The 57671-nt window shown below is 45.1% G+C and carries 49 protein-coding genes and 3 riboswitches (1 of these 52 only partly in view); of the genes, 7 read left to right on the forward strand and 42 right to left on the reverse strand.

Going from position 1 to position 57671, the window contains the following annotated elements:
- Window positions 1-542 carry the 5' portion of an adenylosuccinate lyase gene (purB, locus tag ACSYSR_RS00145; protein WP_489816494.1) on the reverse strand. It extends 757 nt beyond the left edge of the window, so 542 of the gene's 1299 nt are visible here — the first part of the coding sequence; the start codon lies at window positions 540-542; the stop codon falls past the left edge of the window.
- 207 nt (window positions 543-749) lie between these two features.
- On the opposite strand from purB, the gene ACSYSR_RS00150 reads away from it, so the two are divergent.
- A complete protein-coding gene (locus tag ACSYSR_RS00150) occupies window positions 750-2039 on the forward strand; it encodes an adenylosuccinate synthase (protein WP_489816493.1) in 1290 nt (429 codons plus the stop codon).
- A gap of 136 nt (window positions 2040-2175) precedes the next feature.
- Entirely contained in the window at window positions 2176-3132 is a 957-nt protein-coding gene (locus tag ACSYSR_RS00155) for a GMP reductase (RefSeq protein ID WP_489816492.1), read from the forward strand.
- Window positions 3133-3228: 96 nt separating this feature from the next.
- Here ACSYSR_RS00155 and ACSYSR_RS00160 read toward each other — a convergent pair whose 3' ends face one another.
- Window positions 3229-4077, reverse strand: a complete 849-nt coding sequence (locus tag ACSYSR_RS00160; protein WP_489816491.1) for an alpha/beta hydrolase — start codon at window positions 4075-4077, stop codon at window positions 3229-3231.
- Window positions 4078-4241: 164 nt separating this feature from the next.
- Here ACSYSR_RS00160 and ACSYSR_RS00165 point away from each other — a divergent pair, with 164 nt between their 5' ends.
- Window positions 4242-5927, forward strand: coding sequence for a glycoside hydrolase family 13 protein (locus ACSYSR_RS00165; RefSeq protein ID WP_489816490.1), 1686 nt, complete (start codon window positions 4242-4244; stop codon window positions 5925-5927).
- Window positions 5928-6066: 139 nt separating this feature from the next.
- Here the strand turns inward: ACSYSR_RS00165 and ACSYSR_RS00170 are convergent, their stop codons facing one another.
- The 6 genes from ACSYSR_RS00170 to ACSYSR_RS00195 form a co-directional block, all read right to left on the reverse strand.
- Window positions 6067-7248 carry an iron-containing alcohol dehydrogenase gene (locus tag ACSYSR_RS00170; RefSeq protein WP_489816489.1) on the reverse strand — a complete coding sequence of 394 codons (1182 nt, stop codon included), beginning with the start codon at window positions 7246-7248 and terminating at the stop codon, window positions 6067-6069.
- A gap of 247 nt (window positions 7249-7495) precedes the next feature.
- Entirely contained in the window at window positions 7496-7888 is a 393-nt protein-coding gene (locus tag ACSYSR_RS00175; RefSeq protein WP_489816488.1) for a tautomerase family protein, read from the reverse strand.
- A gap of 217 nt (window positions 7889-8105) precedes the next feature.
- On the reverse strand, window positions 8106-8900 hold the full coding sequence (gene thiM / locus ACSYSR_RS00180) for a hydroxyethylthiazole kinase (protein ID WP_489816487.1): 795 nt from the start codon (window positions 8898-8900) through the stop codon (window positions 8106-8108).
- Complete coding sequence (gene thiE / locus ACSYSR_RS00185) at window positions 8897-9544, reverse strand: thiamine phosphate synthase (protein WP_489816486.1); 648 nt, start codon at window positions 9542-9544, stop codon at window positions 8897-8899. Before thiE ends, thiM begins: the two co-directional genes overlap by 4 nt.
- A complete protein-coding gene (thiD, locus tag ACSYSR_RS00190; protein ID WP_252774007.1) occupies window positions 9534-10373 on the reverse strand; it encodes a bifunctional hydroxymethylpyrimidine kinase/phosphomethylpyrimidine kinase in 840 nt (279 codons plus the stop codon). The genes thiE and thiD overlap by 11 nt, the downstream gene beginning before the upstream one ends.
- Window positions 10370-11026 (reverse strand): TenA family protein, encoded by a 657-nt coding sequence (locus tag ACSYSR_RS00195; protein ID WP_489816485.1) that lies wholly within the window; start codon window positions 11024-11026, stop codon window positions 10370-10372. Before ACSYSR_RS00195 ends, thiD begins: the two co-directional genes overlap by 4 nt.
- A gap of 140 nt (window positions 11027-11166) precedes the next feature.
- A riboswitch (TPP riboswitch) is annotated at window positions 11167-11255 on the reverse strand.
- Between the two features lie 131 nt (window positions 11256-11386).
- On the opposite strand from ACSYSR_RS00195, the gene ACSYSR_RS00200 reads away from it, so the two are divergent.
- Window positions 11387-11845 (forward strand): MarR family winged helix-turn-helix transcriptional regulator, encoded by a 459-nt coding sequence (locus tag ACSYSR_RS00200; RefSeq protein WP_489816484.1) that lies wholly within the window; start codon window positions 11387-11389, stop codon window positions 11843-11845.
- 182 nt (window positions 11846-12027) lie between these two features.
- Here ACSYSR_RS00200 and ACSYSR_RS00205 read toward each other — a convergent pair whose 3' ends face one another.
- From ACSYSR_RS00205 to ACSYSR_RS00220, 4 genes are all read right to left on the reverse strand, one after another.
- A complete protein-coding gene (locus tag ACSYSR_RS00205; protein ID WP_489816483.1) occupies window positions 12028-13608 on the reverse strand; it encodes a PH domain-containing protein in 1581 nt (526 codons plus the stop codon).
- Complete coding sequence (locus ACSYSR_RS00210) at window positions 13598-14068, reverse strand: PH domain-containing protein (RefSeq protein WP_489816482.1); 471 nt, start codon at window positions 14066-14068, stop codon at window positions 13598-13600. Before ACSYSR_RS00210 ends, ACSYSR_RS00205 begins: the two co-directional genes overlap by 11 nt.
- Window positions 14069-14160: 92 nt before the next feature.
- Window positions 14161-14922 (reverse strand): pyrroline-5-carboxylate reductase family protein, encoded by a 762-nt coding sequence (locus tag ACSYSR_RS00215; protein ID WP_489816481.1) that lies wholly within the window; start codon window positions 14920-14922, stop codon window positions 14161-14163.
- 148 nt (window positions 14923-15070) lie between these two features.
- Complete coding sequence (locus ACSYSR_RS00220) at window positions 15071-16405, reverse strand: amino acid permease (protein ID WP_489816480.1); 1335 nt, start codon at window positions 16403-16405, stop codon at window positions 15071-15073.
- A gap of 108 nt (window positions 16406-16513) precedes the next feature.
- On the opposite strand from ACSYSR_RS00220, the gene ACSYSR_RS00225 reads away from it, so the two are divergent.
- Window positions 16514-17386 (forward strand): LysR family transcriptional regulator, encoded by an 873-nt coding sequence (locus ACSYSR_RS00225; RefSeq protein WP_252774014.1) that lies wholly within the window; start codon window positions 16514-16516, stop codon window positions 17384-17386.
- Window positions 17387-17453: 67 nt separating this feature from the next.
- On the opposite strand, the gene ACSYSR_RS00230 is transcribed toward ACSYSR_RS00225, so the two are convergent.
- From ACSYSR_RS00230 to ACSYSR_RS00350, 25 genes are all read right to left on the reverse strand, one after another.
- Window positions 17454-18122, reverse strand: coding sequence for an energy-coupling factor transporter transmembrane component T family protein (locus ACSYSR_RS00230; protein WP_489816479.1), 669 nt, complete (start codon window positions 18120-18122; stop codon window positions 17454-17456).
- The gene (locus ACSYSR_RS00235; RefSeq protein WP_489816478.1) at window positions 18119-19528 is read right to left on the reverse strand and encodes an ATP-binding cassette domain-containing protein; all 1410 of its coding nucleotides are present in this window, start codon (window positions 19526-19528) and stop codon (window positions 18119-18121) included. The genes ACSYSR_RS00230 and ACSYSR_RS00235 overlap by 4 nt, the downstream gene beginning before the upstream one ends.
- A 12-nt stretch (window positions 19529-19540) precedes the next feature.
- Window positions 19541-20098 carry an ECF transporter S component gene (locus tag ACSYSR_RS00240; RefSeq protein WP_252774017.1) on the reverse strand — a complete coding sequence of 186 codons (558 nt, stop codon included), beginning with the start codon at window positions 20096-20098 and terminating at the stop codon, window positions 19541-19543.
- Window positions 20099-20180: 82 nt separating this feature from the next.
- Window positions 20181-20271, reverse strand: a riboswitch (TPP riboswitch).
- 105 nt (window positions 20272-20376) lie between these two features.
- A complete protein-coding gene (locus ACSYSR_RS00245) occupies window positions 20377-21717 on the reverse strand; it encodes an FAD-dependent oxidoreductase (protein WP_489816477.1) in 1341 nt (446 codons plus the stop codon).
- Window positions 21718-21920: 203 nt separating this feature from the next.
- The gene (locus tag ACSYSR_RS00250) at window positions 21921-22298 is read right to left on the reverse strand and encodes a MerR family transcriptional regulator (RefSeq protein ID WP_252774019.1); all 378 of its coding nucleotides are present in this window, start codon (window positions 22296-22298) and stop codon (window positions 21921-21923) included.
- Window positions 22288-23598 (reverse strand): MFS transporter, encoded by a 1311-nt coding sequence (locus tag ACSYSR_RS00255; protein ID WP_489816476.1) that lies wholly within the window; start codon window positions 23596-23598, stop codon window positions 22288-22290. The genes ACSYSR_RS00250 and ACSYSR_RS00255 overlap by 11 nt, the downstream gene beginning before the upstream one ends.
- A gap of 150 nt (window positions 23599-23748) precedes the next feature.
- On the reverse strand, window positions 23749-24606 hold the full coding sequence (locus ACSYSR_RS00260) for an alpha/beta hydrolase (RefSeq protein WP_489816475.1): 858 nt from the start codon (window positions 24604-24606) through the stop codon (window positions 23749-23751).
- A gap of 52 nt (window positions 24607-24658) precedes the next feature.
- Complete coding sequence (locus tag ACSYSR_RS00265; RefSeq protein WP_489816474.1) at window positions 24659-25690, reverse strand: alcohol dehydrogenase catalytic domain-containing protein; 1032 nt, start codon at window positions 25688-25690, stop codon at window positions 24659-24661.
- A gap of 348 nt (window positions 25691-26038) precedes the next feature.
- Complete coding sequence (locus tag ACSYSR_RS00270; RefSeq protein WP_047974521.1) at window positions 26039-26314, reverse strand: HU family DNA-binding protein; 276 nt, start codon at window positions 26312-26314, stop codon at window positions 26039-26041.
- 215 nt (window positions 26315-26529) lie between these two features.
- Complete coding sequence (gene der / locus ACSYSR_RS00275) at window positions 26530-27840, reverse strand: ribosome biogenesis GTPase Der (RefSeq protein ID WP_489816473.1); 1311 nt, start codon at window positions 27838-27840, stop codon at window positions 26530-26532.
- 58 nt (window positions 27841-27898) lie between these two features.
- Window positions 27899-29089: a 30S ribosomal protein S1 gene (rpsA, locus tag ACSYSR_RS00280; RefSeq protein WP_047974523.1), complete on the reverse strand. Its 1191-nt coding sequence runs from the start codon at window positions 29087-29089 to the stop codon at window positions 27899-27901.
- A gap of 191 nt (window positions 29090-29280) precedes the next feature.
- Window positions 29281-29958, reverse strand: a complete 678-nt coding sequence (cmk, locus tag ACSYSR_RS00285) for a (d)CMP kinase (RefSeq protein ID WP_489816472.1) — start codon at window positions 29956-29958, stop codon at window positions 29281-29283.
- Window positions 29959-29976: 18 nt separating this feature from the next.
- Window positions 29977-30489, reverse strand: a complete 513-nt coding sequence (locus tag ACSYSR_RS00290; RefSeq protein WP_252774024.1) for a LysM peptidoglycan-binding domain-containing protein — start codon at window positions 30487-30489, stop codon at window positions 29977-29979.
- A 73-nt stretch (window positions 30490-30562) separates the two neighbouring features.
- Window positions 30563-31144, reverse strand: a complete 582-nt coding sequence (locus ACSYSR_RS00295) for an ECF transporter S component (RefSeq protein WP_252774025.1) — start codon at window positions 31142-31144, stop codon at window positions 30563-30565.
- 75 nt (window positions 31145-31219) lie between these two features.
- A riboswitch (FMN riboswitch) is annotated at window positions 31220-31356 on the reverse strand.
- 159 nt (window positions 31357-31515) lie between these two features.
- Window positions 31516-32265 carry a pseudouridine synthase gene (locus tag ACSYSR_RS00300; protein ID WP_489816471.1) on the reverse strand — a complete coding sequence of 250 codons (750 nt, stop codon included), beginning with the start codon at window positions 32263-32265 and terminating at the stop codon, window positions 31516-31518.
- Window positions 32258-32983, reverse strand: coding sequence for an SMC-Scp complex subunit ScpB (scpB, locus tag ACSYSR_RS00305; RefSeq protein WP_489816470.1), 726 nt, complete (start codon window positions 32981-32983; stop codon window positions 32258-32260). Before scpB ends, ACSYSR_RS00300 begins: the two co-directional genes overlap by 8 nt.
- Entirely contained in the window at window positions 32967-33755 is a 789-nt protein-coding gene (locus ACSYSR_RS00310; protein WP_338029135.1) for a segregation and condensation protein A, read from the reverse strand. The genes scpB and ACSYSR_RS00310 overlap by 17 nt, the downstream gene beginning before the upstream one ends.
- A complete protein-coding gene (locus ACSYSR_RS00315) occupies window positions 33709-34086 on the reverse strand; it encodes a riboflavin biosynthesis protein RibT (protein WP_489816469.1) in 378 nt (125 codons plus the stop codon). The genes ACSYSR_RS00310 and ACSYSR_RS00315 overlap by 47 nt, the downstream gene beginning before the upstream one ends.
- A gap of 22 nt (window positions 34087-34108) precedes the next feature.
- A complete protein-coding gene (gene xerD / locus ACSYSR_RS00320) occupies window positions 34109-34996 on the reverse strand; it encodes a site-specific tyrosine recombinase XerD (RefSeq protein WP_489816468.1) in 888 nt (295 codons plus the stop codon).
- A gap of 3 nt (window positions 34997-34999) precedes the next feature.
- Entirely contained in the window at window positions 35000-35884 is an 885-nt protein-coding gene (locus tag ACSYSR_RS00325) for a CvfB family protein (protein ID WP_489816467.1), read from the reverse strand.
- 141 nt (window positions 35885-36025) lie between these two features.
- Window positions 36026-36472 carry a GatB/YqeY domain-containing protein gene (locus ACSYSR_RS00330; protein ID WP_489816466.1) on the reverse strand — a complete coding sequence of 149 codons (447 nt, stop codon included), beginning with the start codon at window positions 36470-36472 and terminating at the stop codon, window positions 36026-36028.
- Between the two features lie 93 nt (window positions 36473-36565).
- Window positions 36566-36754, reverse strand: a complete 189-nt coding sequence (rpsU, locus tag ACSYSR_RS00335; protein ID WP_047974532.1) for a 30S ribosomal protein S21 — start codon at window positions 36752-36754, stop codon at window positions 36566-36568.
- A 302-nt stretch (window positions 36755-37056) separates the two neighbouring features.
- The gene (locus tag ACSYSR_RS00340; RefSeq protein ID WP_489816465.1) at window positions 37057-38271 is read right to left on the reverse strand and encodes an MFS transporter; all 1215 of its coding nucleotides are present in this window, start codon (window positions 38269-38271) and stop codon (window positions 37057-37059) included.
- Between the two features lie 164 nt (window positions 38272-38435).
- On the reverse strand, window positions 38436-39089 hold the full coding sequence (locus tag ACSYSR_RS00345; protein WP_489816464.1) for a YczE/YyaS/YitT family protein: 654 nt from the start codon (window positions 39087-39089) through the stop codon (window positions 38436-38438).
- A gap of 64 nt (window positions 39090-39153) precedes the next feature.
- Window positions 39154-39537, reverse strand: a complete 384-nt coding sequence (locus tag ACSYSR_RS00350) for a MarR family winged helix-turn-helix transcriptional regulator (protein ID WP_489816543.1) — start codon at window positions 39535-39537, stop codon at window positions 39154-39156.
- Between the two features lie 103 nt (window positions 39538-39640).
- Between ACSYSR_RS00350 and ACSYSR_RS00355 the strand changes: the two genes are divergently transcribed.
- Window positions 39641-40081, forward strand: coding sequence for a GNAT family N-acetyltransferase (locus ACSYSR_RS00355; RefSeq protein ID WP_489816463.1), 441 nt, complete (start codon window positions 39641-39643; stop codon window positions 40079-40081).
- Between the two features lie 143 nt (window positions 40082-40224).
- On the opposite strand, the gene ACSYSR_RS00360 is transcribed toward ACSYSR_RS00355, so the two are convergent.
- The 4 genes from ACSYSR_RS00360 to ACSYSR_RS00375 all read right to left on the reverse strand — a co-directional run bounded on the left by ACSYSR_RS00360 (window position 40225) and on the right by ACSYSR_RS00375 (window position 55541).
- On the reverse strand, window positions 40225-41091 hold the full coding sequence (locus tag ACSYSR_RS00360; protein WP_489816462.1) for a YitT family protein: 867 nt from the start codon (window positions 41089-41091) through the stop codon (window positions 40225-40227).
- A gap of 233 nt (window positions 41092-41324) precedes the next feature.
- Window positions 41325-43109, reverse strand: a complete 1785-nt coding sequence (gene aspS, locus ACSYSR_RS00365; protein ID WP_489816461.1) for an aspartate--tRNA ligase — start codon at window positions 43107-43109, stop codon at window positions 41325-41327.
- A gap of 2 nt (window positions 43110-43111) precedes the next feature.
- On the reverse strand, window positions 43112-44416 hold the full coding sequence (gene hisS, locus ACSYSR_RS00370) for a histidine--tRNA ligase (RefSeq protein ID WP_489816460.1): 1305 nt from the start codon (window positions 44414-44416) through the stop codon (window positions 43112-43114).
- Between the two features lie 352 nt (window positions 44417-44768).
- Window positions 44769-55541, reverse strand: coding sequence for a DUF1542 domain-containing protein (locus ACSYSR_RS00375; protein WP_491708340.1), 10773 nt, complete (start codon window positions 55539-55541; stop codon window positions 44769-44771).
- 303 nt (window positions 55542-55844) lie between these two features.
- On the opposite strand from ACSYSR_RS00375, the gene ACSYSR_RS00380 reads away from it, so the two are divergent.
- Entirely contained in the window at window positions 55845-56948 is a 1104-nt protein-coding gene (locus ACSYSR_RS00380) for an SLC13 family permease (protein ID WP_489816459.1), read from the forward strand.
- Between the two features lie 132 nt (window positions 56949-57080).
- On the opposite strand, the gene ACSYSR_RS00385 is transcribed toward ACSYSR_RS00380, so the two are convergent.
- Complete coding sequence (locus ACSYSR_RS00385; RefSeq protein WP_489816458.1) at window positions 57081-57659, reverse strand: uracil-DNA glycosylase family protein; 579 nt, start codon at window positions 57657-57659, stop codon at window positions 57081-57083.
- Between the last annotated feature and the right edge of the window lie 12 nt (window positions 57660-57671).

The following is a 57671-nucleotide window of genomic DNA, read 5'->3' on the forward strand; positions in this document are numbered from 1 at the left end:
GAAATTTTACCAGCTTCGACGCCTCGGGCTGCCGTCTTAAACCGAACCAAATTTCGCTCCATTTCAGAATAGAAACGAGCAATCTTCAAACCAAAGGTGGTTGGCTCAGCTTGGACCCCATGTGTTCGACCAATCATGACCGTATCCCGATATTCAATTGCCTTTTTTTTCAAAACTGCAATGAAATTTTCCAGGTCTTGCTCTAAGATGGCGTTAGCCTGCTTCAGACGGACACCATAAGCAGTGTCAACAACGTCCGTACTCGTGATACCGAAGTGAACCCACTTCTTTTCAGCTCCCAAAGATTCTGAAACTGTTCGAGTAAAAGCAACAATGTCGTGGTGGGTGACCGCCTCAATTTCTTCAATGCGGGCAACATCAAAGGTGGCATTTTGACGAATCTTTTCAACATCTTCGGCTGGAATTTCACCCAACTTTGACCAGGCTTCATCAATGGCAATTTCAACATCCAACCAAGTTTGGTACTGATTTTGTAAGGACCAAATCTCACGCATGGCTGGTCGACTATAACGGTCTAACATTTTGACTCTCCTTTTTTATCAAACGTGCACATGTATTATACAAAAATTTAGGGATAAATACGAACTATTTATTAAATAAATCATTTTTATGCAGAATCCGAACATTAAAACCGAAATATTCCCCGATTTAACCTTGATTTTATGAACATTCCCCCGTATACTAGCCTGTGGTCGAAAGAGGCCAATAAATGATAAAAGAGGTAAACCATGTCTTCAATCGTGATTGCCGGCGCCCAATGGGGTGACGAAGGAAAAGGTAAAATTACAGACTTTCTCAGTCAGAAAGCCGACTTCGTTGTCCGCTACGCGGGTGGCGACAACGCTGGCCATACATTGGTCATCGATGGTAAAAAACTCCACGTACAGTTGATTCCCTCAGGCATTTTCTTGCCCCAGGTTACCAATGTGATTGGTACCGGTGTTGTGGTCAACCCAGCAACACTATTTAATGAAATTAACTATTTAAAGGAAAACGGGGTGACCGTGCATAACTTGAAGGTCTCTTCAAGAGCACAAGTTATCATGCCTTATCATCCCCTTTTTGATCAATTACAAGAAGGTTTAAAAGCAGAAAAAATTGGCACGACCCACAAGGGAATCGGGCCTGCCTACCAGGATAAGTTGGATCGAATCGGCATCCGCATTGCTGATTTGCTCGAACCAAAGGTTTTAGAAAAACGCTTAAAGCAAGCACTCAAGGTCAAGAACCTGTTCTTGACCAAAGTTTATGACCGTGACCCCCTTGATTTTGATGAAATTTTCAACCAATACAAGGAATATGGTGAAAAGTTACGTCCCTTTGTCGCCGATACTTCCTATTTAATTAACGAGGCTTTGGACCAAAACAAACGCGTTCTGTTTGAGGGCGCCCAAGGAATCATGTTAGATATCGACCATGGAACCTATCCATTCGTAACCTCTTCCAATCCAATCGCCGGTGGTGCTGCCGTTGGAGCTGGAATTGGTCCAAACAGAATTGACCAAGTTGTTGGGGTGGCCAAGGTTTATTGCTCCCGTGTCGGTGAAGGTCCCTTCCCAACTGAATTATTTGATGCAGTTGGCAATACCATCCGCGATGTTGCCCACGAATACGGCGTTGTCACGGGACGACCTCGTCGAATCGGTTGGTTGGACACAGTGGCATTGCGGCATGCTAAGCGGGTTTCCGGCTTAACTCAGCTTTCTTTGAACTGCTTGGATGTCCTTTCTGGCTTTGAAACCGTCAAGGTCGCCACGCACTATCGGTTAGATGGACAAATCATCGACCATTATCCTGCTTCCGAAGCAGATTTAGAGCGCTGTGAACCAGTTTATGAAGAATTACCTGGTTGGTCAGAAGACATTACCAAGGCTCGGTCGCTTGAAGACTTACCTGAAAACGCTCGCAACTACTTGAAACGGGTTTGTCAAATTGTCGAACTGCCCTTGGCAACCTTTGCCGTCGGGCCAGACCGTGATGCCACAAACGTCTTAACTGATTTGTGGGAAAACAACTAAGAACTACTTGGCGGCAGTGTCCTGCCAGTCTGACTGGTACGGTCGGGCTGCTAGCCATGCCGCCTTTTTCTTTGCTGAACTAGTTTTAATCTGGTCTTGCTAGACTAAATCATCCAGCAGAAACGGAGAATAAACGATGAAAACATTTGATTACGACGCCATTCGTCTTTTACCTAAAAAATCAGTCTTGCAATCTCGTCGCCAAGCTGATACTTCTGTGACCTTAGGAAGCCACACCTTCAAGTTGCCTGTTATGCCAGCCAACATGGCCACGGTTATTGATGAAAACTTGGCCGAATGGCTAGCTGCTAACGGCTACTTTTATGTGATGCACCGCTTCCAACCCGAAACTCGCTTTGACTTCGTTCAAAATATCCAATCGAAAGGATTGATTGCATCAATCAGTCTGGGGATTACGGATGGCGAATACGCCTTAATTGATCAATTCAAGGAAGCACACATAACACCGGACTACATCACAATCGATGTCGCTCACGGCCATTCCGACTATGTGATTAAGATGGTGACCTACATTAAGGAAAACTTGCCAGAGGCCTTCTTAATAGTTGGTAACTTGGGAACGCCAGAAGCCATCGTTGAGATTGAAGCTGCCGGTGCCGATGCTACTAAGGTGGGAATTGGCCCAGGTAAGGCCTGCATCACCAAGGACAAGACTGGCTTTGGAACCAATGGTTGGCAGTTAGCCGCTATCGCCCAATGCGCCCAGGTGGCCACTAAACCAATCATCGCCGATGGCGGTATCCGCCACAATGGTGACATTGCCAAGTCAATTCGCTTTGGCGCAACAATGGTCATGGTCGGCTCGATGTTTGCCGGTCACGACGAAACACCTGGTGACTTGATTGAACAAGACGGCCAGACTTATAAAGCCTATTTCGGTTCGGCTTCTGCTTATCAAAAGGGGCACTCCCACAACGTAGAAGGTCGCAAGTTGTTGGTCCCTTACAAGGGTCCAATCCAAAACACTTTGACTGAAATGGAAGAAGACATTCAATCTGCCATTTCTTATGCTGGTGGACATGACTTAAATAGTCTCAAGACAGTTGACTATGTTGTCTTAACTGACTATTAATCTTCCCCATTTCACTGGTGCCAATCGTGCTTTCGATTAAGTGATGAAATTAAAAAATGATTGTAGCCATTCGGCTACAATCATTTTTTGTTTATTTTAGTTCTGCAAGAACTTTAAGATCTCTTGATCAACGGTCTGATTTTCATGTAGCTTTGAATGTTGACCAGCAGCCCCTTCGATCAGCGTTTCCTGGTAGCTACTTGGCTGGCGGACAAAGTACTTCAAAGCTTTGGACGAATTGTTATAAACAGTCGTATCAGAGGCCAAACTACCGGTCGAGTTACCATAGATATTTAAGACCTTGGTTGAGTGATTTTGATAGTATGCCGTCAGACCCGCTAAACGATTGAAAATTTCCGTTTTCGTTTGCGGCTCCCCATCGGCACTTAATGGTGCATTTGACTGTGGGTTAGCCAAAATTAGCCCATTATAGGTCCCGGCAATTGAGATTTGGCGGATCACTTTCGGCAAGTCATGGCCATTATCAGCAGCGTTCATCAAGTAAAAGGCGATGGCCATATTCCCCATCGAATGGCCAATCAGGTTCACCGAACGAATGCCCTGTTGACTCAGGTTCGTCATAATGGTCAAAACCCACTTGGCGGTTTGATTAAAATCTTGGTTTTTATTGTCATCAAATTGAACCAAGATAATCGGATTTTTGTCACCGGGTGCAATCGTCTTATCCATGGTAACCGTGCCGTCTTTAGCAACCGTCACATTAATCCGGCGATTAGAGTAATCATGGTTAACCAAGTACTGACTCATTGACTTCTCAGCATTGCGACTGGATCCATAGCCGTGAAAGAAGACCGTGGCCTCCTTTGGCCGCTTGCCATTTTGCTCGGACAAAGTTGGGTTCATTTTAGTCCCAACCAAATAAAAAACAGCCCCAGCGACCATTAAAACAAACAGAATTCCCCAAAACAACTTCTTTTTAAACACTAAAACTCCTTACTAATTTACCCAATGACGTTTTTAAAAATTATACCGCGTTAACCAGTGAAAGGTAAGCTTTTTTCGACCAGTCCTTTATTTCACAACTAATTTTCTTTATAATGACGAGGTAGATTTAATTTTCAACCGAAAAACAAATTGGAGGTTTTTAAATGACAACAAATGCAATTAAATGGTGGCAAAAGGCCGTTGTTTATCAAATTTATCCTCGTTCCTTTCAGGATTCAAATGCCGATGGTATTGGTGATTTACAAGGAATTACAGACCGGTTGAGTTACGTTTCAAAATTAGGAGCCGATGTGATTTGGCTTAACCCAGTCTACCAGTCACCAAATAAGGATAATGGCTATGATATTTCGGATTATCAAGCCATCAATCCCGAATTTGGGACCATGGAGGACTTTGATAACCTCTTGGCTGCTGCACACGCCCGCAACATTAAAATTGTAATGGACTTAGTGGTTAACCACTCATCCGACCAGCACCAATGGTTTATTGAAAGTCGCTCAAGCCAGAACAATCAGAAACGCGATTTTTACATTTGGCGCGACCCCGTTGACGGTCACGAACCGAATAACTGGTCCTCATTCTTCTCTGGATCAGCTTGGAAGTTTGATGAAAAAAGCGGGCAGTACTACCTGCACCTCTTCGATGCGGGACAGCCTGATTTAAACTGGAAAAATCCAGACCTACGCGACCAAGTGTATCAAATGATGAACTGGTGGGTCGACAAAGGGATTGATGGCTTCCGAATGGACGTCATTTCAATGATTTCGAAACCTGATGGCTTGCCAAATGCGCCACTACCTGCTGGCAATACCTACGCCAACCCTGTTTCATTGACCACTAACGGTCCCCATGTCCATGAGTACTTACGCGAAATGCGGCAAAAAGTATTGAATAACGGCGATTTGATGACTGTCGGTGAGACTTCTGGCGTTGACATTGCCCATGCCCGTAAATATGCCAACATGGACGGCAGCGAACTCAATATGGTCTTCCAATTTGAGCACATGGGTCTAGACGATAACCCTAATCCAGCCTTAGGTCGGTGGAATAATCAACCGGTCTCATTGCTCAAACTCAAGGAAAATTTGAGCAAGTGGCAAACGGAACTGGAAGGAAATAGTTGGAATTCCCTTTATTGGAATAACCACGACCAGCCAAGAATTGTCAGTCGCTTTGGTAACGATTCGGCCAAATACCGAGAAGTCTCAGCTAAAATGCTGGCCACTCTCTTGCACTTCATGCAAGGAACGCCGTATGTTTACCAGGGTGAAGAATTGGGGATGACTAATGCCTACAACCTCGGTTGGGATGACTTCGATGATGTTGAAATCATCAACGGCCGTCAGTTTATTGTCGATAAGGAAAAATTAGTTGATAATGAGACGATGCTCGATTACGTCCATTATAAAGGCCGTGATAATGCCCGGACGCCGATGCAATGGACTGCAGGACCAAATGCCGGTTTCACGGATGGTACCCCCTGGCTTAAGTTAAATGACAACTTCACAACCATTAATGCCACTGCTGCTTTGGCCGACGAAAATTCCGTCTTTTACCACTATCAAAAGCTAATTAAACTCCGTCACGAGCTCGATTTGATAACCACGGGTCATTACGAATTGATTGACCCGGCCGATGACCAAGTCTATACGTACAAGCGAATCGGTGACGACCAAGAATTATTGATTATTAACAACTTCACCAACCAAAACTTAGAACGCGATTACCCTGTTCCTGCCGATGCACAATTACTCATCAGCAATTACCAAGATGACTTAGGTCTGAAATTACGGCCATACGAAGCTAAGGCTTATTTGTATCAACGCTAAGGACTGATTGGTTTGAACCGAAGAACACTGTCGCCAAATTAAACCAAAAAAGAACCAAAGAACGACGATTTGTCAGTCTTTGGTTCTTTTACTTTAGTAGCGATTCACTCACTGACTAAATAAAGCCTGCCACAGCCAATTAGTTGACTGATTTCATTGCTGCTTCCAATAGGTTGCGGACATCTGCTACTGTCATCTTCACAAAGGCGTTTTGGTCCAAATGATTAACTTGAACAGCACTCTTAGCCATGGCCTCAAAGTCCTGATCTGTTTCGATACCTACACCGGGCAATGTCGTGGGCACATCAAGACTCGCAATCCATTTCCGCGTCATTTCAATGGTTTGGGTGGCAACCGTATCATCATCCCCCGTCAAACCCCAAACATTTCGTCCCAGCGAAACAAAATAAGGCTTTGTTTCTTCTGAATAGATAAAGTCGAACCAGTGTGGAGTCAAAATACCTAGACCAACACCGTGCGTAATGTCATAATAGGCTGATAATTCGTGTTCAATTGGGTGCACTGACCATGAATTAACATTCCCCGTCCGTGGCAAACCGTTCAAAGCCATCGTTGACGCCCACATCAAATTAGCTCGCGCATCGTAATTATCAGGTTCACGCAAGGCAACCGGCGCCCACTTAATCACAGTGCGCATAATTCCTTCAATCAAGCCATTACGAACATCATTTTCATAGCCCTTTTGATCGAAATATTGTTCAGTCAAGTGACTAAAAATATCAATTGATCCGGCAGCCGTTTGCCACTTTGAAACCGAGAAGGTCAAACTGGGGTCCAGGAACGAAACCGCTGGCGTATTGGGACCACCGGTTCCTAACTTTTGTTTCGTTGCCGGATTGGAAATCACGGAACCAGTGTTCATTTCAGTTCCAGTAGCTGCCAACGTTAAAATATCGATAACAGGCAATTGGTCAATAGCAAAACGCTTTTTGGCATCTAAGACCAAATCCCAAGGATCACCTGCATAATACTTAGCAGAAGCGATAACCTTCGAAGCATCGATGACAGAACCACCACCAACGGCTAAGATGACATCAATATCGTGATCCTTGACTAATTTTTGCCCCTCTCGGACTGAGCTAACCTTTGGATTAGGCTCAATTCCAGACAATTCTGTCACATCCAAACCTGCAAGCGCTTTGATCACGCGTTCGTACAGACCTGATTTTTTAATTGAACCACCACCGTAGGTTAAGAGCACCTTTTGACCAAATTGGGCAACAGCAGCCTGCAATTCGGTATCCAAGCGATCTTTTCCGAAACGAATGCCGGTCGTGTTCTTAAATGTAAAATTTTCCATTTTTGACAGAACTCCTTTTTAAACATACAAGCAGACCATTTTTTATTTTAAACGGTCTGTTTGTTCCACTTAAACCTCTTGAAAGGTTTGTGCATACATTTTAGAGAAACAAAGTCTATCTGTCAATTTTCTATAGACCAGTTGGATTCATCACGGTGTCTTCAGGCAATTACCGCCCAGAGCCGTTCACAGTAACCGTTTTCAAACAAAAAGCTCGCTAACACTAAGTGCTAGCGAGCTTTTGTAATTAAAGGTCCCCATTCAAGAAATGATTCTTTCCCTCACCAAATGACCAATCTTCAGCATGGTTACTAATAAAGGAGATAATGACATCTTCCTGACGAACGCCGGCCTTATCAGCCAAGACCGCCACCAATGACTGCGTGAATTCTTTCTTGGCCTTCACTGGACGTGGCGTTGACAACACCGTAAAGAACAAAACCTTTTCTGAACGTTCATAGCCAAGACCAACATCTTGAAAATTAATTTCATAGTCTTCGTGTTGTGTCACGATTTGGAACCGGTCACGGTCTGGTAATGACAACGTTTCCTTGGCAACGTCAAAAGACAGTTGCATAATCTCCTTAATTTCTGCGGGTTCGTACTGACCCTTAATCAAGTCAATTTTCATTAATGGCATGCGCATTTCTCCTCATGTGGCTTTGCTAATAGACTAATCCTAGCATAAAAGCCTAATCGGCACAATCACGATTGTCATGACCAGTAATCAAGTATCCTGCGACACTGACAGGCAGGCCTGCTTTGCTTGTGCTCAGCCATTCATCAACTGCCACACCACGCCGAGAGATTCCTCGGGCAGGCTGATTGGCTCACCAAACCAATAGCCACAGCCAAAATCAGGGTTTGACTTGGTGGAGGCGAATTTGCCCTTGCATTTTTTCATCCGTTAAGTTGCCCAATTGATCCAACATCTTGTTCAAGAAATCAGCGGGGCCGGCAACTCCTTCTGCCAACGCCAATTCACCAGCAACGGGCAGCGCCGCCGTCGCATAGGCTAAATCAGCCAACGCCATGCTTTGACTAGCAAAGGCGCCCAGCAAACCATCGAGCGCGTCCCCCATGCCAACATTGGTTGCCAATTGGCTTGCCGAGTTATCAATCTGGTAAACGGTCTGGCCGTCTGAAACTAAGTCATGAACCCCAGTTGCGACCACAACAGCATCCAGTTTTTGGGCCGCCTTCAAGACAATTTCAATTGGGTCAGCCGTACCTTGGCCGGCATCAATGCCATGACTTTCCCATTTCACTTCAGCCAAGGTTGCAACCTCACCAAGATTACCACGTACAATGCTCACCTTGACTGTTTTCAAAAGTTCCTTGGCACGCTTGGATCGTAGTGGCGTCGCACCAACGGCAACGGGATCAAAAACAACAGGGAGGCCTAACGCGTTCGCTGTCTGCCCGCTATTAATCATCACTTTTTGTGAATTGGCGGAAGTTGAACCCAAATTCAAGGTCACGGCATTGGCAATTTTTGTCAAATCAGCAGCATCCAGCGGATCTTCCAGCATAATTGGTGAAGCCCCAATATAGGCAATGGCATTGGCCACCAATTGGGGGGTAACGCTATTGGCCACGTTCAAGACGATGGGTTGGTTTGTGCGAACAGCAGTTAAAATTGTTTGGCTCATTTTGTCACTCCTCGTAATTTTTGAACACTGCGTTGAATATCATCACTAGCAGTAATGGCCGAAATCACGGCAACACCGGCAATCGGCAACTCCGCCAATTCCTGACAGTTGTCTTCTTGGATACCACCAATGGCCACAACCGGTAACGAACTTTTTGACGCAACCGAAAAGACACCTTTTGGACCAATGGCCTCCTTCACTTCTTCCTTACTTGTCGTTGCAAAGGCGGGGCCAACACCCAAGTAATCAACGACTGCCAAATCAGCTTCACTGGCAGCCAGCTCTTTTAAGTCATGGACGGATAACCCAAGTAGTAAACCAGGAGCTACCTGATGAATTTCTTGCACTGGGGTATCGCCCTGACCAACATGCAGACCATCCGCCTGGATGGCCAGTGCCAATGGCAGGTCGTCATCGACATACAAAGGCACATTGGCTGCTTTCGTAATAGTTCTGATTTTCTGTCCCAATGCCACTTTTTCGGCTTGGTTCAACTTCGAGTGGTCCTTTTCTCGGTACTGAACAGAAGTGACGCCGGCGTCACAGGCCGCTTGAACCACGCGAATCACTTCGTTGGGATCATCGTTGACGTTTTGGCTACCAACAACAAGATAAACCATTAATGACGTCGGATCAAAATTCATAATCTTTTCCTCCTTCATCTGCTGGATCCGACCACTGGCCATGGTTCAAAGGACCATGGCCGTGACCAATAACTAACGGCTGACCAATAATGGCGTTCATATAGCGGTGGCCCTTTTCGATGGCCTTACGCAAAGAATCACCTTGAGCCAAAAAGGACGTAATTGCAGCTGAGAGGGTATCCCCTGTCCCGTGTTTGCTTGACGTTTCAACCTTTTGTCCTTCTAGCCAAAAACCGACTTCGTTTTCCAATAAAACATAATCATAAATGACGGCACCTTCACCGTGGCCACCCTTAACGATAACATTTGGAACGCCCAATGCTTGTATCTTTTGACCAGCCGTGACCATGTCATCACGAGTACTGATTTTCATATCGGCTAAGAGTTCGGCTTCGGGGAGATTTGGTGTCAACAGCGTAGCTAATGGCAGCAAGTGGTTTTTCAAGGCCGCGATCCCAGCTGAGTCGAGCAAGCTGGCCCCACCCTTGGCAACCATCACCGGATCAACCACCAAATTCTTCTGTTGGTAATGACGGATGTTTTTAGCCACCTGCAGAACGCGAGCTTCATCAAAGAGCGCTCCCGTTTTCGCTGCGCGGACGTCAAAGTCAGCCATCACCGAGGCAAATTGCTGGTCAATTACGGCCAAATCAGTTGGATAAGCCCCCTGGACCCCCAGTGTATTTTGCGCTGTTAACCCGGCCACCACGACCGCGGAATAAGTCTTGCAAGCCTGCATGGTCTTGATATCGGCTTGCATGCCGGCACCACCCCCAGAATCGGACCCAGCAATGGTCAATCCTGTCGGATATTGGTTTGCATCAATCATCTTGTTGCCTCCATTCCCTGTAAGAAGAATTGATTTTCATACTTTGTTGATTGGATAAAAGCAGCCAAAGCCTCCTCTTGAACTTCGGGACTGACATGTTCGGCCGTCTGATTGACCAGTGACAAGATTGGTCGCGTCAAACCCTTATCAAGCCCACGGTAATAGCCAACCCATGGTATAAATGGGTTATCTGGCTTGATTAGCCCATCACGAATCAACAAATCAGCCAAATAAGCATAGTCATAGGGGCAGGCAGCTAGGGCAACCAAGCCAATAAATGGATCCTTTTCAACTGCTTTAGCCATATGGTTAACATATTGGTCCGTAACCGTTGAATTTGGGTACTTGCCTGCTTGGATACTCTTGTCGTCGGTTTGAGCCAAGTCCAACAAAATCTTATGGGCAGCACCTTCACGATCATCATCAGCCACTTCAGCATCAATTGTTTGACCGGTTAGTGTCTGGCAAACCTGTTCATACAGTGGCAAATAGTGACCCAGGTAACGGTAATCTTGTTGCACGTAGTAGAGCAGTGCCTCAGAATTAACTTCACCAGCAATCATTGCTTGGATAAAGGGATTGGCATAAAAATTAGCCTTGTGTTCTTCCATCACTTGCATCAAGCGGTTAGAAAACGGCAGCGTCTTCGTCATTTTTTCTCCTCAATCATCACTTTATTTTGGCAGACGGTGGTGTCGGTCGTTGCCATTTAGACAAAATAAAAAGCCCCCAGCCTGAGCTGAGGACTTATGCCTACTAACGATGACCAAAAAAGGCAACATCATGAGGATTTAAATCCGTTTTCGAAGTTTCCTGCGACCGTGCTAGCGGCATCAGGTTCAATGGGTATAATCTCAGCTCAGGGCACCCCAACTTTATTTATCACAAAAGCAGTATAGCACGGAAATTAAAATCCGTGTGAAAAAGTTGATTGTGAACACTTGCCACCTGCTGTAAAATCAGTTATATTATAAGTATACTTATATATTAATGCTAACAATAAGGAGGTTCCCATGAGCCCTGTCAAAACTACTGCACTTTCTCGCTACATGGATTCAACCAATCAGAAATTCTTCAACTTATATACTGACTGGTTCCGGCAAATGAAATACCGTCTACGAGAACTTGACTTGACCCACCCCCAATTTCAAATTCTCGCTACTGTCCATGGTCTCAGTATCCAACATACCGAAGTTACTCAAATCATGGTGGCTAAGGCAGCAGACGTCGATGCCATGACCGCTTCAGCCATCATTACTAAGCTCAGCCGTGAAGATCTTTTAGACCGCTATCCTGGTAAAAAAAATCCACGTTCAAAAGCCCTATCATTAACCCAGGCTGGTGAAAAAAAATTACAACAGGCCTTAGACATCGTCAATCAATTTGACCAAGACTTCTGGAGTCAATTTGACACCTCTTTGCCAGCAAGTGTTGATCAAGCGCAGGCGGTAGTCAAAACACATCACTACTAAAATTAGCAAAGTACACCCGCACCAATTGAAAAGAGCCGAAAATACAGGATTGTATTCTCGACTCTTTTTCTTTTGACCAAAAATCAGCACAATTTTATCATTTAATCGTGTTTCAAGCACCTACAAGCAAACCTGACAATTGAGCAACTTTTTATTCACTAATTTTGGCAACTAAGACACTGTTAGCTAAGCGATTGGTACCAATCAAAAATGGACTGCACCTCTTTCATTGGCAAGTAGCGGGCAGTCAAGACCTTTGTATTGGCATCAGTGCGAACTACCACGGCAAGGTGGGCTCGCCGGTTTTGCTGAGCTAGCCACCAACTTTGCTTAATCGACAACGACTGAATCTTATCCCAGGCGATATAGGTCGTGATTGTTTCGTAATTCTTCGCCGTTTTTAAAACAAGGACCTGCCGGTTAACCACTTGGGCGGTTGTCGCCTGCCCCTTATACCAGCCGGTACCAACTACAAAAACCAACACAATCAAGACCAGCAAGACAACTACTGGCCAGCGTCTGAAAGCATAGATCAGGACGGTGGCAATCGGCAAGGTCCAAAAAAGGCCGTTACGAATCATTGTTAAAATTTGGTAGGTTGAGCTATCAGTCTTTTTGATTGGTCGACTGGGAAAATCAGGCAGCCACCGCGACAAATATTGGTCAACAGCCCCTGATTTCACCATCGGAATCAAGGTTGGCACGTTTTTAGATACCTTGTCTTCACCATTTTCGTCAGTAATTATCCGTGTCTTGACGGTTACCAAGCCCAACAACTGCCTGAAAACATTTTGGCGGACTTCAACCGTTTGCATCCGGTTAATTGACAAATGCATCGTTTGTCGTTCAAAAAGTCCCCGAGCAATCGTCAACTGACCTGCGTCATGGTGCACTTCAAAGCCAAAGTACAAGATCACCGTTCGCAGAACATTAAAAGCAACCACGATGAAAACAAACGCCACCACCAGCAAGGCAATCACTAAAGCGCCCAGGCCCAAAACGTGATTGGTCAACTCCTGCTCAATCCAATGACTGACTATCCCTTGCTGGTCTAAGTGAATGAAGCCACCCAGAAATATAAAGAATTGAAAGATGACCTCCGGCGTCGTCACCGCATAGACAATCAAAGAAAGAATGGAAGCCCGAAAGGAATCGGTAGCCAGTCTGTTAGAACCATTTGGTCGCAGGATGTCCTTTCCACCAGCGGTTTTTTGATTATGCTCAGAAGCAAATACTTGCCCTTGGCGGTCTGAATCGGTCACCTGCTCAACTTGCTCCTGTGTCGCTGGTCCTTCCTTTTGTGCCTGAATTTTGGCGCCTTCAATCAAAATAGCCAGTTTAGCCGTTTCATCCTGGCGCTTTTGTTCAAGAACCAGTGCCACCCAGGTTGGGACAACCAAGAGAGAAATCTGATTGTTCTTGGCCCCCTTCCCCCCGGAATCAACAGCAATGTCCTCCAAATGAAATGGTTGGAGGAAAAACCATTGCTTTCGATGGATATTTTGAATTTTATGGTAAGGCAAGTGGCGAACTTGCCGTTCCAATATGCCTGACCGATAAATCAGTTCACTTTCCGTGAGTTCATAGGTCTTCATCCAGAAGCTTAAAAGCGACCAAAGCAACAGAGCCAAGAAAAGCAAGACCCATTCCCACCAAGTAAAGTGGAAAAAGAATAAAACAGCCAACCCTAAAGCCACCACGCTTTTTAGTTGTTCGTAAAAATCGAAAATAAAAGCAAGGGGATGTAAGTGCTTAGCCTTCATGACGAGCCTCCCTAGCCAGCGTCATGACCTTGTCCTTAAATTGTTCAGCTTCATCCTCCGTTAAAGCCTCAATTTCATGACCAGACCCACCCGTTAAAATGTGCACCTGTTGTAGTTTAAACAACCGCAAAATTGGGCCTTGGTCCAAATCGACGTTTTGCACCCGTGCAATTGGAATGGCAGTATGCGTTCGGAAAAAGAAGCCTTTTTGAATTTCAACATCCGTTTCGTTGACCATAAAGTGGTAAAAAGCATAGCGATAACGGACCAATAAAAGGCCAAGGAGAAACCAGAGCACAATGACCAAAAAGAGCCCCCAGATTGCCCACAAAGGTAAATAAAACTTCAAAAAATGTTGTACTGCCCAGTTCCCAGCGAAGTAAACGGCTAAAATAACAATTGCCCCAATGACTTCCATGATGTACCAGACTTTTTTAATTGTTGCTGGTAGTGCTTGCATCTTTCTCTCCCTCAATCATAAAAAATGGGGCTAAGAAGTAGTTTTACTTCTTGGTCCCAAGTTATCGTTGACTCATTAAAAAATCTGAGCTTTTAATCACCGGCAGCTGCCAAAATGGCAGCATGGACCGCTCCACGGAAACCGTGCTGATCTAAGGCTAAGACGCCCTGAATCGTTGTCCCACCAGGCGATGTAATCTGTCCCTTCAAGTCACCGGCAGACAAATCGGATTGTTGCGCCAATTGCGCCGTTCCAGCCACTACTGAAGCAACCAACTTTCCCGCTTGCTTTCGGTCCATCCCCTTGGCCACTGCAGCATCTTCCATGGCATCCATCAAGACATCAATAAAGGCTGGTGAGCAACCACCGATCGTTCCGGCAATGGCTAATTGGTCTTCCTTAACAACTAAGACATCCCCCAGTGACCCCAAAAGATCATGAACCACCTGAGCATTTTTCTCCGTAATCGATTCGTTAGCGGCCAAAGCAATCGTGCCAGCCTGAACTGCAACTGGAATATTTGGAATAAAGGTCGTCACCGGATTCTTTGGTGCTGCCAGCCGTAAATCAGTATTTTGCACGCTGGCAGCAGCAGAAAGGACAATCACCTTTTCAGAAAGACCGGTGGCAACGATTTTTGCCAACACTGTTGTTACCAGCTTAGCCGGTACTGTTAACATCAACACATCAAAGTCTTCCTTGACCAGGTCTTCATAACTGGTCACTGCTGAAATTTGCAAGACTTCTGCCTTTTTGGCATTTGATGAGTACCCCAAAACCGTGTGTCCACCTAATTTTAGTCCTTGAACAAGGGCTGTTCCCATGTGTCCAAGGCCGACAACTGCAATTTTCATACATCCTACTCCTTTAATCACGCTTGTTCCCATTTTATCACAGTTCTAAGCTTGTCTTTTGATAAATCAGTCAGTTCTCAGCCAATCAAAAAAGACCCCATCCCTGTTCATAAAAGGATGAGGCAGCTGCTGCTTTGGTTGGTTCAGCCTAATTTTTCTTCAACTTAAAAAAGGCAATAACGGTTAAGAGCACCATCCACAGTGCGGCTAACAAAGTCGTAACCGTCGTCGCCGGTGTGACCAAGAGGATAACAAAGATTAAGGCTAAAAAGGCAATTGTCAAGTAATTACTAAAGGGTGCCAGTGGTAATTGAAAGCCATGGCTCTTCTGCCCCTTAGTCACCTTGCGAAAGCGCAAGTGTGTGACCATCAAGGCCATATAAATCAGTAAAAAGGCGGCTGAAGCCATTGATGAAATGAGGGTAAAGGCCTCGGTTGGGAACAGGTAATTGACCACCACGGCCAGACCGACAATCAACGTTGACAGATTAATGGCGGATTGGGGGATGGCATTCTTATTTAACTTCTTAAAGCGTGATTTTTCGCCAACCAACGAATACAACATTCGTCCGGTTGTGAAGAAGGCCGAGTTAATAGCAGAAGCCGCTGCCGTCAAAACAACGAAGTTAATCACGGCCGCTGCCGATTGAATCCCAATACCAGAAAAGACCTGGACGAATGGTGATTCACCAGCCTGGTAGTTGGTCCAAGGTTGAATAATCATGATGGCTGATAAGGCCCCGATATAAAAAATCAGAATTCGAATCACAATCGAATTAACAGCTCGCGGAATCGTTTCCAGCGGATCTTTCGTTTCGGCGGCAGTAATCCCGACGAATTCAACTCCCAAAAAGGCGAAGAAGGCCATCTGGAAAGTCGATAATAGGCCCTGACCATGGTTGGCAACCAAGCCATGCGACCACAATGTCGAAAACTGAGTCACGCCCATGGACGTTTTCACATGGCCCAAAGCCAAAATCAGTCCGGTGATAATCATGGCGACAATGGCGACAATCTTAATCATGGCAAACCAGAATTCGGTTTCCCCAAATATCTTAACCGCAATCGTATTGACGAAGTACAAGACAATTAGAAAGGCCAATTCCCATGGCCAAACCGGCCAGTCCGGAAACCAATAATGCATGTAGGTCCCAATCGCTGTCAACTCAGTCATGGCAATCACAACCCAGCCAATCCAATAAGTCCAGCCTAACACGAAGCCGGTCCGCTTACCCAAGTACTGGGTCATAAAGTCAATAAACACTGGTTTTGAATCATCTGATACTAACAATTCACCCAAGGCACGCATCATCGCGAAGACAAACATTCCTGTAATAATGTAGACCAGCAAAATCGCTGGCCCGGCCTGATGAATTGAAGAACCAGCTCCCAAAAAAAGTCCGGTTCCAATCGTCCCACCCAGGGCAATCATCGCCACGTGGCGATGAGACAGTGTGCGGGCAAAACCCGTTTGATTATTCATGAACAATACTCCTTTGCAATCTTACCTTAATAGTCTATACTTGGTGCTATAACAAGTAAAACTAAACTTTTTCAATTTAAAATTAAAAACATTCATCAGGAAAATATCATGAAAACTTTTACTTACCAAATTTTTGCCACAGTCGCTGAACGCGGTTCCTTTCGAAAGGCTGCCGACGAGTTAAGCATTACGCCTTCAGCTGTTTCTCACGCCATTTCGCACCTCGAAGCACAACTAGGAATCCCCCTCCTAATTCGCAACCGATCGGAAATGCAAGTCACCCGCAACGGCCAAATCCTCTTACCAATGGTCGAACGCCTGCTCAATGAGGAACGGCAACTTCTTTCAGCCGCTGCAAAGATTCAAGGACTGCAGGGTGGACAAATCAGAATTGGCGCCATTTCATCAGTTTGCATTGCCTGGCTCCCAACCATCATCCGGCGCTTTTCTAAAAAGTACCCACAAGTTGAGATCACGCTGATTCAAGGCTCCTTCGCCGAAATCGAACAGGCCTTATCACTAGGAAAGATTGATCTTGGCTTCTCGGCCCTGCCAACGATTAGTCGGCTGGATGCCCTGCCCCTGATCAATGATGAAATCAAGTGCATTACCCCGGCTGATTTCACACCCAAAAATGGCGTTTCGATTAGCCAGGATGACTTAGAAGACCGGCACTTTATCTTGCAACGGTCCGATTATGATTCCGATACTAAGGCGGCCCTCGATGAGCTTCAGGTTAAGCCTCAGGCCATCAACTATTCGATTGATGACCAGTCGATTTTGGCCATGGTTGAGGCCGGTTTGGGTTGGGGAATCCTACCTGACTTGGCCCTGTCAAGGCTCTCAGGCGAAATCGAAGCTTATCCCTTTAAAAAACCTTATTACCGTCACCTTGGCCTAGTAATTAATCCCTCCTCGACGAAGGACCCCTTTGTGAAAGCCATGCAAAAAGAAATCCTGTCTTACTTAAAAAGAGGCTAAAAAAAACGGCAAATTCGTTTTCTTGACGAATTTGCCATTTTTATATGTCAGCTGATTACTGCTTTGCTCAGTAGTGAGAAAAAAACAAGATTCCCTGCAATGCAAACAAAATCAAAACGATTAACCCCCAGCCTGATTTAGCCATCGGATAATCCCGGTAGGCTGAACGCTTGGCCCCCTCTTGAAAACCATGTGAGGTCATGGCCATGGCCAGGTTCTTCGACCACTTAATGGCATGAACCAAAGCCTTAAAATACAGCGTTGGCTGCCACCACCGTAATACTTCACCACGCATCATCCCCGCCGCTTGAATCGAAGAAAAGGCCTGCTTAAAGCGGGGCATAAAGTTAAGTGCCCCCAAAATGCCGTAGGTAAAGGTCGCAGACATCTTCAAGTTCTGGCGTAAAGAAGCTAATAAGACGTAGGGGGTCATACCCATCGTTAACCAGGCCCCAATAAAGATAAAGACGAGGACTCGGCTGCCCATCACTAAACCAAAATGGAGGTTTTGCGCTGCTGTTCCTTGACCATAAAGATAAAAGGACCAAAAGGAACCCAAAACTGGAATGATGGCAATCGCCACATAGAGCCCGATTTTCTTTAAGGGCTGGCGCCGAATTAATAATAGCAAAAAGGCAACTGAAAAGAGAACAACGTTTAGGGTCACTGATTGGGTCAAAGAGATTTCCAAAGAAATCGCCAAAGCCAAAATCAGCCGTTGTGTGGCATTCATCATACGAGCAGCTCCTCTTGATAGGCCATGGCCGTTTGCTCATAGCGCAAGTGACGATCAACAATGTTGACCAGGTCTCTTGTTTGGTGAGAAACAACTAAAATGGTCAGTTCAAGCCCCTGTTGACAAGTCTGAATCAGATTTAAAACAACTGCCACCGACTGCTCATCCAAGCCTGCTAGTGGTTCATCTAACAGCAGTACTGGTGGGGCCATAATTAGCATCAACAGCAGCTGAAGTTTCTTCTGCTGGCCACCCGAAAGCGTGTAGACCGACCGGTCACTCAAGCCTGTTAAGTTTAGGTCAGACAGCCACTGTTCCAAGACCTCCTTCTTCCAGAAATCAGCATGGTGGCTTTTCTCCATCACCTGGTCAAGCTCTTCTTGAACCGTGATGTTTAAGAACTGGTCAGAGGCTGACTGAAATAACAAACCGACCTGGCCAAAGTAAAAACGCGGTTTCCACTCGCGGACTTCTTGCTCCTGGTAGGTCAAAGAACCCTCATAACGGTGTAGTCGAGCCAGCGTCTTCAAAACAGAAGACTTCCCGACTCCATTTGGACCGGTCACCAAGGTGATACCCTGTTCAAAGATTTGCAGGATATCCTGGTCTAAGACCAGCCGTTCACCGTTTTGTATTCGTAGATTATCAAAGCGATAAGCAGCCTTTTCGACCTGGTCACTTTCTACAACCGGTTTTAAAACCACCGTTTGCTTTTGGTAATCATATTGGTGCCAGTCATTTGCAGGCACCAACACCAAAGACTTCTCTTTGAGCTGATAAAACTGGCTGATTTTATCGAAGTAACCAGCTGGATCATGGTCGGAAACGAGAACGCCATAGCCCTCTTGGCTAAGCTGTTTTAGTAAAACCTGGAGATCTTCTCGTGACTGACTATCAACAGCAGCAAAGGGTTCATCGAGCAACAGGTAGTCGGCCCCCAGGGCCAACACTTCTGCCAAGGCAACCTTTTGCATTTCCCCACCAGATAGGGTCACAAAGGATCGATCGATAAAATCAGTCAGACCAACCTTTTCCAATGCCCAAGTCGTCTTTTGGTCAATTTCTTCCTTGTCCAATTCGAGATTCTCCAGTGCAAAAATAAATTCCTCCCGCACCGTTGGCATGGCAAACTGGTCATCAGGGTTTTGAAAAAGCAAAGCCACTCGCTTGGCTCTTTCATTTGCTTTCAGTGTGGTCATCACCCTTTGATCAATTTCGATTTCGCCAGTAACTTGGCCACCATATTGTGGGTAAAGACCCGCCAAGGCCTTTAACAGGGTGGATTTTCCCGATCCGGAAGGCCCCATTAAGAGAGTCAGGGTCTTTTTTTCAAGAGATAAATTTAGATTATCAATGATGACTTGGTCACGATAAGCCAACGTGAGGTTTCTGGCAGTTATTGCCATTTTTTGTCCTCCTTATTCGTGGGACAACAACTTTGATCGATCTAACAACTTGGCAATCAAGTGTACCAAGACACCTGAGAAAAAGAAAATTGATAGGTAACGAACAATGAACAAAGCAACTAACAAACCTAGCTTGTAGTGAATATAACCTGATTTAAAGAGGTCCCAAGCAAAGGTCACGACTGTTCCAGTCAAGGTTGACAACCAAAGACCAGCAAACCAGTTCTTATAACCAGTCAAAGCAAAACCAAGTTCAGAGCCAATTCCTTGAATAAAGCCAGACAAGAGCGTACCGACACCGTAAGAACCACCCAAGAACATCTCACCGGCTGCTCCAAGCATTTCGCCAATAAAGCCGGCACCGACCTTCTTTAAGATGTACGAAGCCAATGGTCCGGCCATCATCCATACACCAAGGGTGATTTCATTCGTAAAGGCTTGCAACCCAATCACGGCCAAGCCACTGTTAACAATCTGGTAAACCGGATCCATAATCCAATAAATGACCGAAAAAATAATCCCGATCAAGGCCAGCAAAATCACGTTTTGTAGCGTCCACTTTTGTTTCATTATTCTCTCCTTTACGTCCGGGCGAACAAAAAGGCATCAAAAAACACCCGCCTGGGCAGAGTCCAACACGGGTGGTCTTAAAAAAAACTTGTGTGGATCTTCCTTCGTCGGTCTTAGCCTAACAGGTTCAATGGGTTTAATTCTCAACCAAAATGGTACCCCAGATCGCTATATTCAAATTTACTACTTCACTAGCTTACACTGTCTTGAATTTTTATGCAAGTGTTTTCAAAGAAAAGCACCCAGACTCAGCCTAGGTGCTTAATCAAGCTAATTTTTTACTTGTTTGCCTTCAAAACGGCAGCCATGGCAACTGATGAAACATAGTTGACTGGTTGACCGAAGTTTGGTTGGAAGAAGAAGTCAGTCATTGACAATTGATCAATTGTCATGCCGTTTTCAATCGCCAATGAAACCACGTTGGCAGCTTGTGAAATGTCATGTTTTGACAAGAAAGCAGCACCAACAATCCGACGAGTCCCCTTTTCCCAAGTCAATGAGGCCTTAACTGGCGTCGTTGACAACATGAAATCAGGACGGTAATCTTCTGAAATTGTCACAGAATCCGCTTCAACACCCTTCCGAGCTGCTGATTGAACAGTCAAACCGGTTGCAGCGTAAGCTAACTCGTACAATTCAACGGCTGATGTTGCTTGTGTGCCTTGATAAGCCAACGTTGGTTCGACAATGTTCTTACCAACCAAAATTCCTTGACGAACAGCATTAGTTGCCAATGGAATGTAATCATCCTTTTGGGTGGGGTTGTAGAAGACAGTGGCTGAATCACCAGCAGCAAAGACATCCTTCACAGAAGTTTCCATGAACTTGTTTACCTTGATAGCGCCGTTTGGCAACATGTCTACTTGGTCACGGAACAGAGCAGTATTTGGCAAGAAACCAATCCCCAAGATGGCAATATCAGCTTCATAAGTGCCCTTGTCAGTTGTCACCTTGATACCATCAGCTGTGTCTTCAAATCCTGAAACCATTTGACCAAGGGCTAACTTAACACCATGGTCTTCATAGGCCTTTTGGAAAACAGATGAAAATTCAGGGGCCGTATTGTTGGCCAATACCCGGTCCAAACCGTCAATCAAAGTCACTTCCTTATCATTGACTGACAATTGTTCTGCCAACTCAGCACCGATATAACCAGCACCAATAACGATAATCCGCTTAACCTTTTCAGTTACTTCCTTCAAGGCATTGGCATTGTCCCAAGTCTTTGAGTCAAAGACCTTGTCAGAATCGATACCAGGGATGCGAGGCTTAATTGCGCGTGAACCAGTGGTAATCACAATCTTATCGAAAGTTTCTTCTGACTGAGCACCAGAAACCAAGTCTTTGATGTTCAAAGTCTTTGCTTTTAAGTCAGCAGCTTCAACAAGCGTTTGCATATGCATTGAAATACCCTGCTTAGCCATTGAATCTGGTGTTTCATAAAACATCTTGTCAGTTGATGAAACATTGTCGCCAATCCAAAGAGCGATTCCACATGACAAAAAAGAAACTGTTTGATTCTTTTCAAACACGTGAATCTCAGCGTCTGGGTGGTCTGCCTTAATCTGCTTAGCGGCAAACACGCCGGCGTGCGTTGAACCAATAACTGCAACTTTCATTAAAGTGCCTCCTAATATATAGCTATGTGAAAATTGTAATTAAATTTTACCAATAAAACAACGCTCTGTCAATCATCTATCCAATAGTTTTCAAGAAAGTATCAAATAAAACAAAGAGACAAATAGAGTCGTTCTAATCGATTAAAAATTCAGTTTGGCTCAACAAATTAGACATTTCCCAATCGTAAAACGATTTCAGTGCCTTACTCTAAACGATTTTCCGCTTGGCGCATGTGGCTTTCGTAATGATCAATTTTATATAGTAAATGATCATGAGCAGCCTGGATTTCATTAATGCGGTCCTGCATCTCTTCTGCCTGTTCTAGCAATAGTGCTTTACGCGTCGGAATTGTTTGGTCATCATCCTCCAGAACCATACCAATATATTCACGCAATCGTTCAATGGAAACACCAGCGTGGCGCATCGTTTTAGCAAATTTCAATTGATTAATGTTACGCTCGGTGAAATCACGCAACTGATTTTCCTTGCGCGGGACTGGCATAATGACCCCAATTCGTTCGTAATAGCGAATCGTATCATTTGATAATCCAGTCACCTTCGCAGCTTCTTTAATATTCATTTTGTACCTTTCGCACAACAAAAGCGGCCACAACTACAAAAGCAATTCCCGTAAAAAAAGCCATTGTCGCAACTTGACCATGGTAGCTCCCCGCCGTCGCCACAATCAAAGAAAGGCCGATTGGGCCACCAATTTGGTGAGCAGTGTTCGTCAACCCTGAGGCAATACCAGCCAGTTCGTCAGGTGCTTGATGCAGGCCGGCCGATGTCACTGGCGCAAGGACCAAGCCCTGCCCAATACCAATCACCACCATTGGCAAGGCAAAAGCCAACCAATAGCCCAAAGAAACCGCTGACAAGGCTGTAAACAGCAGACCGAGGAACAGTAATCCCTCGCCGACTAGTAGGATTAACTGATTGCCAAAACGATCAGTCAGCTTCCCCAAGGACAACGACACCACAAACTGAACGAATGTTAAGGGGAGAAAGGCCAGCCCGGATTGTAATGCCGTAAAATGATAACTGGTTTGCCAAACCTGGGGCAAAAAGAACCAGTATGGCAGCATGGCCATCATAAAGAGCATGCGTGCCAAGTAGGCCCCCGCACGAATTCGATTGTGAAATAGTGTTAAAGGCATCATTGGTTGCTTTTGCCGACTTTCAAAGCCAATCAAGCAAGCTAAAACAATGATGCCCAATAAAATCATTAGCCACTGGTTACTCGTTAAACCATCAATCAAGGCCGCTAATCCGCTGACGGACAGAATTGCACCAATATAGTCAATTTTTATCTTTAATCCCGCCTTATTCGGGACAAAGCGTACCGTTAACCCAAACAATAATAAAGTCAACGGCACGTTAATCAAAAAACCGGCTTCCCAAGAAAATAAAGTGGTGAGGCCACCGCCAATTAAAAGTCCAAGACTGGCACCAATCCCAGCTGTAACACCATAGTAAGCAATCGCTCGTTCACGCATTTGTCCTTGGTAATTATCCATCATCAAAGCCAAGGTGGTCGGCGCAATAATCGAAGAGCCCAGTCCCTGGACGGCCCGTAGTCCAATCACGAAGGCGGCATTATCCGACAAGCCAATCAGCAACGAACTCAATCCAAAAATGGTGATACCAATTAAAAAAATCCGTTTACGTCCAAGCAAATCCGAGAGCCGGCTCGACAATAGTAAAAAGCCACCGAAAGTCAGTGTATAGGCATTGGAAACCCACGATAAAGCATTAGGTGAAAGGTCTAGGCTTTGACCAATCTCAGTTGCACTGGTAAAAACAATGGAATTATCCATCAAAATTAAAAAGTAAGCGAGTAAGGTGATCGGCAAGACCATCCCAAATCGTTGTTTTGTCATTCTTATCTCCTTCAGTTAGGTTTCTTTCAAAACCAAGCATTGTGTGTTGTGATCAATAACCATTAAACACCTTGGAGTGAACTTCAAGTCAAGAAAAAAACAAGCAAAAAACAGCCTTTTGCCAAGACTGTTTTTAAGATTGACTATTGGTTATGCCATCAAGAACTGCTTGAGGACCTTGTTAACATCCTGATTTTCATGCAGCTTTGAATGTTGCGCATCCTTACCAGTAAATAACTTTTCCTGATAGGTGCTTGGTTGACGGACAAAGTATTTCAATGACTTCGACGCATTGTTAGTGACGGTTGCGTCCGATTCCTTTTTGCCCATGCTATTACCGTAAATATTCAGCACTTTGGTCTGATTATTCTCGTAATATTGCTCCAAACCAGCTAAGGCCGCCTTTTTAAAATCAGTCTCAGAGTGGCTGCTAGGATCTGCTAAATTCAAATTCGACTTTGGTATTGGACTATCCTGCAAGAAGTTAAAGGGACCAGCAATTGCAATTTGGCGCTTCACAACCGGTAACTGTTCACTTTGTTGCACGTGATTTTTCAAATAAAAGGCAATGGCGAGGTTTCCCATCGAATGCCCAATCAAATTAACCGATTGAATCCCTTGATTGTGCAAGTCCGCCATAATCTTCGTGACCCACTGATTAGTCTTGTCAAAGTTAGTATTCCGGTTGTCGTTAAACTGCACCAGAATTAATGGATTTTGGTCGCCCTTCTTCACGGTACCACTAAAGCTGACCTGACCGTTTTTGCTAACTGTCGCATTAATCTTCCGATTCGAATACTTTTGCTGAATTAAGTACCGACTCATCGTTTGTTCGGCATTTCGAGAAGAGCCATAGCCATGAAAGAAGACGGTTGCTTCGGTTGGCTTTGTATTAGAAGAACGCATGGTTGGCCGAGTCAGCCAAACAGTCAGTCCGACTGCCAGCACGGCCAGTATGGCGGTTGCTACGCCTGCAATCGCTATCATTTTTTTATTCTTTTTCATCATACTCCTTTATAACCAATGAATTGGCTAAGGTTTTATGCAGATAATTAAAAACCTAAAAAACAAGAAGAGACTTAATCGCCTCGCGCTGATCCATCGCCTCATAGGCCTGCTGAATATCCTTCAGAGCAAATTCCTTGGTAAAGACCTGGCCCGGATTAATTTCTTGATCAAGAACCGCCTGCAATAACAACTCGCGGTCATACGTGGTCACCGCAGCGATACCTCCACGCAAACCAATATTTTTCCAGAACAAATTGTTGGTGTTCATCATTGGGTCTTGAGGAATCCCTACACGACCAACAACGGCCCCTGGACGGCCAAGTTGAACAGCCGTTGCCACAGCCTGCTTTGAACCAACACATTCAAGAATAGCATCCGCACCGGCGCCCGTGAGTGCCATCACCTGGTCAATGCCAGCCTGGTCACGCTCGGCCACAATATCGGTAGCACCAAAGGCTTTGCCCAATTCTTGCCGGTCTTGATGGCGCGACATCAAAATGATTCGCTTGGCACCGCGGAGCTTGGCTGCAATCACTCCAGAAAGACCCACAGCCCCATCGCCCATGACAACAACTGTGTCACCTTCTTTGACTTCGGCGGTAGCGGCTGCATGATAACCGGTCGCCATCACATCCGACAAGGTCATCAAAGATTTCAATTGATCAGCACTGTAGTCTGTCGGTTGGCCTGGAACCTTAACCAGTGCCCAATCAGCATTTTTAAAGCCGATATATTCAGCCTGATAACCGGTTGAGCCCCCCTTATCAGGATCGAGGCAGTCACCATCAAAACCTGCTAAACAAGCTTGGCAGTGGCCACAACCATGAGTAAAGGGTGCAATAACGAAATCGCCTGGTTGCACGTTAGTAACTGCGCTACCAACCTCTTCAACAATGCCGATGGCTTCATGACCGACTTGAGTACCACTGGTACGCTTTGAAATTCCTCGGTAGAACCAAAGATCAGAACCACAAACCGATGCCCGAACCGTCTTGATCACAGCATCCCGCGGTCCCTGAATTGTTGGCTTATCAACCTCTTGCATCTCAATTTGCCCTGGTTTTACAAAAATAGCTGCTTTCATCGTCTTAATACTCCTTTTTACTAATTATGAACTTGTCTGTTTTAAAAGTAAAATCAGACATGGTATGGATAAATTTGTTGTATCACAGTCATAGTTGCCTGTCATCATTGTTTATCATCCTCAATGAATTTATCCGTCACTGATAAGACTATCTTATGACATGGAGTTCACTCTAAGTCAAGACTGTCTTTGTTTTATCACTATAAAAGTAAAATTGTTCATCATCGATAGCAACCGATTCAAATTTTGATTTTTTTAATTAAATAAGCTGTCTTCCTGTCAGACTTCACCATCAAGTGCAAACAAAAAAGCACACTCAGTTGAGTGTGCTTAAGATAAAAGATTCGCTTACTTAACGGCGTCCTTCAATGCCTTACCAGGCTTGAACGCAGGAACCTTTGATGCAGGAATTTGGATTTCTTCCTTAGTTTGTGGGTTGCGACCCTTACGAGCTGCGCGTTCACGAACTTCAAAGTTACCAAAACCAATCAATTGAACCTTTTCGCCCTTCTTCAAAGCGTCTTCAATTGATGACAAAACAGCGGCAACTGCCTTGTCTGCGTCTTTCTTTGTTAAACCAGTCTTCATTGCGACTGAATCGATTAATTCTTGCTTGTTTGCCATTCCTTTTCTCCTCGCGAAATAATTAATTTAGAATAACTGCCAGTGTAACAACCATTAGCAGTTTGGGAACGCTACCGTGGCAACATCCATAAAGATAGGATAGCACATGTAAATTAAAATGTGTAGGCATAAAGCCCAATTTCATGCCATAATTGCGGTTTTCCGCACATTTACAAGTGAATTTCAGGGCTATTGAAACATTCGACGATAAAACGTCACTTCCGCTGTCGAATAATTAGCTTAATCGGCGTTCCAGAGAAGTCAAAAGCTGCGCGAATTTGGTTTTCTAGGAAACGCTGGTATGAAAAATGCATCAGTTCAACGTCGTTGACAAAGACGACAATCGTTGGTGGTTCGATGGCCACTTGAGTAGCATAATAAACACGCAAGCGACGACCATTATCAGATGGTGCCGGATTAGTTGCCAAAGCATCCATCAAAACATCATTCAATGTTGATGATGAAACACGCTTTTGGTGATTGTCATTCACGGCCAAAATCAAATCGGGTAAACGATCTAAGCGCTGTCCAGTCTTTGCTGAGACAAAAACAATTGGCGCATAGTCCAAGAACTTAAACTCATCGCGAATCAAGTTTTCAAAATCCGTCATGGTATGCGTATCTTTTTCGATGGCATCCCACTTGTTAACCACAATTACCAAAGCTTTCCCAGCCTCATGGGCATAGCCGGCAACGTGCTTATCTTGCTCACGGATACCAGTTTTAGCATCCAAGACCATCAAGACCACTTGCGATTCATCAATGGCCTTCATTGCCCGCATCACCGAGTAACGTTCCGTATTTTCGTAAACCTTGCCACGCTTGCGAATTCCAGCCGTATCGACCATCACAAACTCATCACCATCAGGGGTAATAAAACGTGTATCAATGGCATCACGGGTCGTTCCTTCGATGTTGGAGACAATCATGCGATCTTCGCCCAAGATGGCGTTCACGATTGATGATTTTCCAACATTTGGTCGACCAATAATTGAGAACCGGACAGCATCATCGTCTTGTTCGGCCGCTTCGTCTGGGAAATGCTTAACAATTTCGTCTAAAACGTCACCCAAACCAATGCCGTGTGAGCCAGAAACGGGATAAGGGTCACCCATTCCTAATGAATAGAAGTCATAAATATCTGACCGCATTTCAGGATTATCAACCTTGTTAACCGCCAAAACAACCGGCTTATCGGCACCATAAAGCAAATTAGCCACGGCCTGGTCATCGGCTGTGAGACCTTCTCGGCCAGAAACAACCATCAAAATCACATCGGCTTCATCAATAGCTAATTCAACCTGGGCGCGAATTTCCGTCAAAAATGGCGCATTTCCCATTTCCAACCCACCGGTATCAATCAGCCTAAAATCAAAGTTAAGCCACTCTGCCCGTGCATACAATCGGTCGCGAGTAACGCCTGGCATATCCTCTACAATGGCGATTCGATCGCCCACAATGCGGTTAAATAGCGTGGATTTGCCAACATTTGGACGACCCACTACAGCTACAATCGGTGCTGCCATATTCCCGCTCCTTTCCAATAAAAAAAGACTGGATAACCAGCCTTTTTATTTTTAAATCTTACAACTTGTCGCCAAAGATGTCGCCTAAAGTAGCGGCACCTTCATCGTCTTGTTGGAAGGCTGCCATGTCAGCTCGCGAAGCGCCACGGTTGTCATCGCGGTCTTCACGTTGGTTGGCTGGCTTTTCTTCCAAAGCCTTCATTGACAATGAAATACGTTCTTCGGCTGGCTTAACATCCAACACTTGAACCTTTACCTTGTCACCTGACTTCAAAACGTCGGCTGGGTTTTCAACACGCTTGTGTGAAATTTGTGAAACGTGAACCAATCCTTCGATACCAGGGAAGATTTCAACGAATGCGCCAAAGTCCTTCACACGCTTAACTGTTCCTTCAAGAACAGTACCGGCTGGGGCTTTTTCTGCAACTTCATCCCAAGGACCTGGCTGGGTTGCCTTGATTGAAAGTGAGATACGTCCACGATCAGTATCCAAGGCCAAAATCTTAACATTAACCTTTTCACCCTTTGACAAAACGTCTGATGGGTTCTTAACACGGTCATGTGAAATTTCAGAAACGTGAACCAATCCGTCCACGCCGCCTAAGTCAACGAAAGCACCGAAGTCAGTCAAACGAGCAACAGTTCCTTCAACAACTTCGCCAACAGTCAAACGACTGAATGCTTCAGCCAACTTTTCGGCACGTTCTTGGGCTGCAACAGCCTTACGTGACAAAATCAAACGAGCCTTGGCTGGGTCGATTTCGATTACTTCCGCCTTGATGTCTTGTCCCTTGAATTGGTTCAAGTCTGAAACAAAACGTTCTGCAACCATTGATGCAGGTACGAAACCACGGATACCAGCAACATCAACAATCAAACCACCACGAACGGCATTGATAACCTTAGCATCAACAACATCACCTTCGTTAAATGACAATGATTCCCAAGCCTTGCGGGCTTCCAAGCGCTTCTTTGACAATAAGTAGGCAACGCCTTCCTTGTCACTGGTTACGTTCGAAACAACAACAGTTTCGATAGTATCACCAACCTTCAAATCGTCGGCCAAGTTGACGCTACGATCGTCAGAGTACTCACGCGCTGGCACAACTCCTTCTTCTCCGGTGTGAAGACCGATAACTGCTTGGTTATCGTTATCGATTGCTAGCACTTCGCCAGTTACGACGTCCCCTACCTTAATTTGGTCAGCACTTTCCAGAGCTGCTAATAATTCGCTGTTAGTATCACTCATGACGTCAAACGTCCTCCTACAATTTGCACTTATAAGGGTATTCTATCAGAGAGTAGCCGATTTTCCTAGTCCAATTTTAAAAAAATTAGGACTAGACCAAACACTCCGTCAAAAAATGTTTCGCATAAACACGAACTGCTTTCCCTATTACTTTCTATTTTAACAGATTTTTCTAAAATAAAAAGACCACCTTACTGGTGATCTTTGATAATTTGCTTGATAGTGGCAACGACTTGGTCAATGCTTTGACCGGTAGTGTCGACCGTTAAGGCATCTTCAGCCTTTGTTAGTGGTGAAATGGCGCGATGAGAATCTTTATAATCCCGCTCTTCAATTTCTTTTTTTAGGATTTCCAAGTCAGGATTCATGCCTTTGGCCTGATTTTCCCTAAAACGACGCTCAGCACGTTCATCAACTGAGGCAATTAAGAAAATTTTCACCTGAGCATCTGGCAAGACTGTTGTGCCAATGTCACGGCCATCCATGATAACCGGTTGCTTAGCTGTCAAGGCGCGTTGGCGATCAACCAAATCAGCTCGAACCGCTTGATAGGAAGAAACCAAGGAAACATTGTTCGTAATCTCAGTTGAACGAATTTCTTCAGTCACTTCCTGTCCGTTCAACAAAACGTGTTGCACTGGTTCACCTGGTAAAAAGGCAATCTCAAGCTTCGGTAACAAGGCAACAATCCCCGCCTCATCTTCATATGCAAGTCCCGCCTGTTTAGCCGCCAAAGTAATGGCCCGATACATCGCGCCGGTATCGACGTAAACATACTTTAAATCAGTCGCTAAAATCTTAGCAATCGTGGACTTTCCAGCCGATGCAGGACCGTCAATTGCAACTTGAAAATGAGCAGGTTGAGTCATAGGGATTAAAATTTCCTCTTACTTAATTTTCAAAGCTTGCCCTGCAAACCTTGAATAGTTTTGTGCAGTAACACCAGGATTCAAAGCATAAATCTGGTCAGTTGTTGTCCCGTGAGTCACCGCAAAGTTATAAAGCGTTTGGTTAGCATTCAACGTAGCCGTGTTTGCAGTGGCGGCCGAAGCGGCTGCTTGGTCGTCACTCGCCTGGTTGGCCTGACTTTGACTTGATTGCGCAGCCGAATCAGCTTGGCTAGACGAAGTAGCAGATTGACTAGTTGAAGACTGGGCACTGCTTGTTGCATCAGATGACTGAGAACTAGCAGAAGACGTCGTCTTTACCGTTTTTGGTGAGTTTTTCATCAATCCATAAACTGGTGCTGAGGCTAATAAGACTAGCGACAGCAAAACCAAAAGCACGACGAGACCGCCATGACTTTTTGGTCGTGGTTCTTTTTTAGGCTGCTCCTGATTTTCATGCTGACGATTAAAACGTTGCCGGCGTGATAATGTTGGTGCTGTTTGGTCATTCATTTCAAGACCTCCTATCAGTTCGTTCTTAAATCAAGTCTAACACGGAAGGGTACTTGAAAATGATAACCTTTTCTTAAGAACGAAAGCTTTTCTTAAAGGGCGCCAAGATTGCTACAACCATCACAGAAACAATAAACCAAATTAAACCTTCCAAAAGATTGAATGGGACAACCATCCCCCACAAATAGACTTTAATACCAATAAACTTAGCAATATCAAAGTTTGCAAAGCGGGCGTAAAGTGGAATCGCCCAAACAATGTTGGCTAAGTAAGCCACCACGGTCATCGTGAAAGCGGCTACAACAGCGCTAACGGACTGCCATAACCACTTGGGCAAGCGAACTTCAACCTTCACCATCGCTGCCACAACCAGCAAGAATGTCAAAGCAATCACAAGGTTAACTGGCATTCCAATATAGGTATTTGCCCCTTCATTAAACAAAATCAGCTTCAGCAAAGTCCGGATCACCAACACCCAAACAGCCGAACCAAGACCTAACCAGGAAAAGGCTAGAAAAGCTGGCACAATTGAAAAATCAATTTTCAAAAAAGATGCACTGGGAATGATCGCAATTTGCGGAAAAATCGTCAATGCAAAGGAAATTGCACTGAAAACAGCGACCAGGGTGAGTTTTTTAGTAGTGTTTCTTGTCATTTTTCTACTCCTCTGGGCCCAAAAAAGGCCCTACTTCACCCGGGGTAAAATAAAGGCCAGCAAAAAAGACTGTACTTTAAACTTCTTTATACCCGACTGTACGGTCGGCCCTGGATTCAAACCAGATCAGCTACCAAGTGGTAGGTCGCGGGCTCATCAGCTGTCGCTGCTTCACCGCCGGTTGGGACTTTCACCCGACCCCGAAGTTTTAGATTATATTTGAAACAAGTAGTAGTATAGCACAGCTCAAAAAGCTTGCCAAGAAAAAAAGACATTTTTGCCATCAGCAAAAACAATACGGACGACAACCTGAAAAAGCGAAAAAATTTTTTCAGAGGTTGCGACGCAACTGCTTTTTTAACACACTTTTATTACTTACGGCGCAAGAATCGATAATCGCCAGCTTTTAGACGCTTGACTTCATCATGCTTTAAGTCCCGAAATTCACCTGGTTGCAGGCCAACTAAGTCCAAGAAAGCGTAGCGATCACGGCGTAGTTTTTCAACTGGCAGACCAACAGCTGCCAACATATCCTTGACCTGGTGATTGCGGCCTTCATGAATCGTAATTGTAACAAAGGAAACCTTCTTATCCTTATCGGCCTTTTCAATGGCAAGCTTCGCTGGGGCCGTCTTCTTACCCTTCAAAACAATCCCCCGCTTTAACGGTGCCAATTGTTCCATCGTTGCCAGTCCCTTAACCTTGGCCGTATAGACCTTATCAACGCGGCCTTTGGGATGCATCAACTGGTTGGCCAGATCGCCATCATTGGTGAGCAAGAGCGCACCAGTGGTATCATAATCCAACCGGCCAACCGGATAAACCCGCGCCGTCACATCATCTAAAATATCTAAGACCGTTTGCCGACCCTTATCATCATGACTAGTGGTCACAACACCACGGGGCTTATTCAGCAAATAATAAACATGCTTTTCCTGACCGTCAATTGGTACTCCATCGACCTTAACTTCGTCTTGATGAGATACTTTGGTCCCCAATTGGCTCACAATTTGGCCATTGACCTCAACTCGGCCTTCTAAAATCATGGTTTCGGCTGCCCGTCGGGAGGCAACTCCGGCCTGGGCAATCACCTTTTGTAGTCGTTGACTTTCTTCAGGCATTATCGCCCTCCTTTTTTGCGGCAACTGGCTGTTCATCAGCCGGTGTACCCGTTGTCGTGTCGTGTGGTGCTTGTGTGGCCGTTGCGCCTTCTGCCATCAGCTCTAAATGCCCAGCATCATCTGGGCTGGCAAAAATAGTATCCCCCTGATCATCAATTTGATCAAAGAGCGCTACCTCAGCCTGTCCTTCTTCATCAAGGGTCACATCATTAATATCTGGCAATTCTGGCAAATCAGCCAACGATTTCAAACCAAAGTAATCCAAAAAATCAGCAGTCGTGCCATACAAAATCGGTCGACCAATTTCTTCTTTCCGGCCAACTGATTCAATCAACTGATGGAGCAAGAGCTTTTGAATTGTTCCAGCCGAGCGGACACCCCGGATTTGATCGATTTCAACACGAGTGATTGGCTGCTGGTAAGCAACAATTACTAAAGTTTCCAGTTGTGCCTGAGTCAACTTGGTGCTAACCGGCAAGTCGAAATAGGCCGAAACTAATTTACCAAATTCAGGTCGGGTAACCATCACATACCGTCCATCAGAGGTTCTTAGCATCAATGGTGAATTAATTTGAATCAGATGCGTTGCCAGTTCATCAAGTAAAGCAGGCAACGCCCCCTTATCAAAGCCCGTTACCTTAGCCAATTCTGGAATTGACAAGCCATCCTCACCCGCAACAAAAAATAACGCTTCAATTTGACTAATCTTCTGATCCATGGTCCACCGCTTTAATTAAAATTTCATCTGTTAAGGCTGCCTGCCAAAGCGTCACTTCGCCAGCCTTAGTGATTTCAAGCAATCCCAAAAAGGTCATCACTAACCGGTCAGGGGCAAAAACATCTTCAAAAAGGGCTGTAAAAGGCAAAGATTCTTCTGTTGGTAGGGCTTGTAATTTTTGGCGAATGGAAACAATCCCATCCCCAATCGTATACGAATCTGATTCCACTTGGCGCACCTTTGGGGCCAAGTCGCGTTGCCGAGCAATCACGCTATCAAAAGCCAACTGCAAATCAATCATTGTCAGACCGGGAGCAAGCGTTACCGGCTGCTCCACTTTCGCCTGTTGATCTTCAATTGCCGGACGAACAAAGGAATGCATGTCAGTTTCTTGCCGTTGATCAAAGAAGCCGGTTGCCTGTTGAAAACGTTGGTAAACCAACAGGCGAGCAATCAGCTCTTCTTTTGGATCAAGTTCTTCAAAGTTATCTTCCACATCATCTTCAATCGGTGGTTTTGGTAACAAATCAATCGACTTAAGATGAATTAACTTGGCAGCCATCACTAAGTACTCAGCCGCCACATCCAACTGCATCGCCTGTTGCTCATGGATGAAACTCAAATATTGTTTCGTCACTTCAGCAATCGGCAATTGAAAAATGTCCATCTCGTGCTTTCTAATCAAATGCAAAAGCAAATCGAGCGGGCCCTCGAAGTCAGTAATCTTAATTGTGAGACTTGGGTTTTGAATAATGCTTTCTCCACTTATCAATATAAGTTTGTGTACTTAAGGTGCCCATCACAGCATGGTCAGGATTTAGTTCCTGTAAGTCTGCTAACATTTGCGCATGAGTGGCTTTCTTTGGGGCCCCCGGTGTCAAAATTAGGTGACGAACAACTAAGACATTGTTCTTGTAACGTTCAATACCAAGCAAACCGTTGATTGAGTCCTGCTGATCTGGCTGCCAAAAAAAGAGCTCCATCTTCGGTTGCTGGTATAGGTTCAAAACCAGCTTCATATGTTCTAAGTTCTTATATTCTGGCAAAAGAGAAAAGAGGCCCATGACCGTCTTTTCATCGTCTGGTCTTGTTGAAATTAACATGGTTGACTCCTTTTCTAAGTGCTCAGGCACGCGGATGAAATTGGTCATAAACCTGACTCAACCGCTTTTTTGAAATATGGGTATAGATTTGCGTGGTAGAAATATCGGCGTGCCCCAACAGCTCTTGGACAATTCGTAGGTCGGCGCCATTCTCCAGAATGTGGGTAGCAAAAGAATGGCGCAACGTATGCGGCGAAACATCCTTTTTAATCCCAGCCCGATTCACTAATTTTTTAATTAACTGCCAAACACCCTGTCGAGATAAGGGCCGACCATGGTCATTAACAAAGAGTGTCACTGTCCGCTGGCCTTTAACTAAGGCCGGACGAGCACTTTGTAAATACTGGTTAATCCAGTCAACCGCAACTTCGCCAATCGGTACAATCCGTTCCTTATCACCTTTCCCAAGAGTTTGAATCAACCCTAAGTCCAAGTGGAGGTCTTCCAGTTTGAGATTAATCAATTCCGAAACACGCAAACCCGTAGCATACAAAACTTCAAGCAATGCTCGTGTTCTCAAACCCAAAGGGGTTAAAACATCCGGTGTCTCTAACAACAAATCAACCTCTTCTACCGACAAAACGGCTGGCAAGTGTTCTGCTTTCTTGGGGGGCTTAATATTTAACATTGGGTCATGCTCAATCAAGCCCTCAGTTTTCAAGTAAGCAAAGCATTTACGCAGCGAAGTAACCATTCGCGCCACCGTGGTATTCGCCCGCTTTTCCAACCGCAACTGATTTAAAAACGCCAGGACGACTTGGTGATCAACCTGGCGCCAAGTTTTCTGATTTTTCTTTAAAAAAACACAAAAATTGGTTAAATCCTGACGATAAGCGGTAATCGTGTTTTTTGAAAGCCCACGATCGACTTGAACGTAATTCAAATAGTCTTCCATCACGTCCGGTAACATTAGCTAATCCTTCTGGCCGGCCTCAGTCAACTGAATGCCGCCGTCAACCTGTCTAATCAGCCGTTCCTTGTACAAGCGACCCAAAGCTCGTTTGAACTGTGATTTTGAAAAACCAAATTGAGCTTTGATTGCCGTTGGATCGGACTTATCGTTAAATGGCAAGAAGTGGTCGGCCTTGCGTTGCAGCTGGATTAGCAAGAATGAAGCATCCTCATCCATCAACTTATAGGCCAGCGGCTTCAACGATAAGTTGACAATTCCTCGATCATTAACACCCAAGACGCGGGCTGTCACAACCTCACCCAGGCGTGGTTCTTGTTCCCGCTGTGAGGGATGAATGAAACCAAGTTGGTAATCATCAGTCAATACTAAAGTACCAACCAACTTGTTGCGGTAAACCGTGGCTTTCACCTGGTCGCCCTTTTTAATGCCAGCACCAAGTTTTGCTTGGCGAGAAACCGCTTGAATAATATCTTGTTGGGCTAATTTCCCCCACAACCGGCCCTTGTTATCTTCCTTAATGGCCAATAAAAGTCGGTCACCTGTCTTAGGCCAAAGATCTTTAATTGTTGGCAAATCATCTAAAGAGACTACCAAATCTTTGTTGGGCAAACCAATGTTCACGAAAACCCCTAAATCATGGCGGGCATTAACAACTGTTCCCCATGCGTACTGGTCCTTTTGAACAGTAGGGATTGTCTTGGTAATCTGGAGACGGTGGCCTTCATTTTGGTAGGCAAAGCCGGTTACAAAACCGCCAACCTTCAAAGGCTTTTCCAGCTCACTCTTATCAATTTCATAGGTTACCCCATCGACTTGAGCAAAAAAGTATTGACTGTTTTCATCGGTCACTGATGCCTTAATGACTTGTCCTAAAGTTGTATCCATTCTTTATCCTTTTCATGCAAATAACCAGAAAAACTGGCTAAGAGTAGTAACTTTTATGTATGCAACCCGCTTAGTCACTTTAATCATTCATCATTCACGGTGTTGCTTTGTCCTTAACATTAGTAGTTTTAAAAACCAGTTTTACTTTGCCAAAGCAGTCTTTACCTGGTCAGCAACAAACTTGCCGTCTGCTCGCCCCTTAGTTTGACTTGAAACAATTCCCATGACCTTACCCATATCGGCTGGACCAGTCGCCCCCGTCTTTTGGATGGCTTCTTGAACGATTTGCTTAATTTCGTCTTCTGACAATTGTGCTGGCAAATATTTGGCCAAAACAACCAATTCACCTTGGGTAGCCTCAGCTAAGTCAGCACGGTTACCAGCCTTAAATTCGGCAATTGAGTCTTTTCTTTGCTTCACTTCACGTGCTAAGACGGCCAATTCTTCTTCTTCTGTCAAGTCATGACCCAAATTAATCTGTTCGTTCATCACGGCTGACTTAATTTGGCGAACAACGGCAAGGGTTTGCTTGTCCTTAGCCTTCATTGCTTCTTTCATATCCGCTTGAACCTGTTCTAATAAGCTCATCAATCTTCTCCTTAGTGTGAGATTACTACTTATCTAATAGTCTACCACGAGACCAAATAAAAAACGCCACCAAAGCGACGTTTTTTGGCCGAATTAACGGTTCTTCTTCTTCTTGTTGCGCTTACGTGCAGCTTCAGACTTCAACTTACGTTCAACTGAAGGCTTTACATAGAATTCGCGCTTGCGGTATTCTTGGAGAGTACCGTCCTTTGAAACACCACGCTTGAAGCGGCGCAATGCGTCATCCAAAGATTCGTTCTTACGTACAATAACCTTTGCCATGTCGATCCCCCTCCTTCCTCGCATTTTATTTCGTATGTTAAACGATATGCATTAAAGACTTATATATTATCTCAATTCTAAGAAAGAAAGTCAACTAATTTTTATAATAAAAAAGTAGGATTGTCGCTGCGGTAAAAAAGACCCCAGCAGCCACCAGGTGTTAGCTGTAATCTGATTACCAAAACAGTTGTTACTTTTAAAGATAACCGTTAACAGGTCTTTCGAACAATCCGTTTTCCGTGGCCGACAGAGCTGACTTTGACAACACTTAACCGCATTTTCGAGCACCTTTTCCCAAGGACTTAGCTGCCAGCACCTAAGCCCTTCTTTCGTTGCCACCACATCAACAAAGCAGTTACAAGCAGCAAAATAAAAATCGACTCGCCATACAGACGAATACCCCCATCTAGAGCTGATTTTGACCCAATGCCATTCAAGGCAGACACGATGGCTGGCGCCAAAGCAGTCCCGGCATTACAACCAACCAGTAAGATTGAATTGGCCAAGCCCATCATCTCTGATGGAACTCGATTAGCAATGGTATCAAATAGATATGTCCCTGCCATTGGATACGCCAATCCAACCACAATCACAGACAAGGTTAATGTTGGTAAGCTATGGGCGGCATTAAAAAAGATAGCACCCACAGCCATAAAGAAAAGTCCGACCAAAAAAATATAACGACGCAAAAAGTGAAAAAAACGACCAAAAAGAAAGCCCATCACCATCGACGTCAGTGTATAAACCGTAATGATTAGTGAAGCCGTCATGCTGCCACCTAGGTGGTGAGCCAAAACAAAGTAGGGTGTATAAACATTAACGATTGAGACCCCAATCATTAATAAACCACAATAGAGAGCAGAACCAGTAATTACCAGCAGGTATTTCAAATGTTTTGGCTGACTAAACTGGACAGAATCACCTTTAGCTGACTGCGGCTGTGATCGATACTCAGGCACCATTCGAATAAAGCCCCAACCGACAATGAATAGCAAGGCATAAGCCAAAAAAGAAGCCCGCCAGGAAACGGCTAGTAAAGCACCCACGCTCAAATTGACCAAAGAGAGGCCAATCGGTTCAAAGGCAGACCGATTGCCCAGCATCTGAGCCTGGTCAGCACCTTCATAAACAAAATCCACCAGTGTAATGGCCAACGAATTAACCAGGCCAATCCCAACTCCAAACAGCAACCGAGTTAAAAAAATCAACCAAAAATTTGTTAAAACGCTGGGCAAGATCCCAGTAATTGCCATCAACATGATACCCGTACTAATCACTTTTTTAATACCAAAGCGGTTAGCTAACTGGCCAGAAAACACCAACACCAAAAGCGCTGGCACCTGGGGAATGGTCGCCAATAAATTAATTAAGGTGGCAGGATAAGCGGGAAAGGCTTTTTGTAAGGCCGGCAAAGCCGGCGTAATCGCGCTACCTGTTGTAATACTAAGTGAGACTGCTAAAATCCAAAACCGGTGACTTCGGGTATTTGGGTCCCAGCGACTTTGCGTGTTTGCCATTGATTCTCTTCTTTCTATTTTATCTTCCTGATCTCCTTATATACCTTCTTTCATTGTACCGCTTTTCATCAAGAGTGACACAGCGTTCAGCAACATTAAAAAAGGGACTGATTACTGTCTCTGAACAGTCTAATTTATAACACAAAATAACCGTGGAAACCTGCTTATAATGGCGCATTTAACCGCAAAAAAGGAAAAGCCCGTTTGTTAAAATAAGCAATTAGTGGTCCATTACAAGCCAGAGAAAAGAGTGTTCCAGCTTGCACACCAACAACAGTGTGCAAATGAAACGCCGTTGCCCCAATCAAAATCACTGGTGGCACAAAGGCCACCAGCTGCGCCCAGGCAAAATGATGATGAAAAAAACGCCTTGTCAGTAACGTCGTGAATGAATCAGTCGGGTACATCCATAAATTTGCCCGTTGATAAAAAGAAGTTCCCAAGCAAACAACGATAATACCCACAATGGCCAAAAGAATGCGTAACCATAAATTTGTTGGTACCATCAAATTTTTTGACAACATCTTAACAAAAAAATAGATCAACTGGCTAAAAAGCAAAACAAACAGCAGCTCACCACTAACCGTCAGCCAAGACCAATGTTCTGATAAAAGCAGGTTAATGCCAATCACGATTAAACCAATTGTCGTCAAGATCAGCGAAATCCCCGCCCCGCTCCACTGCGCCAACCCTAATGCCGCTGCAGTCCACAAGCCATTGCCGGCAGTTGAAATAATTGATAGTGCGTTGCCAAAGGCCACCAGTACCAAGCCTAATAAAAAGAACATTAACCGCGTTCGAATATGATTATTTTCCAAAAAAAATCTCCCTTTTATTCTTACAGTTGCATTTGCAACTGTATCTGTTAAAATAAAGCACAGCTTAACTGTGCAAAATTTTGTTGAGTATTTTGTTCAAATTTGTTAATTCAGATGCAGACAAAGTTGCCAGCCGCTTCTTGATATATTGTCGCTCTAGTTGGGCTAGGACCTCGTAACGGTCACGTGCCTTTTGCGTTGGATAAAGTTGCTTATAATTTTTATTTTGAACAGCCGTGACCTTATCGATATAGCCCTGGTTATCCAATTTTTTCAAGGACCGACTAAGCGTCGTTTTATCAACCTGGATTAATTCTGCCAAATCAGACTGAGTCAGGCCTTCATGTTCCACAATGCGAATCAAATATAAAAACAGATTATTTTCTAATTGATACTGACTAGCAGCCTGGTTCATCTCTTTGGTTGCCCGTCGCGCAATCGATCCCATTTGACGAAACACTTCTAACTCAATCACAGATAAGCCTCCTTTTACACGCAGCAGTTGCATATGCAACATTATTATACAGGAAAACAGAAAGAAGATGAAACCAATGTGGCAAAAAAAGACAATAGACAACCTCACTGCCAATGAATTCTATCAGATACTCAAACTGCGTATCGATACCTTCGTTGTCGAGCAAAACCGCATCTACCATGAACTAGACGATAACGATACAAAAGCCATTCATATTTTTTACCAAGAAGACGAAAAAAGTCCCGTCCTCGCCTATGCCCGTGTTTTTCAAAATGGCAAAGACATTACCTTTGGCCGTGTCGTAACGAGACCAGAGGCCCGTGGTACTGGCCTTGGTAACCAGTTAATGACTCAAATTTTGGCTGTTTGCCAGGAAAATTGGCCGACGCAAGCCATTGAAATTGAATCACAAGAACAGGTTGTGGGTTTTTATGAGAAATTTGGCTTTACGCCGATCGGCCAACCCTTTACTTTTGAGGGGACGCCTCACGTCACGATGCGTCATGAAGTAAAGTAAAAAATTTGCTTTCAGAAAACGATTTTGACTTCACAGTTTTTTTGGAGCTAATTTTAAATCTAGGCTTTTTCCGGGGCTGATTTATTGACCAAAAAAAGCGTCTCGATTGAGAACAATCGAGACGCTTTTGCTTTGTTTAACTTTTAAGGTTCCGGTTCGTAGAAGCGACCACCCGTATGCTCAACCTTTGACTCTGAGTAAAAGGCATTTGGATCAACTTCCTTGATGGCGTACCGCAATTCCGGTAATTCATGTTGCGTTACCACTGTTAGCAGAATTGATCGGTCACGGCCGGTATAACCGCCGTGAGCTGAATCAATGATTGTTACCCCACGACGCATCTTGTTTTGAATTGTGTCCGTCATTTCTTCTGGCTTATTCGTCACAATCATTTCTTGAATTTGTTGCTGGTGAGTATAGAAAAGATCAATAAAGTGGGCCGAAACAACCACACCGATAATGGAATAAAGGGCGTATTGCCAACCATAGGTCAAGCCAGCACCAACCATAATCAAGGCATTGAAGGCTAGGTTAACTGAACCAACCTTCATTCGGAATTGATGTTTCAATTCCATTCCAATGATATCCAGCCCACCGGTACCAACACCACACCGCAAGGCGGTTCCAACGGCCATTCCATTGATACCACCACCAAAGATGGCATTAATCAAAGGATCAGGCGTCAACACTGTTTTTGTCGCAAACAATGGCACAAAGGCTGCCGAGAGTAACACAGCCATCGCCGTAAAGACGGCGAAGCGTTTCGACAAGGTAAACCAAGCCAAAAGCAAAAGTGGCATGTTCACCAAGGCAATCGCCCAGGCAACATTAATTTTTCCGCCGGTTAACGTGTCAACTAATTGGGCTAACCCGGTAAAGCCAGACGAATAGACATGTCCAGGCAGCCAAAAATAGTTCAGCGCCAGCGACAGCATAATTGCGTAAAAGAATGCTCCAACAACTTGATGGAGGTAGTAGTGATCGAGATTTTTTCCTATTTTCCGTATCATTGTTTTTTGCTAGGTTAACTAAGGACGGTCCGACCAATCCTTAATCCCTAACCCTTTTGACCAACTTAAAAGCCTGGTCCTTAGCCTAACGACGCAAATCCGCCGTTCGATACATATATTTTAACAAGATTAGAAAATATTTGAAGAGCAATTTTATAAAAAATAGATAATTTTAATTAAAAAAACAGTAAAAAACGGTATCAAATCAAGTTTGATACCGTTTTGTTAAGTTTTTACTTATTTTCAGCAGCAGTCGGTACTTCCAAACCGAGTTCAAGCAATTGCGCACCAGCAACTGGTGTTGGTGCTTTTGTCATTGGCTCCGTTGCCTTTGAGTTCTTCGGGAAGGCAATTACTTCACGGATGTTATCTTGGCCAGCCAAGAGCATTGCCAAGCGGTCCAAACCAAGAGCAATCCCCCCCATTGGTGGGAACCCGTATTCCATTCCTTCAAGCAAGAAGCCAAAGGCTTGATTGGCCGATTCCTTGCTAAAACCAAGCGCCTTGAGCATCTTTTCTTGAATATCCGTTCGGTGAATACGAATTGAGCCAGAACCCAATTCGTAACCGTTCAAGACCAAGTCATAGGACTGGGCGTGGGCTTTGTGTGGGTCTTCGCCCTCATCTAAGTAATGCAAGTCTTCTTCGTTTGGCATCGTAAATGGATGGTGAGCAGCAATCCAACGGTCAAAGTCTTCTGAATATTCAAACAAAGGCCAGTCCACAATCCAGGCAAAACGCCAAGGATTTTCTTGGTCAACCAAGGCCAAATCAGTTGCTGTTTGGCGACGCAAGTAATCCAATGACGCAGCCACAACATCAGCACGACCAGCACCGAAGAGCAAAAGGTCTCCTGATTTGGCACCACTAGCCCCCACAATGGCTTCACCAGCTTCATCTGCAAAGAACTTAGCAATTGGGCCATTCAAGCCATCATCAGTCACCTTCATCCAGGCCAAGCCCTTTGCACCGAAACGTTCAATATACTGACCCAACTTATCGAGGTCCTTACGAGAATAGTGATCTGCCCCACCAGGAACAGCAATGGCTTTGACGACGCCACCGCCCTTGACAGCATTCGCAAAGACACCAAAATCAGAATCCTTGACCGTTTCTGACAAGTCTTTTATTTCATAGGCAATTCGTAAGTCCGGCTTGTCAGTACCAAAACGGTCCATTGATTCCTGCCATGTCAAACGCGTAATGTCCTCAACCTTTAAGTCGAAGTTTACCACGTCCTTCATGATCTGCTGAACCCAACGACCAACCAGTTCTTGAATTTCGGCAGCTGACATAAAGGAAGTTTCCATATCCAACTGCGTAAATTCAGGTTGTCGATCGCCACGTAAGTCTTCGTCTCGGAAACAACGGGCAATTTGGAAATAGCGATCGAAGCCGGCCCCCATCAAAAGTTGCTTAAATAGCTGAGGTGACTGTGGTAAGGCATAGAATGAACCAGGATAAATCCGCGAAGGAACCAAGTAATCACGAGCGCCTTCGGGCGTTGACTTAGCCAAATATGGCGTTTCAATATTAATAAAGTCGTTTTGGTCCATAAAATGGGTGGCAGAAGCCATGATTTTTGACCGAACACGCAAGTTTTTTTGCATTTCTGGACGGCGTAAGTCCAAGTAGCGGTACTGGAGTTTCAACTCTTCTCCAGCGTTCACGCCATCCTCAATATCAAAGACCGGCGTCTTGGCTTCTGCCAAAATTTCGGCCTTGGTTACCTTAACTTCAATGCCACCAGACTTAATCTTCTTATTTTCCTGACCTTCCGCACGGGCAACAACTTCACCCTCAATAGCCAAAACATATTCGTTTCGGACACCTTGAGCGACATCAAGGGCTGCCTGGTTAGCAGCAGAAAAAGTTAACTGAACAATCCCCTCACGGTCACGCAAGTCAATAAAGACTAGGTCACCAAAGTTACGACGCTTTTGTACCCAACCGGCCAACATCACCGTTTGGCCAATATATTGCTCATCAACTAAACCAGCATAAGTCGTTCGTTTCATTTTTATTCCTCCTCTGCTCCCAATGCCTTCATAATCCCTGCCAAGTCGTCTTGAACCTTCGCCAAGTCCAAATCAGCTTCATGCCCGGTAGCCATATCCTTAATCTGAACCTGATTTGTTTTCACTTCTTCTTCACCCAAGGTAATCACAAAGCGAGCATCGCGACGGTTGGCCGTCTTAAACTGTGCCTTCACTGACCGGCTGGTAAAGTCCAAATCAGCAGAGTAGCCCAAATCACGTAAGGCTGTTGCTAATTCAAGGGTCTTTGCTTGCGTATCCTCGCCAATGTGGACAAGGTAGAAATCAAGGGCAGCCGATTTCATCTCTGCCTGTCCCTGAGCCTGCAAGAGTGAGATCAATCTTTCGACACCTAATCCAAAACCAATCCCTGGTGTTTCTGGCCCACCAAATTCTTCAACCAAACCAGAGTAGCGCCCACCACCAGCAATGGTAGCAGCCCCCTTTAAGTTTGGATCTGTCGTCATGACCTCAAAAATCGTGTCATTATAATAATCCAGGCCGCGAACCATGGTTTGGTCAATTTCATAATCAATGTCCAAATCATCCAAGTAGCCCTTAACCGCCGCAAAATGGGCTTGTGATTCTTCTGAGAGGTAATCAAAAATTGTAGGCGCAGCCGCCACAATCTTTTGATCATTTTCATCTTTAGAATCTAAAATTCGCAAGGGGTTCTTTTCCAATCGAGTCTGTGAATCCTTTGATAGCTCAGCAACGTGGGGTTGCAAATAAGCGACTAATGCCTCCCGGTAAGCCTGGCGAGAACCCTGATCGCCCAAAGTATTCAAGGCAACCTTCAATTCCTTCAACCCTAACGAAGCCAAAAACTTAACCACCATCGTAATCACTTCAGCATCTAAGCTCGGATCCTTTGACCCAAACGCCTCAACTCCGATTTGGTGGAATTGACGGAAGCGACCAGCTTGTGGACGTTCATAACGGAACATTGGACCCATGTAAAAAATTTTGTATGGGCTTTCGTGTTCTGGTCCAAAAAGCTTATTTTCAACATAAGCACGAACCACACCGGCCGTTCCTTCAGGGCGTAAGGCCATGTGTCGGTCACCTTTGTCGTTAAAGTCATACATTTCCTTGGTCACAACATCTGAAGTGTCCCCGGCCGAACGAGCGTAAACGTCAAAGGCTTCAAACATCGGTGTTCTGATTTCCCCGTAACCATACCGGGCGAAAATCTTCCGCGCTTGTTGCTCAATTCGCTGCCATTCGCGCACATTTTCTTCAAATAAATCTGCAGTCCCTTTAGGACGTTGAAAATTAGCTTTTCCCATTTCATCTATTCGACGCCCAGTGCGTCGCCTCCATTATGATTAAAAATAGTTAAAACGATTAGTAAAAAAACGCCCCTAACAGCCTTGCCAAATTGGCAAAGTTGTTAAGGGCGCTTTCGAGCACGGTACCACCTTAATTTCGTGTATTAACACGCTTTAATCCATAACGCGGATAGACGGCTGGGTTAACAGCAACCTTCCAGGTGTCTTCTAATGAAACTATTGTCTAACTTCCACCAACCGTCAGATCGCTTCCTGTCCAAGTTTCATCTTTTCCTGCTCATCGGCTAATCTATTTCTAAGTTTAGCAGTTTTTTAACAACTGTCAATACTTGAAACAAGCTGATTCGCCTTATTTTTCATCATCACGTTGTCGACGTCGTTTACCACTCAAGAAGGTCAGCAAACCAAGTGCAACCAATGGTAATAAGGCCATATTGGCTTCATGCTTCTGCAAACGCCCTGTCATTGGCAAGGCAGGTGCTTGATTTGGAGCAGGTTGTGATGCTGGGAGCGTTTCTGCTGTCTTAACAACTGGTTTCTGCCGGTCACTTTCAGCTTGGACATTAGCCACCACGCCATCAATCTCTTCCTCATTTGTTTGAAGAGCAACCTTCACTTCGTTTTCGGCTGCTGCCAGCGCAATTGCCTGCTTACCCTGTGTAATAATTTCATCAATTTCACGATCAGCCTGAGCAATTTCATCCGGCGTTAAGTTTGGTAATTTGTCAATCTTGTCCTTGGCTGCTTGACCATAACCAGCTAACTGGTTATCAGCATCAGCCTTGGTGTTAACAAAAATTGAGTTTGCAACATCCTTTTGAATTGTTGCTAAGCCGTCATCCAATTCCTGCTGAATGGCTTGCGTTGTCGTTGCTTGATCAATCTGAGCCTTGGCAGCCGCAGCATCCTGGTCGACCTTGGCCTTATCGGCACCCTTTTGGGCAGCCACCAGGACAGTCAGGCCATCAATCGTGGCCTTGGCCTGGCCACTGGCATTGTCGATGGCCGTCTTGGCTTGGGTACGAGCGCTTGCTACCGTTTGTCCACTTATATTGGCAGCAGCGGCGGCAACCTGATCGACTGCTGCTTGACTATTGTTCAAGGCAGTTGTTACCCCGTTGGTATCCGTTGCAGCAGCAATTTGTCCCAGACCGGCCTTCACAGCGGCAGCAATCTCGGCGTCCGCCTGGTTGATTTGATCAGGAGTCAAATCTGGCAGTGCAGCAATCTTATCTTTGGCAGCTTGACCATACTGAGTCAAAGCAGCGGCGGCAGCTTCCTTTTGTGACTGCAACTGAGCGGCAGCGGTGTCGACGTTCAATCTGTCTGTCCCAGCATTTTGAGCTTTCGTAATCTCAGCTGCGTTCGTTGCCTGGACAATTGCTGCCTTGGCAGCAGCTGCATCCTGATCAATTTGAGTCTCACGAGCTGCCTTGTCAGACAATGGTGTCAAACCATCAATGGCAGCTTTGGCCTTAGCAGCGACAGCGTCAATGACACTGTCGGCAGCATTCTTTTCCTTGGTCACGGTCTGCTGGCTTTGACTTTGGGAAGCTAAACTGATATTATCAATGGCTTTTTCACCATCAGCCAATGCGGTTTGAACACTAGCCAAGTTTTGCGCCTGGTTAATATTATCCGTCCAAGTTTGAACCTTTTCATCAATATCAGCATTGGCCTGATTGATTTGGTCCGTGGTCAAATCAGGAAGTGAGGTAATCGTCTGCTTTGCTTGGTTTGCATAGGCCAAAAGTCGAGCCGCTGCATCTCGTTGGGCGTTTTCAACCTGTGAATACAAAACATCCTGGTTGATGTTGTTAATACCAGTTTGCTTTGCCTGCGTAATGGCAGCGGTATCCGTTGCAGCATCAATACTTTGAGCAGCTATCTGCGCATCTTGATCCACTTGGTTTTCCTTCGCCTGCTTTTCTGATTCAGACAAAGGCGTCAAATCCTCAATCGATGCTTTCGCCTTAGCCGCAGCAGCCGTAATAGCGTTTTTGGCATCCTGCTTAGCATCAGAAACCACCTGGTTACTCTGACCTTGAGCCGTCGTTGAAACACCATCAATGGTTTGTTCGGCATTGGTCAAAGCTGATTTTACATCATCAATCGTCTGCGCAGCAGTCAGCGCTTTGTCACCAGCAGCAACAGCCGCTTCAATTTTTGCTTTTGCATCCGCCAAATCAGCTGCTGGTAAATCAGGTAACGAAGTGATGGCAGCCTCCGCATTATCGGCGTATGCCCGTAAACGAGCTGTCGCATCTTCTTGTGCACTCTCAACTTGAGCAGCACTCACGTCATTATTGATAGCGCTTAAACCACTACTTTGATCAGCGGCAACCTGTTCGGTCGTCGTGTCTTGCGCAATCTTTAGCTTTGCGGCAGCAGCATCTTGATCAACCTGATTTTCACGATCCGCTTTATCGGACAAGGGATACAAGCCATCAATAGTAGCCTTGGCTTTGGCAGCAGCAGCATCAATCGCTGAGTTAGCTGCATCTTTAGCAGTTTTCACGATAGCATCGCTACTACTTTGTGACTTTGCTTGCACGGCATCAACCGCCGCTTCGCCATTTTTCAAGGCAGTCGCCACGCCATTGACATCGGTGGCACCAGCAATGTTAGTCTGACCAGCCTGAACAACACTGTTAATTTGAGCATTGGCTTGATTGATTTGGTCTGTTGTCAAATCAGGCATCGAAGCAATCCTGTCCTTGGCACTTTGACCATACTGAGTCAATTCGGCATTCGCCTGTTCTTGAGCTGATTTCAATTGAGCATTTCCGGTGTCGGTATCCAACGTATCGGTTCCAGCCTTTTGAGCCTTGGCAATATCAGTTTCATTCGTTGCGTTATTAATCGCCTTCTTAGCGGCAGCAGCATCCTGATCGATTTGAGCTTCACGAGCTGCCTTGTCAGACAACGGGCTCAAAGCAGCAATGGCCTCCTTGGCCTTAACGGCAGCGGCATCAATTACACTGTTAGCAGCGGCCTTTTCATTGCTAACTGTCGTATTACTGTTTATCTGAGCATTGGTCTGTACGGCATCAACTGCTGCTTCGCCATTCTTCAAAGCTGCCGCCACGCCATTGGCATCTGTCGCACCAGCAATGTTACCCTGACCAGTATTAACAGCAGCATCAATCTGCGCATTGGCTTGACTGATTTGGTCTGTTGTCAAATCAGGCATCAAAGCAATCTTGTCCTTGGCACTTTGACCATACTGCGTTAATGCAGCATTCGCAGCTTCCTTTGCTGATTGCAACTGGCCAGCAGCCGTCACCTTATTAATAGCATCCTGACCGCTATCTTGCGCAGCATTAATACCGGTTTGATTCTGAGCATTAGCAATGGCCGTCTTAGCCGCTTGGGCAGCAGCAGCAATCTGTGACTCAGGGGTCGCCTTGTCCGCTAATGGATTCATACCCTCAAGAGTAGCCTTGGCAGCCTTCACAGCGGCATCAATGGCATTATCAGCCATCATTCGCTCATTCGCAACAGTTGCATCACTAGTATTCTGAGCATCTTGCTGAATGTTTTCAACATTTTTCTCGCCTGCCGCAAAAGCAGTCGCAACGCCGTTAGCATCCCCTGTAGCATCAATTTGTCCTTGAGCAGCCTGCACAGCAGCATCAATTTGGTCATTAAAGGTATTGATTTGATCAGTGGTCAAATCAGGCATCACCTTGATTTTATCCTTAGCTTCTTGGCCATCAGCTGCCAAAGTATTTTTATCGGTTTCCTTCGTTGATTGCAATTGAGCAGCAACAGTGTCATTTGTAATCACAGCTGTACCGGTCGTTTGAGCAGCCATAATAGCAACTTTGTTCTTGGCCTGGTCAATTTCATCCTTGGCATTTTGCGCATCCGTTGCGACCTGAGCCTCACGATTTTGCTTATCAGATAATGGTGTCATTGCATCAATCTGATCCGTTGCTTGCTTCGCAGCAGCATCGATAGTAGCCTTAGCATCTGACCTTTCCTTAGCAACGGTTGCAGCACTCTCGGCTTGGGCTACATCTTCAGCAGCCTTGATGCCGGCTTGACCACTTGTCAAAGCTGTTGCAACGTCATTAGCATCTGTTGCAGCCTGGATTTGATCTTGGCCAGCGTTGAATGCGGCATCAATAGCAGCGTTAGCAGCCGCGATTTGGTCGGTAGTCAAATCAGGTAGAGCCTTAATCTGATTTTTAGCATCCTGATCGGCCTGAGTCAATGTTGCAATCGCCGCTTCTTTGGTTGACTGCAATTGCGCAGCAGTCGTTTGATTGGCAATCGCAGTCGTACCGCTATTTTGTGCAGACGTAATGTCGTTTTTGTTACCAGCCTTAGCAATCGCTTCCTTGGCAACCTGAGCTGCGGCCGCAACCGCTTTTTCAGGAGTCATCTTATCTGCCAACGGATTCATGCCCTCAATGGCAGCATTAGCGTTCTTAACAGCGGCATCGATGGCAGCATCGGCATTCTTTTGCTCCTGTTGAACCGTCGTGTCACTGTTTGTCTGAGAACTTGCTTGGACGGCATCCACAGCCTGTTCACCATTAGTTAAAGCAGTCGCAACCCCGGCCGCATCAGAGGAAGCATCAATTTGCCCCTGACCACCCTGCACAGCAGCAGCAATATCTTGGTTAGCTTGATCAATCTGGTCCTGGGTCAAATCAGGCATCTTCGCGATGGTGTCTTTGGCTGTTTGACCATAAGTTGCCAAGGCGGCATCAGCGGCCTCCTTTTTCGACTTTAATTGGGCGTCGGTGGCAACTTGGGTAATCGCAGAAGTACCAACGTTCTGTGCCGTTTTAATATCCGTTTCATTAGTTGCCTGCAAAATCGCTTTCTTAGCATTATCGGCAGCCGTATCAACTTGAGCAAGACGCATCGCCCCATCCGACAATGGATTCAAACCATTGATGGTATCCTTTGCTTGCTTGACAGCGGCATCAATTGCGGCATCGGCAGCGTCGCGTTCTTGCTGAACCGCTGCATTACTCTGCTCTTGTGCTGTGTCTTGCGCCTGATCAACAGCGGTCTTACCCTCAGTTAGAGCCTTGGCCACGCCATTCGTATCCGTTGCAGCGTTAATATTCGTTTGCCCTGAAGAAACAGCAGCATCAACAGCATCATCAGCCTGCTGGCGTTGATCATCCGTCAAATCGGGCATCGCCTTAATCGCATTCTTGGCACTTTGACCATAGTTGGCCAAATCAGCATTTGCCTTTTCCTTAGCAGATTGTAACTGGGCAGCCGTTGTATCGTTTGTGATGGCTATTGTGCCAGCATTTTGAGCCGCGGTTACATCAGCCATCGTCGTTGCCTTAGCAACTGCATTCTTGGCATTTTGAGCGTCCGTATCAATCTGATTTTCACGACTTTGTTGATCAGATAATGGCGTCAACCCACCTAATGTTGACTTGGCAGCCTTGACCGCAGCGTCGATGACAGCATCGGCGTCACTTTGTGCTTGCTGAACCGCCGATTGATTATTGTTTTGCGCGGTCGCTTGGATGCCATCAATAACCTTTTCGGCAGCCGCCAAAGCAGGGGCAACATCGGCCTGACTAGTTGTCGCATCGATTGCTGACTGGCCTTGATTAACCGCATTGCTAATATCGGTATTTGCTTGCTGACGTTGGGCACCTGTTAAATCAGGCAATGCCATAATTTTGGCATAAGCGTTTTGACCATAGGTAGTCAAATCAGCATCCGCTTTTTCCTGCGCTGATTTTAACTGAGCAGCGGTTTGAATGCCAGTAATCGTGTTACTGATGGCATTTGTTTGATCATTTGTCACTGCAGCAGTTGTGGTTTCTTGGTTAATCAGATTAGTAGCAGCCGTCACGGCGGCGTCAACTTGATTTTGAAATGTCTGAGTTTCATCAGACTGTAACGGCTGCAAACCTCCAATGATGGTCTTGGCTGTCGCACCAGCCTGCGTAACCGCTGCGATAGCTGCTTCTTTAGCACTTGCTAAGGTTGCTGCAGCTTGATCAGCACTAATCTTTTGCAAACCAGCCGCCTGATCGTTGGCAATGTCAGCTGAGTTCATATCAGCCGCAATCTTGACCTTCGCCGCATCCCCATCGCTCTTAATTGCCGCAAGCCGATCAGCTTGGTCCTGCAATGGGCTCAACTGTTGCACGGCTGCTTGGGCATTTTCAACAGCCTGATCAATCGCTCCATCAGCATCACTCTTTGCTTTGGCAACAATCGTAGCACTTTGGGCTTGAGCAGCAGCCTTAATTTTATCAATGCTGTCCTTAGCAGCTTGGAAGTTTGTAGTAACGGTGGTTGTATCTTGACCACCATTAATTGAAGACTGACCAGCCGTGATAGCAGCATCAATCTGGCCATCATAGTCACTGATTTGCTCAGGAGTCAAATCAGGCATAATCGTCTTGTCTGCAATGGCATTCTTGGCATTTTGACCGTATTGGTCCAACTGATGGTTGTCAGCTTCCTTGCTGTTTTGCAAATTAGCAGCATCCTGGATACTACTAATTTGACTACTGAAATCTGTTTGGTCCCCATTGACAGCATTGACAGTCGTTTCCTGATTAATTTGACTTGTCGCAGTTGCCAAAACAACGTCAGCTTGGTCCTGATACGCTTGAATTTCCTTAGAATCCAATGGTGTTAAATGACCAATGGCCGTTTTCGTATCCTGGTTAACCTGTGTTACTGCGGCAATGGCACCTTCTTTGGCACTCTGCAAAACTGCAGCGTTTTTATCATTTGTAATTGCCTGCAAACCGGTCGTTTGATCGCTTGAAATAGCTGCAGTATTTTGGTCGGCAGCAATCTTAGCTTTCGCAGCATCGCCGTCTTTTTGAATTTGAGAAAGACGATTGGCTTGGTCACTGAGTGGGTTCAACTGTTGCACAACTGTCTTTGCAGCCGCAACAGCCTGATCAATCGCATCACCGGCAGTACTCTTAGCATTCTTCACAGTGGTGTCGCTGTTGGTCTGAGCAGTTGCAGTGATGCTATCAATAACTTCCTCAGCTTTTTGCAAAGCCGCTGTGGCATCCGTCACCTGCTGGGCACTGGTGATGTTGTCCTGACCAGTTTGCAAGGCATTTTTAATCCCCGTCGTTGCTTGGCTAATTTGTGCCTCATTTAAATCAGGCAAAGCCGCAATTCGGTTCTGCGCTGCTACTGCATAGTCTGTCAAAACGGTTTGATCACCATCCCGAGTAATTACTAGCACACCGTTTTGCTCTTCAGACTGCGCCAAACTTGGTGTGGTCGTAGTATTGACCTTGGTCTTGGCATTATCACGATCAGCATTGACCTGGTCAATCGCCTGTTGTTGGTTAGCGCCCAAATTCTTTAGGGCACTAATAATATTGGTTTGCTGCAAGGCAGCATCATCCAAGACAGCCTCACTAGCAATCTGAGCTTCCTTGGTTTGACCGGCAGACTGAACAGTCGTGATGTCATTCGTATTAGTTGCTGATTGGACAGACTGCTTAGCCGCTGCTTGCGCATTGGTCACTTTAGTAATAGCGGCTTGCTTAGCAGTGGTGTCAATGTTGGATAGTGCGTTAACCTTGTTTGTTGCAATCAACGCATCATTGTCCAAGGTTGAATTGGCCACCGTTTGGCTAACGGCAACTTGACCATTAATTTGCGCTTCGGCTACTTGCTCTGTATTGGCTGAATTATTAATGTTGGTTGTTGCCGCTGCAACTTGTTGGTCAATGACCTGATCAGCAGCCTGCTTAGCATCGGCCGATAACGGTGCCAAGGCAGCAATCTTAGCCTTGGCATCCGTTGCAAACTGGCCCAAGGCGCTAATGGTATTGGACTTAGCGGTGTTCATCGCTGTTTCACTCTGGCCCTGGTAACCGTTCTTGAGGTTATCAACGTCATTTTCACCAGCCTTCAAAGCTGCCAAAACATCATCAATTAGGCTCTTCGTCCCAATGTTGTTTTGACCATTGGTAACGGCGCGATTAATATCTTGAGCCGCTTGGGCTAACTGATCTGCTGAAAGTCCTGGCATTTGGCTAATCTGCTTTAAGGCGCTTTGACCATAGTCGTTCAATTCAGCTTCTGATCCATCCTGCGTCAAGGTCACATTCGCCGCATTAATCTTGGTCTGTAAGTCAGCTGCACTAGTGGCATTTGATAAATCAGCCTGGGCATTGTTTCGGTGAGTTTCAATCTGTTGCAAGGCGGTTTTCTGGTCAGCGGAAGATATGTTGTTCATGCCTGCCACTTGACTAGCTTGAGTATTCGCATCGCTATCAATGACTGCCGCAGCAGCATCCCGTTGAATGCTCAAGACACCAGAATTTTGGGCATCCTCAACAACATCCTTGGACTTGGCAGTCTGAATGGTAGTAATAGCCGTCGCTTGTTCAGCCTTAACCTTGTTAACCGCCGCCGCCTTGTCAGTATCAGACATGTTTGGTAGGTCATTAATCTTCTGAATGGCTGTATCAGCAGCACCGTTAATCGCCACTTCAGCAGCATTCCGTGAGCCATCCAATGACTTATATACATAGACAACCGTATCGGTGCCGTTGGCCAAAGTCAAGCTGGCACCAGGAGCGACTTTTTGACCGTTTACTAAGACATAACTAATTTCATAATTATCAACAGCCGGTTCAATCGGAATCGTGACTGTTTGACCCGTGATACCAGTCATCGTGATTGGTGAGGCCGGTGACAAAGTCTGACCACCATCAGTTTGATAAGTTGGTGTAACGGTTTGACTATTTCCTTCAACGTATAACTGAACCGTTGGATTGCTTGTCCCAACAGTTGTCATTGTTGGTTGAGTCGCAGTTGTTGAAAGGTGGTATCCATCTGGAACACCATTTTTGGTGTAATAAGAATCGGTCCAATCGATGATATTGCCATAGTTTGATGAAACCGGAGCGGTGGTTCCAGCATTTTGGGCCGACATAATCTTACCAGTATTCTGATCTACGTACTCATACGAGGTTGTCTCTGGTTGACCATAAACATAAACTTTATAAACAAAGTTCGTTCCTAAAACGGGAACAATGGCAACATTTGCCTGACCAGTATCACTATCACCGTTATCACTTGTGGTTGATGAATCACCGCCAGATTGAGCATCCGTCTTGGCACCGGCGTAGACTTGGTTGCCCAAAGCCCACATATAATTGGCAGGCATATCAACTTGAGAAACTTCTTTTGTTTTCAAAGACAAAAACTGACCAATATAAGCATCACTTGGCATGCTAATCAGTTTTTTATCACCAACATTATTACCATTCTGATCGACATATTGTACGTAAATATTACCAGGAGCAATTGAATTGGTTTGAATTTCACGTGATTGGTTGGAAATAATATTGGTTGGAGTGGTACTACCATCGGAATTAACGAGATAAGCATTGGCCGCATTTTTGATGATTAGTTGAGAAAACTGGCCATTGATATCACCATTTGGTGTCGCAGTCGCTGTATCGTAACCGGTCCAAGATGACAAATTCGAATTATTAATCGTAAACGCAGTCGATGCCAATCCAAAGTTATAAATCACACCATAGCCGTTATTAGCCGGTGTTCCGTTCGTATTCAGCATTGCTAGGTGCAACTTTTTTGGTGAAATAAATTGAATAGACGAAGTACCACCTAACGCAACGACCACATCAGGGTAGTATTGATTAATGTCCACCTGGGCGCCAGCATTAAAAATCATCTTAGTATTATTGACTAAGTAAATAGAATATGCTTGCGTCGTTTTTGGAATAATCAAATCAAAGTTTTGCCCAAAGGTAAAAACGGCGTTTTGAACGCCGCCATTATCAGGCATATAGATAAAACGTTGGAAACCATTTTGCGACCAGGTAACATTGTCACCAACCGTCATCCCATTTAAGTATTGGTAAATGGTTGAATAGTTAGCAGATTGACTGACATCATAAAGCGAGGCCGAAAATGATGAACCATCACCCATTGTGATATTGTTTCCATAACCGGCATAGCCTGGGTAGGCAATCACACCCATATAAAAAATCGAGTTTTTATAATCGTTGGCCGTTCGCTGTACCTTGACCGAGGCACCGTTAGCAAAGTTAATACTCGTCACAGCCCGAGTCAATTCATTGGTAATGTTAAACGTGTTTGTCCCAGAAAAGGTAATTTTTCCACCATAGCCCAAATAGGCTAAACGAATGGCATTCGTATTAGCAGCGTCGTTGCTGAGGCTGACGTTATCGACAACCATTGACGTGTATTCGCCCACACCAATCCGAACCAATGATTCATCTTGATTATCGTTATCCCCCCAGTTATAACCTTGTTGGAAGTTGGCGTTAGTTAAGGTAATGTTGTTAGCACTATAACTATCATACATCCGGAAATTGTTTTGTCCCAAATCAATTGTGTGGCCGTTTCCGTTGATAACGACACTACTACTAGCTGGGCGCCAACCAAGACTGCCAGTTGCGCCTGGTGTAATATCTTGAGTAATATTGATATAGGTCGTACTGCCATCTTGCCAAGCGGCATTCAATTGGTCAAATGTTGCTACATCAACCTTCTTTTGCTGATAATTTTGTGGGTTAGTGATTTGATCCGGCACGGCTACGGTCACAGAAGTTGGGGTTTGGACCGTTTGACCGCTATTAACCGTATTATTAAAATCAGTGCGACCACTGTCGGCATTTGGTGTTACCGTTGAGGTACTACTAGTCGACAAATTTGCGCTCAATTGTTCAGAATTAGCGGCAGAGTCAGCCCCTCCTAATCTCATTTCAAGCGTTTGACTGTCGGCGCTATCACTGCCAGTACTTGATTCATTGGCCGACTGACTTTCACTTTGACTAACTGAAGTCGACTGGCTAGTACTTTGGCTGACTGAAGTTGATTGACTAGCGCTAATCGACTGGCTAGTACTTTGACTGGCTGAAACCGACTGGCTAGCAGAACTTGACTGATTTACTGTTTGACTCGTGGTATTATCAATCGGCGCCTGACTTGTAGGAGTCGAGTCGGCATGCACACTTGCCCCATCAACCGCAGTCAACAGACCAAAACTAGCGACCGCAATTGATGCAAAAAGCCAGTATTTACCAGCCTTGTACATCTTGTAATGCTCCTTTGTATGAACGCTTATTTTACGATTTGTTAACATAATCATTATCCGCTTTCTACTTTTATTTCAGCGCAACACATTCAAGAAATAAATGTAACTTTAATCATCTAATTCTAACTCTTTTAGAATGACTTGTAAACAATTAAGAATTGTTCTTTTTTAATCAAAAACTACTATTTAGCGGTAATACGGCCTGGTCAAGCCTCTTCCTTATAGTCGAATAGCTCAAAATCAACATGGAATATTCCAAACATCTTGATGTAACATTTACTCTAAATTAGCACCTTAGTTTACTCTTATCTTTAAACAAAACCAATTACCCACTTAAAAAGGAAAATCAAAACTGCCATGGCAACCATCTTCAAAAAATTAACCCACGATTACCTCCTTATCCTAACGACAATAATTGTCTGTTTCCTCGCAATCAGTCGCCAACTTGCTTGGCAGAGCCTTAACTGGAAAACCCTCTTTAATCTGGCAGCCTTACTCATTCTAGTCAGTACCTGGTCACAGTTAGGTCTCTTAGACTATTTTGCCAAAGCCATTCTGGCACGAGCGAAAACCAATCAGCAAGCCCTCCTCTTTCTACTATTGACCGCCTTCTTCAGTTCGATGCTCGTCACCAATGATGTCACCATTTTGACCCTTGTCCCCCTTTTCTTTGTGATGGTGCCTCAGATTGACCTTCCAATTGCACGCACAATCACTTTCATCACAATTTACGCCAACCTTGGTTCAGCTGCATCTCCTTTTGGTAATCCCCAAAATCTTTACCTGCTTTCCTATTACCATTGGCCGCTCAACCACTTCCTACCAACTGCTGCTCTTCTATTAATCGGTTTGGTAACTTTGCCACTGGGCCTCATTGGTCTAAACCCCAAACCATTACCCCGACAAAAACAAGTAGTCCTTCCTATTAAAAAAGGAACCTTGACCTTCTTAGCCCTTGGCTCCCTGGCTGTCTTATCTAGTCTGTTAGCTTTGATTCCCGCCGTTTTTGGCCTAATCGTGGCCCTGATTTTAGCTGGCACAATTGACCACCTGGCGCTTACCAAAGTTGATTACGGGGTCGTGTTGCTAATTGCCAACTTTTTTCTAATTGTCGGCACCCTCATTGACCTCCCCCAACTCGTCATCTTCTTAAAGTGGGCCGGACAATCATTTTGGCAGACGTTCATCACGAGTGCTTTAGTCAGCCAAGGTCTCTCCAACGTCCCAACAGCAGCACTACTTGCCCCTTTTACTTCCTTTCAAGTAGCACTCTTTCTGGGTGTTTCAGTGGGTGGTTTTGGTACTTTAGTCGCCTCATTAGCGAATTTGTTAGCCTATCGACAGGTCCGAAAGCGGCTCACACGCCAAGACACTCGTCATTTTCTCACCATCTTTACCGGTTGGAACCTGCTTTTCTTACTTGGTAGCATCACCCTTGTTTGGATTTTTAGGCAAATCTAAAAGGCTAGGAACATACGCTTTCAAACCGAAAACGTATGAACCTAACCTTTTTTTGTTATGAGACGATTAAAAAATCAGTTCGCGTCCGAAGACGCAAGCAACTAAGTAATCCTTCCCATAAATTGAATGCACTCATTCCTCAATCGAAAGCAGCTGCGCGACTCGTTGCCGCAAGTTCGGCACAACCTTAATCTCAAACCAGGGATTATTTTTCAGCCAGATGTTATTCCGTGGTGATGGATGAACAATTGGCAAATACTTGGGCCAGAACCGATCAAAATCCTTGACTGTGGCTGTTAAGGTTGCTGATTTTGGTAAGTCTAAGTAATACTTTTGAGCATAGGCCCCAACTAAAATTGTCAACTGGATATCAGGCAGGGCAGCCAGCAGGCGTGGGTGCCACTTTTCCGCAATCCCCTGCCGTGGTGGTTGGTCGCCCGCTTTAGCCTTGCCCGGATAATAGAAGTCCATTGGAATCACCGCAATTTTTCCCGAAGTATAAAAAGTTTGTTTGGAGACACCAAGCCAATCCCGCAACCGGTCACCGGAGGCATCATTCCACATCACTCCGGTTTTTTGGACTTTCAGCCCCGGCGCTTGGCCAATAATTAAAATTTTCGCCGTGGCCGGCGCACTGTAAATCGGCTCCCAGCCAGCCTTGGTATAGGATGCATTAGCAGGATCCGCCTTAATTTCATCAAAAATAGTCATCACTGGGCCTCC

This window comes from Fructobacillus sp. ESL1096, from assembly GCF_058511985.1.

Bases quoted from the DNA above. Each gene is read 5' to 3' on its own strand.
- ACSYSR_RS00150 (WP_489816493.1), top strand. From the start codon at position 750: ATGTCTTCAATCGTGATTGCCGGCGCCCAATGGGGTGACGAAGGAAAA.
- ACSYSR_RS00155 (WP_489816492.1), top strand. From the start codon at position 2,176: ATGAAAACATTTGATTACGACGCCATTCGTCTTTTACCTAAAAAATCA.
- ACSYSR_RS00165 (WP_489816490.1), top strand. From the start codon at position 4,242: ATGACAACAAATGCAATTAAATGGTGGCAAAAGGCCGTTGTTTATCAA.
- ACSYSR_RS00170 (WP_489816489.1), bottom strand. From the start codon at position 7,248: ATGGAAAATTTTACATTTAAGAACACGACCGGCATTCGTTTCGGAAAA.
- ACSYSR_RS00175 (WP_489816488.1), bottom strand. From the start codon at position 7,888: ATGCCATTAATGAAAATTGACTTGATTAAGGGTCAGTACGAACCCGCA.
- thiM (WP_489816487.1), bottom strand. From the start codon at position 8,900: ATGAGCCAAACAATTTTAACTGCTGTTCGCACAAACCAACCCATCGTC.
- thiE (WP_489816486.1), bottom strand. From the start codon at position 9,544: ATGAATTTTGATCCGACGTCATTAATGGTTTATCTTGTTGTTGGTAGC.
- thiD (WP_252774007.1), bottom strand. From the start codon at position 10,373: ATGATTGATGCAAACCAATATCCGACAGGATTGACCATTGCTGGGTCC.
- ACSYSR_RS00195 (WP_489816485.1), bottom strand. From the start codon at position 11,026: ATGACGAAGACGCTGCCGTTTTCTAACCGCTTGATGCAAGTGATGGAA.
- ACSYSR_RS00200 (WP_489816484.1), top strand. From the start codon at position 11,387: ATGAGCCCTGTCAAAACTACTGCACTTTCTCGCTACATGGATTCAACC.
- ACSYSR_RS00205 (WP_489816483.1), bottom strand. From the start codon at position 13,608: ATGAAGGCTAAGCACTTACATCCCCTTGCTTTTATTTTCGATTTTTAC.
- ACSYSR_RS00210 (WP_489816482.1), bottom strand. From the start codon at position 14,068: ATGCAAGCACTACCAGCAACAATTAAAAAAGTCTGGTACATCATGGAA.
- ACSYSR_RS00215 (WP_489816481.1), bottom strand. From the start codon at position 14,922: ATGAAAATTGCAGTTGTCGGCCTTGGACACATGGGAACAGCCCTTGTT.
- ACSYSR_RS00220 (WP_489816480.1), bottom strand. From the start codon at position 16,405: ATGAATAATCAAACGGGTTTTGCCCGCACACTGTCTCATCGCCACGTG.
- ACSYSR_RS00225 (WP_252774014.1), top strand. From the start codon at position 16,514: ATGAAAACTTTTACTTACCAAATTTTTGCCACAGTCGCTGAACGCGGT.
- ACSYSR_RS00230 (WP_489816479.1), bottom strand. From the start codon at position 18,122: ATGATGAATGCCACACAACGGCTGATTTTGGCTTTGGCGATTTCTTTG.
- ACSYSR_RS00235 (WP_489816478.1), bottom strand. From the start codon at position 19,528: ATGGCAATAACTGCCAGAAACCTCACGTTGGCTTATCGTGACCAAGTC.
- ACSYSR_RS00240 (WP_252774017.1), bottom strand. From the start codon at position 20,098: ATGAAACAAAAGTGGACGCTACAAAACGTGATTTTGCTGGCCTTGATC.
- ACSYSR_RS00245 (WP_489816477.1), bottom strand. From the start codon at position 21,717: ATGAAAGTTGCAGTTATTGGTTCAACGCACGCCGGCGTGTTTGCCGCT.
- ACSYSR_RS00250 (WP_252774019.1), bottom strand. From the start codon at position 22,298: ATGAATATTAAAGAAGCTGCGAAGGTGACTGGATTATCAAATGATACG.
- ACSYSR_RS00255 (WP_489816476.1), bottom strand. From the start codon at position 23,598: ATGACAAAACAACGATTTGGGATGGTCTTGCCGATCACCTTACTCGCT.
- ACSYSR_RS00260 (WP_489816475.1), bottom strand. From the start codon at position 24,606: ATGATGAAAAAGAATAAAAAAATGATAGCGATTGCAGGCGTAGCAACC.
- ACSYSR_RS00265 (WP_489816474.1), bottom strand. From the start codon at position 25,690: ATGAAAGCAGCTATTTTTGTAAAACCAGGGCAAATTGAGATGCAAGAG.
- ACSYSR_RS00270 (WP_047974521.1), bottom strand. From the start codon at position 26,314: ATGGCAAACAAGCAAGAATTAATCGATTCAGTCGCAATGAAGACTGGT.
- der (WP_489816473.1), bottom strand. From the start codon at position 27,840: ATGGCAGCACCGATTGTAGCTGTAGTGGGTCGTCCAAATGTTGGCAAA.
- rpsA (WP_047974523.1), bottom strand. From the start codon at position 29,089: ATGAGTGATACTAACAGCGAATTATTAGCAGCTCTGGAAAGTGCTGAC.
- cmk (WP_489816472.1), bottom strand. From the start codon at position 29,958: ATGACTCAACCTGCTCATTTTCAAGTTGCAATTGACGGTCCTGCATCG.
- ACSYSR_RS00290 (WP_252774024.1), bottom strand. From the start codon at position 30,489: ATGAATGACCAAACAGCACCAACATTATCACGCCGGCAACGTTTTAAT.
- ACSYSR_RS00295 (WP_252774025.1), bottom strand. From the start codon at position 31,144: ATGACAAGAAACACTACTAAAAAACTCACCCTGGTCGCTGTTTTCAGT.
- ACSYSR_RS00300 (WP_489816471.1), bottom strand. From the start codon at position 32,265: ATGCCTGAAGAAAGTCAACGACTACAAAAGGTGATTGCCCAGGCCGGA.
- scpB (WP_489816470.1), bottom strand. From the start codon at position 32,983: ATGGATCAGAAGATTAGTCAAATTGAAGCGTTATTTTTTGTTGCGGGT.
- ACSYSR_RS00315 (WP_489816469.1), bottom strand. From the start codon at position 34,086: ATGTTAATTTCAACAAGACCAGACGATGAAAAGACGGTCATGGGCCTC.
- xerD (WP_489816468.1), bottom strand. From the start codon at position 34,996: ATGTTACCGGACGTGATGGAAGACTATTTGAATTACGTTCAAGTCGAT.
- ACSYSR_RS00325 (WP_489816467.1), bottom strand. From the start codon at position 35,884: ATGGATACAACTTTAGGACAAGTCATTAAGGCATCAGTGACCGATGAA.
- ACSYSR_RS00330 (WP_489816466.1), bottom strand. From the start codon at position 36,472: ATGAGCTTATTAGAACAGGTTCAAGCGGATATGAAAGAAGCAATGAAG.
- rpsU (WP_047974532.1), bottom strand. From the start codon at position 36,754: ATGGCAAAGGTTATTGTACGTAAGAACGAATCTTTGGATGACGCATTG.
- ACSYSR_RS00340 (WP_489816465.1), bottom strand. From the start codon at position 38,271: ATGGCAAACACGCAAAGTCGCTGGGACCCAAATACCCGAAGTCACCGG.
- ACSYSR_RS00350 (WP_489816543.1), bottom strand. From the start codon at position 39,537: ATGGGATCGATTGCGCGACGGGCAACCAAAGAGATGAACCAGGCTGCT.
- ACSYSR_RS00355 (WP_489816463.1), top strand. From the start codon at position 39,641: ATGTGGCAAAAAAAGACAATAGACAACCTCACTGCCAATGAATTCTAT.
- ACSYSR_RS00360 (WP_489816462.1), bottom strand. From the start codon at position 41,091: ATGATACGGAAAATAGGAAAAAATCTCGATCACTACTACCTCCATCAA.
- aspS (WP_489816461.1), bottom strand. From the start codon at position 43,109: ATGAAACGAACGACTTATGCTGGTTTAGTTGATGAGCAATATATTGGC.
- hisS (WP_489816460.1), bottom strand. From the start codon at position 44,416: ATGGGAAAAGCTAATTTTCAACGTCCTAAAGGGACTGCAGATTTATTT.
- ACSYSR_RS00375 (WP_491708340.1), bottom strand. From the start codon at position 55,541: ATGATTATGTTAACAAATCGTAAAATAAGCGTTCATACAAAGGAGCAT.
- ACSYSR_RS00380 (WP_489816459.1), top strand. From the start codon at position 55,845: ATGGCAACCATCTTCAAAAAATTAACCCACGATTACCTCCTTATCCTA.
- ACSYSR_RS00385 (WP_489816458.1), bottom strand. From the start codon at position 57,659: ATGACTATTTTTGATGAAATTAAGGCGGATCCTGCTAATGCATCCTAT.